55 protein-coding genes and 1 tRNA gene (1 of these 56 only partly in view) are annotated in these 55,389 nt (G+C 68.2%); 31 read left to right on the plus strand and 25 right to left on the minus strand.

The genetic code is table 11. From position 1 onward, the window contains the following. Nucleotides 1-629: 629 nt before the first annotated feature. The 3 genes from BM066_RS16275 to BM066_RS16285 form a co-directional block, all read right to left on the minus strand. On the minus strand, nt 630-1,082 hold the full coding sequence (locus BM066_RS16275) for a hypothetical protein (protein ID WP_018061114.1): 453 nt from the start codon (nt 1,080-1,082) through the stop codon (nt 630-632). Beyond that, on the minus strand, nt 1,079-1,807 hold the full coding sequence (locus BM066_RS16280) for a LysM peptidoglycan-binding domain-containing protein (RefSeq protein WP_018061113.1): 729 nt from the start codon (nt 1,805-1,807) through the stop codon (nt 1,079-1,081). The genes BM066_RS16275 and BM066_RS16280 overlap by 4 nt, the downstream gene beginning before the upstream one ends. Nucleotides 1,808-1,983: 176 nt before the next feature. Continuing rightward, the gene (locus tag BM066_RS16285; RefSeq protein ID WP_018113364.1) at nt 1,984-2,502 is read right to left on the minus strand and encodes a cell cycle sigma 70 cofactor GcrA; all 519 of its coding nucleotides are present in this window, start codon (nt 2,500-2,502) and stop codon (nt 1,984-1,986) included. A gap of 253 nt (nt 2,503-2,755) precedes the next feature. Between BM066_RS16285 and BM066_RS16290 the strand changes: the two genes are divergently transcribed. Continuing rightward, complete coding sequence (locus BM066_RS16290; protein ID WP_018062311.1) at nt 2,756-3,577, plus strand: ABC transporter permease; 822 nt, start codon at nt 2,756-2,758, stop codon at nt 3,575-3,577. A gap of 19 nt (nt 3,578-3,596) precedes the next feature. On the opposite strand, the gene BM066_RS16295 is transcribed toward BM066_RS16290, so the two are convergent. Then, nucleotides 3,597-4,007, minus strand: coding sequence for a YbaY family lipoprotein (locus tag BM066_RS16295; RefSeq protein ID WP_018062312.1), 411 nt, complete (start codon nt 4,005-4,007; stop codon nt 3,597-3,599). A gap of 228 nt (nt 4,008-4,235) precedes the next feature. Between BM066_RS16295 and BM066_RS16300 the strand changes: the two genes are divergently transcribed. From BM066_RS16300 to BM066_RS16315, 4 genes are all read left to right on the plus strand, one after another. Further along, nucleotides 4,236-5,450: an aspartate aminotransferase family protein gene (locus tag BM066_RS16300; protein WP_026176596.1), complete on the plus strand. Its 1,215-nt coding sequence runs from the start codon at nt 4,236-4,238 to the stop codon at nt 5,448-5,450. Nucleotides 5,451-5,521: 71 nt separating this feature from the next. Then, complete coding sequence (gene argF / locus BM066_RS16305; RefSeq protein ID WP_018062314.1) at nt 5,522-6,457, plus strand: ornithine carbamoyltransferase; 936 nt, start codon at nt 5,522-5,524, stop codon at nt 6,455-6,457. Then, nucleotides 6,458-6,697, plus strand: coding sequence for a DUF2164 domain-containing protein (locus tag BM066_RS16310; protein ID WP_018062315.1), 240 nt, complete (start codon nt 6,458-6,460; stop codon nt 6,695-6,697). It abuts the gene before it with no gap. 169 nt (nt 6,698-6,866) lie between these two features. Beyond that, nucleotides 6,867-7,787, plus strand: coding sequence for an Hsp33 family molecular chaperone (locus tag BM066_RS16315; protein WP_020487462.1), 921 nt, complete (start codon nt 6,867-6,869; stop codon nt 7,785-7,787). Between the two features lie 5 nt (nt 7,788-7,792). Here BM066_RS16315 and BM066_RS16320 read toward each other — a convergent pair whose 3' ends face one another. From BM066_RS16320 to metZ, 3 genes are all read right to left on the minus strand, one after another. Further along, nucleotides 7,793-8,425: a hypothetical protein gene (locus BM066_RS16320; protein WP_018062316.1), complete on the minus strand. Its 633-nt coding sequence runs from the start codon at nt 8,423-8,425 to the stop codon at nt 7,793-7,795. A gap of 85 nt (nt 8,426-8,510) precedes the next feature. After that, complete coding sequence (gene apaG / locus BM066_RS16325) at nt 8,511-8,975, minus strand: Co2+/Mg2+ efflux protein ApaG (RefSeq protein WP_018062317.1); 465 nt, start codon at nt 8,973-8,975, stop codon at nt 8,511-8,513. Further along, complete coding sequence (gene metZ, locus BM066_RS16330) at nt 8,956-10,140, minus strand: O-succinylhomoserine sulfhydrylase (RefSeq protein WP_018062318.1); 1,185 nt, start codon at nt 10,138-10,140, stop codon at nt 8,956-8,958. Before metZ ends, apaG begins: the two co-directional genes overlap by 20 nt. A 170-nt stretch (nt 10,141-10,310) precedes the next feature. On the opposite strand from metZ, the gene BM066_RS16335 reads away from it, so the two are divergent. The 9 genes from BM066_RS16335 to BM066_RS16375 all read left to right on the plus strand — a co-directional run bounded on the left by BM066_RS16335 (nt 10,311) and on the right by BM066_RS16375 (nt 18,524). Beyond that, nucleotides 10,311-11,339, plus strand: coding sequence for a 2'-deoxycytidine 5'-triphosphate deaminase (locus BM066_RS16335; RefSeq protein WP_018062319.1), 1,029 nt, complete (start codon nt 10,311-10,313; stop codon nt 11,337-11,339). A gap of 81 nt (nt 11,340-11,420) precedes the next feature. Then, nucleotides 11,421-12,314: a TraB/GumN family protein gene (locus tag BM066_RS16340; protein ID WP_255367626.1), complete on the plus strand. Its 894-nt coding sequence runs from the start codon at nt 11,421-11,423 to the stop codon at nt 12,312-12,314. A gap of 193 nt (nt 12,315-12,507) precedes the next feature. Continuing rightward, nucleotides 12,508-13,380: a kinase gene (locus tag BM066_RS16345; RefSeq protein WP_018062321.1), complete on the plus strand. Its 873-nt coding sequence runs from the start codon at nt 12,508-12,510 to the stop codon at nt 13,378-13,380. 131 nt (nt 13,381-13,511) lie between these two features. Beyond that, nucleotides 13,512-13,802, plus strand: coding sequence for a hypothetical protein (locus tag BM066_RS16350; RefSeq protein WP_018062322.1), 291 nt, complete (start codon nt 13,512-13,514; stop codon nt 13,800-13,802). 103 nt (nt 13,803-13,905) lie between these two features. Next, nucleotides 13,906-14,487, plus strand: a complete 582-nt coding sequence (locus BM066_RS16355) for a hypothetical protein (protein WP_018113366.1) — start codon at nt 13,906-13,908, stop codon at nt 14,485-14,487. Then, entirely contained in the window at nt 14,487-14,681 is a 195-nt protein-coding gene (locus BM066_RS16360; protein ID WP_018062324.1) for a helix-turn-helix transcriptional regulator, read from the plus strand. Before BM066_RS16355 ends, BM066_RS16360 begins: the two co-directional genes overlap by 1 nt. Before the next feature lie 115 nt (nt 14,682-14,796). Beyond that, nucleotides 14,797-15,705 carry an alpha/beta fold hydrolase gene (locus BM066_RS16365; RefSeq protein WP_018062325.1) on the plus strand — a complete coding sequence of 303 codons (909 nt, stop codon included), beginning with the start codon at nt 14,797-14,799 and terminating at the stop codon, nt 15,703-15,705. Nucleotides 15,706-15,744: 39 nt separating this feature from the next. Then, nucleotides 15,745-16,629 (plus strand): TraB/GumN family protein, encoded by an 885-nt coding sequence (locus tag BM066_RS16370; RefSeq protein WP_018062326.1) that lies wholly within the window; start codon nt 15,745-15,747, stop codon nt 16,627-16,629. Nucleotides 16,630-16,838: 209 nt separating this feature from the next. Then, nucleotides 16,839-18,524 (plus strand): methyl-accepting chemotaxis protein, encoded by a 1,686-nt coding sequence (locus BM066_RS16375; protein WP_049801119.1) that lies wholly within the window; start codon nt 16,839-16,841, stop codon nt 18,522-18,524. A gap of 150 nt (nt 18,525-18,674) precedes the next feature. Here the strand turns inward: BM066_RS16375 and BM066_RS16380 are convergent, their stop codons facing one another. Then, a complete protein-coding gene (locus tag BM066_RS16380; protein ID WP_018062328.1) occupies nt 18,675-19,289 on the minus strand; it encodes an HD domain-containing protein in 615 nt (204 codons plus the stop codon). 227 nt (nt 19,290-19,516) lie between these two features. Here BM066_RS16380 and BM066_RS16385 point away from each other — a divergent pair, with 227 nt between their 5' ends. The 7 genes from BM066_RS16385 (at nt 19,517) to BM066_RS16415 (ending at nt 29,272) form a co-directional block, all read left to right on the plus strand. Then, on the plus strand, nt 19,517-21,247 hold the full coding sequence (locus tag BM066_RS16385) for a hypothetical protein (RefSeq protein ID WP_029589489.1): 1,731 nt from the start codon (nt 19,517-19,519) through the stop codon (nt 21,245-21,247). A gap of 29 nt (nt 21,248-21,276) precedes the next feature. Next, the gene (locus tag BM066_RS16390; RefSeq protein WP_018062309.1) at nt 21,277-23,823 is read left to right on the plus strand and encodes an RHS repeat domain-containing protein; all 2,547 of its coding nucleotides are present in this window, start codon (nt 21,277-21,279) and stop codon (nt 23,821-23,823) included. After that, nucleotides 23,810-24,271 (plus strand): hypothetical protein, encoded by a 462-nt coding sequence (locus tag BM066_RS16395; protein WP_018113553.1) that lies wholly within the window; start codon nt 23,810-23,812, stop codon nt 24,269-24,271. The genes BM066_RS16390 and BM066_RS16395 overlap by 14 nt, the downstream gene beginning before the upstream one ends. Before the next feature lie 528 nt (nt 24,272-24,799). After that, nucleotides 24,800-24,874, plus strand: a tRNA-Gly gene (locus tag BM066_RS16400). A gap of 176 nt (nt 24,875-25,050) precedes the next feature. Then, the gene (locus BM066_RS16405) at nt 25,051-25,803 is read left to right on the plus strand and encodes a phosphocholine cytidylyltransferase family protein (RefSeq protein ID WP_018062308.1); all 753 of its coding nucleotides are present in this window, start codon (nt 25,051-25,053) and stop codon (nt 25,801-25,803) included. Between the two features lie 487 nt (nt 25,804-26,290). Continuing rightward, the gene (locus BM066_RS16410) at nt 26,291-28,555 is read left to right on the plus strand and encodes a TonB-dependent receptor (protein WP_018062307.1); all 2,265 of its coding nucleotides are present in this window, start codon (nt 26,291-26,293) and stop codon (nt 28,553-28,555) included. A 273-nt stretch (nt 28,556-28,828) separates the two neighbouring features. Further along, nucleotides 28,829-29,272, plus strand: coding sequence for a hypothetical protein (locus BM066_RS16415; protein WP_018062306.1), 444 nt, complete (start codon nt 28,829-28,831; stop codon nt 29,270-29,272). A gap of 9 nt (nt 29,273-29,281) precedes the next feature. On the opposite strand, the gene BM066_RS16420 is transcribed toward BM066_RS16415, so the two are convergent. The 6 genes from BM066_RS16420 to BM066_RS16445 all read right to left on the minus strand — a co-directional run bounded on the left by BM066_RS16420 (nt 29,282) and on the right by BM066_RS16445 (nt 34,970). After that, entirely contained in the window at nt 29,282-30,046 is a 765-nt protein-coding gene (locus BM066_RS16420) for a GTP--adenosylcobinamide-phosphate guanylyltransferase (protein WP_018062305.1), read from the minus strand. Nucleotides 30,047-30,050: 4 nt separating this feature from the next. Next, a complete protein-coding gene (locus tag BM066_RS16425; protein ID WP_018062304.1) occupies nt 30,051-31,202 on the minus strand; it encodes a hypothetical protein in 1,152 nt (383 codons plus the stop codon). Then, nucleotides 31,203-32,267 carry an LptF/LptG family permease gene (locus tag BM066_RS16430; protein WP_018062303.1) on the minus strand — a complete coding sequence of 355 codons (1,065 nt, stop codon included), beginning with the start codon at nt 32,265-32,267 and terminating at the stop codon, nt 31,203-31,205. Continuing rightward, entirely contained in the window at nt 32,264-33,493 is a 1,230-nt protein-coding gene (locus BM066_RS16435) for an LptF/LptG family permease (protein ID WP_018062302.1), read from the minus strand. Before BM066_RS16435 ends, BM066_RS16430 begins: the two co-directional genes overlap by 4 nt. Beyond that, complete coding sequence (locus BM066_RS16440; RefSeq protein WP_026176594.1) at nt 33,490-33,927, minus strand: HIT family protein; 438 nt, start codon at nt 33,925-33,927, stop codon at nt 33,490-33,492. Before BM066_RS16440 ends, BM066_RS16435 begins: the two co-directional genes overlap by 4 nt. 110 nt (nt 33,928-34,037) lie before the next feature. Further along, nucleotides 34,038-34,970 carry a metallophosphoesterase family protein gene (locus tag BM066_RS16445; protein ID WP_018062300.1) on the minus strand — a complete coding sequence of 311 codons (933 nt, stop codon included), beginning with the start codon at nt 34,968-34,970 and terminating at the stop codon, nt 34,038-34,040. A gap of 156 nt (nt 34,971-35,126) precedes the next feature. Here BM066_RS16445 and BM066_RS16450 point away from each other — a divergent pair, with 156 nt between their 5' ends. From BM066_RS16450 to BM066_RS16460, 3 genes are read left to right on the plus strand one after another with little or no spacing between them, the layout of a single operon-like run. Continuing rightward, nucleotides 35,127-36,185, plus strand: a complete 1,059-nt coding sequence (locus tag BM066_RS16450; RefSeq protein ID WP_255367630.1) for a CDP-alcohol phosphatidyltransferase family protein — start codon at nt 35,127-35,129, stop codon at nt 36,183-36,185. Further along, the gene (locus BM066_RS16455) at nt 36,185-37,102 is read left to right on the plus strand and encodes a diacylglycerol/lipid kinase family protein (RefSeq protein ID WP_255367629.1); all 918 of its coding nucleotides are present in this window, start codon (nt 36,185-36,187) and stop codon (nt 37,100-37,102) included. The genes BM066_RS16450 and BM066_RS16455 overlap by 1 nt, the downstream gene beginning before the upstream one ends. Further along, nucleotides 37,099-38,043: a hypothetical protein gene (locus BM066_RS16460; RefSeq protein WP_018062297.1), complete on the plus strand. Its 945-nt coding sequence runs from the start codon at nt 37,099-37,101 to the stop codon at nt 38,041-38,043. The genes BM066_RS16455 and BM066_RS16460 overlap by 4 nt, the downstream gene beginning before the upstream one ends. Before the next feature lie 42 nt (nt 38,044-38,085). Here the strand turns inward: BM066_RS16460 and spt are convergent, their stop codons facing one another. The 8 genes from spt to BM066_RS16500 all read right to left on the minus strand — a co-directional run bounded on the left by spt (nt 38,086) and on the right by BM066_RS16500 (nt 46,337). Further along, nucleotides 38,086-39,303, minus strand: a complete 1,218-nt coding sequence (gene spt / locus BM066_RS16465; protein WP_018062296.1) for a serine palmitoyltransferase — start codon at nt 39,301-39,303, stop codon at nt 38,086-38,088. Nucleotides 39,304-39,306: 3 nt separating this feature from the next. Then, entirely contained in the window at nt 39,307-39,558 is a 252-nt protein-coding gene (locus BM066_RS16470; protein WP_026176593.1) for an acyl carrier protein, read from the minus strand. 79 nt (nt 39,559-39,637) lie between these two features. Beyond that, nucleotides 39,638-40,621, minus strand: coding sequence for an NAD-dependent epimerase/dehydratase family protein (locus BM066_RS16475; protein WP_018062294.1), 984 nt, complete (start codon nt 40,619-40,621; stop codon nt 39,638-39,640). Beyond that, the gene (locus BM066_RS16480; RefSeq protein ID WP_026176591.1) at nt 40,605-42,308 is read right to left on the minus strand and encodes a fatty acyl-AMP ligase; all 1,704 of its coding nucleotides are present in this window, start codon (nt 42,306-42,308) and stop codon (nt 40,605-40,607) included. The genes BM066_RS16475 and BM066_RS16480 overlap by 17 nt, the downstream gene beginning before the upstream one ends. Beyond that, a complete protein-coding gene (locus BM066_RS16485) occupies nt 42,305-43,666 on the minus strand; it encodes a lipopolysaccharide biosynthesis protein (RefSeq protein ID WP_018062292.1) in 1,362 nt (453 codons plus the stop codon). The genes BM066_RS16480 and BM066_RS16485 overlap by 4 nt, the downstream gene beginning before the upstream one ends. After that, nucleotides 43,663-44,832, minus strand: coding sequence for a glycerophosphotransferase (locus BM066_RS16490; RefSeq protein WP_018062291.1), 1,170 nt, complete (start codon nt 44,830-44,832; stop codon nt 43,663-43,665). The genes BM066_RS16485 and BM066_RS16490 overlap by 4 nt, the downstream gene beginning before the upstream one ends. Continuing rightward, a complete protein-coding gene (gene lptC / locus BM066_RS16495) occupies nt 44,829-45,446 on the minus strand; it encodes an LPS export ABC transporter periplasmic protein LptC (protein ID WP_018062290.1) in 618 nt (205 codons plus the stop codon). The genes BM066_RS16490 and lptC overlap by 4 nt, the downstream gene beginning before the upstream one ends. 108 nt (nt 45,447-45,554) lie before the next feature. Then, nucleotides 45,555-46,337 carry a pseudouridine synthase gene (locus BM066_RS16500; RefSeq protein ID WP_018062289.1) on the minus strand — a complete coding sequence of 261 codons (783 nt, stop codon included), beginning with the start codon at nt 46,335-46,337 and terminating at the stop codon, nt 45,555-45,557. 115 nt (nt 46,338-46,452) lie between these two features. Here BM066_RS16500 and BM066_RS16505 point away from each other — a divergent pair, with 115 nt between their 5' ends. Next, a complete protein-coding gene (locus BM066_RS16505; RefSeq protein WP_018062288.1) occupies nt 46,453-46,755 on the plus strand; it encodes a hypothetical protein in 303 nt (100 codons plus the stop codon). 54 nt (nt 46,756-46,809) lie between these two features. Here the strand turns inward: BM066_RS16505 and BM066_RS16510 are convergent, their stop codons facing one another. Then, nucleotides 46,810-47,130 (minus strand): hypothetical protein, encoded by a 321-nt coding sequence (locus BM066_RS16510; RefSeq protein ID WP_026176590.1) that lies wholly within the window; start codon nt 47,128-47,130, stop codon nt 46,810-46,812. Between the two features lie 102 nt (nt 47,131-47,232). Here BM066_RS16510 and BM066_RS16515 point away from each other — a divergent pair, with 102 nt between their 5' ends. After that, nucleotides 47,233-47,697 (plus strand): hypothetical protein, encoded by a 465-nt coding sequence (locus tag BM066_RS16515; RefSeq protein ID WP_018113127.1) that lies wholly within the window; start codon nt 47,233-47,235, stop codon nt 47,695-47,697. A gap of 38 nt (nt 47,698-47,735) precedes the next feature. Here the strand turns inward: BM066_RS16515 and BM066_RS16520 are convergent, their stop codons facing one another. Then, entirely contained in the window at nt 47,736-49,382 is a 1,647-nt protein-coding gene (locus tag BM066_RS16520; protein WP_018062285.1) for a pectate lyase, read from the minus strand. Nucleotides 49,383-49,896: 514 nt separating this feature from the next. Here BM066_RS16520 and BM066_RS26510 point away from each other — a divergent pair. From BM066_RS26510 to BM066_RS16545, 5 genes are all read left to right on the plus strand, one after another. Further along, nucleotides 49,897-50,067 (plus strand): hypothetical protein, encoded by a 171-nt coding sequence (locus BM066_RS26510; RefSeq protein ID WP_018062284.1) that lies wholly within the window; start codon nt 49,897-49,899, stop codon nt 50,065-50,067. Nucleotides 50,068-50,175: 108 nt separating this feature from the next. After that, the gene (locus BM066_RS16530) at nt 50,176-51,192 is read left to right on the plus strand and encodes a sensor histidine kinase (RefSeq protein ID WP_089929603.1); all 1,017 of its coding nucleotides are present in this window, start codon (nt 50,176-50,178) and stop codon (nt 51,190-51,192) included. A 121-nt stretch (nt 51,193-51,313) separates the two neighbouring features. After that, nucleotides 51,314-53,206: a transglycosylase domain-containing protein gene (locus BM066_RS16535; RefSeq protein ID WP_089929573.1), complete on the plus strand. Its 1,893-nt coding sequence runs from the start codon at nt 51,314-51,316 to the stop codon at nt 53,204-53,206. Nucleotides 53,207-53,363: 157 nt separating this feature from the next. Continuing rightward, complete coding sequence (locus BM066_RS16540) at nt 53,364-54,413, plus strand: articulin (protein WP_089929575.1); 1,050 nt, start codon at nt 53,364-53,366, stop codon at nt 54,411-54,413. A gap of 114 nt (nt 54,414-54,527) precedes the next feature. Then, complete coding sequence (locus tag BM066_RS16545; RefSeq protein WP_026176426.1) at nt 54,528-54,728, plus strand: hypothetical protein; 201 nt, start codon at nt 54,528-54,530, stop codon at nt 54,726-54,728. Between the two features lie 12 nt (nt 54,729-54,740). Here BM066_RS16545 and BM066_RS16550 read toward each other — a convergent pair whose 3' ends face one another. Continuing rightward, nucleotides 54,741-55,389, minus strand: partial view of a cysteate racemase gene (locus tag BM066_RS16550; protein WP_018061297.1) — the 3' portion only. Its footprint extends 38 nt past the window's final position; only the last 649 of its 687 coding nucleotides appear in the window; the start codon falls outside the window, past its right edge; it ends in the stop codon at nt 54,741-54,743.

The raw sequence follows: 55,389 nt of genomic DNA on the forward strand, positions 1-55,389 counted from the left end.
GCCGGACGACGTCCGGAGTTCTTTGATAAATACCGTTTCGACGAAGCCGATCGCTCCGCGCGGTCGTTTTCCGCCAGCGTCCGGTGGGCAGCCCTGTTGAGGCTTAGCCGGACCCGGTCTCGATCCCTTTCGGGAGAAACCAGACGCCGGGGGCGCGGGCCTATGGGCAATTCACACGCTTTGTCCCCGGTCGACGCCGACGGCGGGCGGGCTCCCCAACGATGGAAGGCCCCGGACACGCTGGAGTAACCCCCTCCAGCCCAGTCCCGCTCGATCGCCCCCCGCCGCCGCATCGGTCGCTGGCCATGCGCCCTTTCCCTGCGTCGAGGTGAGTAAAGGATACGGCCGGCCCGAGAGGGTGCGGGGATTAAAGTTTTAGCGCTGGGATTTCAGCGGCTTGGTCGTCGCATTGACGGGGACACGCACGCCTATGGGTTCACCGCCAAATAGCTGTCATCCCGGACAAGCCCGGCGAAGCCGGGCGCGGATCCGGGAGCGCCGCAAGCGCCGCGTTCACGCCCCGGTCCCGGATCTTCGCGCTAGGCGCTCGTCCGGGATGACAGTCGTATTTGGGCATATGTGATAGCCCTGCGGCGCCCTCCCGGCGTCTCGGGCCGCCCATCGTCGATCTAGTTCGCCTTCACCAGATAGCAGTTGAGCTGGTCGTTGGAGTCAGCCTTGTAGGCTTTCATCGAGGTGAAGCCGTAGGCGTTCCACGCCCAAACGTCCGGGGGAGCGGTCTTTTCCAGCACCACCACCTTGTAAAGGCAGCTCTTGGGGGAGCCGATGAACCGATAGGTCCATAGGGTGGCTCCGCCTTTGTGGCGACGCTCCACCAGGGTGTAGGCCGAGGCGGGGCAGGGACTGAATGGGGTCTTCCAGCTCATCCGCTTGGGAGTGATCTTCAACAGGCCGCCACAGGCGCGTCCGGTGCCCTCGAAGACGCCCAACTGGACACGCGGCTCGCTAGGCGGCGAAGCGGCGGCCGGTGTCTGCGCGGGCTTGTTGGGCGCCCTGGCGAGAGCCGCGGGGGGAGCGCACAGCAGCAGGGCGAGCAAGAGGAAGCGGGACAGGGGTTTCATTTGATCTTCCCCAGGCAATAGGCCAGCTTTTCGGCGTAACGTGGGTCGCCAGCGTTGTAGAGCTTGGCCACGGCGGCATTGTCGAGCGACTTGAAGCCGGCGATCATTTTCGTGGTCGTGGCTTTTTGCACTTTGAGGGCTCGACCGATCTTCAGCGGCTTGTGCTGGTCCATCTCGCTCTGGAGACCGGGATTGAGCCAGTAGAGGTGGCCCACCGTCGAGCCGGTGCGCGTGGCGATGCGAGCGATGCTGTCACCGGCGGCGACCTTGTACTCTGTGATCGGGGCATTGGGATTCCAGACATCGTCGTACTTGAAGTTGGCGGCGCGCATCAGCAGGTAGCCGACGCCCGCCTGGATGTTCTTCATCGGGTCGGCGACGACGTTCCGAACCGTCAGGTCGCTGGCGATGTCGCTGGGCATGATCAGCTCGCCGCCCTCCTTGCCGCCCAGCAGGGCGGCTAGTCCCGGGTCGCCCTGTTTGCCGATCTGCATCGGCTGAGTCGTCCAGGCCCGAGCGGTGGGACCGCCGGACTCGGTCCACAGCATCGCCTTGATCAGCCTCCAGTCCAGGGCGGTGAACCCCGGGGCGGACTTCAGATGGGCGTTGTACTTGTCGACCGTGCTCTTGATCGCTGCGTCATAGCCGTGCCAGGCCGGATTGTTGTCCGCCGTGTCGATCGTGTCCTTCCACAGCTGGAAGGAGGTCTTCGGGGGCAACGGCATGCGACGCTCACGGGTAAGCAGCAACGCGGGCGGGGGCGCGCCCAGGCAGAGCAACTTGGGATGGAATCCGGATTTCGTCCAGGCGCGCGCCATCGCCTGGCGGAGCGCCCATACGAAAAATCCCGGAGCGGCCTTTCGGGCCGTCCGGGATTTTCGTTCCGTCGTGGGACGCAGCGCTAAATGTAGCGGCGCAGCGAGCGGGCCAGTTCGGTGGCGCCGGCCTTCTTCTTGGTCTGCTGCGGCTGGTAGGCGATGCGGGCGTGCTCGCCGCAATAGGGGCCTTCCGATGAGCGGCGGCCGCAGAAGGTGAAGCCGTCGGTCGACGGATCGCCGATCGGCCACTTGCACATGTGGGCGCCCAGGGTCAGCACGGTGGCCGAGCCCGGCTCCTCGGCGCGGAACGCCGGGACCGACGGCTGCTGGGCCACGGCCGGCAGCGCCGCCGGCTCGGCCGCGATCACCCGGCGCGGGGCCGAGGGCATCGTCGTGGCGGCCGGACGCGCCGGACGCGGGGCCTTGAAGGCCGGGCGCGCCGGTTGCGACGGCGCGGCGCGGCCCGACAGGCCCAGGCGGTGCACCTTGCCGATCACGGCGTTGCGCGTGACGCCGCCTAGCTGTTTGGCGATCTGACTGGCGGACAGGCCGTCCAGCCAGAGCTTCTTCAAGGTGGTGACCCGTTCGTCAGTCCAGCTCATGACCCATCTCCGCCTAAAAAAGAGTCCGGAACGGGTTTCCCCGACTCGCCTCGGCCTCTACATCTGGTGTACGGACGACCCCGCCGGTCGCTCGCCTACCAGATAGTGTAAAGAATGCGTTAAAACACACAATAGGCGCCATCCGGTCTGTCCACAGAAACAACATATTGATTCTACCGGAGCGCCGCTTGCGCCGGCCCCGTCTCGGGCGCACATGCGCAGCACGTACCGAGACCCCCAGGACCCCAGGCCCATGAAAGACGTGACGGCTTCCGTCATCCCCCCGCAGCCGCGCGACTATCACGGCTGGAACTGGAGCGGGTTCTTCACCCTCTATCAGCGCGAGATCCGCCGCTTCTGGAAGGTGGGCACCCAGACGGTCGCCGCCCCGGTGGTGACGACCCTGCTCTACATGCTGGTGTTCGTGGTGGCGGTGGGTGGAAGCCGCCCGGCGGTCGGCGGCGTGACCTTCGGCCATTTCGTGGCCCCGGGCCTGATCATGATGGCCATCCTCAACAACGCCTTCGCCAATTCGTCCTCGTCGCTGATCCAGGCCAAGATGATGGGCCTGACGCCGGACTTCCTGACCCCGCCGCTGTCGCCGCTGGAGCAGGTGGCGGCCTTCGGCCTGGGGGCGGCGACGCGCGGCATCGTCGTTGGGGCGGTGACCGCCCTGGTGATCGGCGTGCTGCCGGGCGCCGGCCTTTCGGTCGCGCACCTGTGGGCGATCGTCTATTTCGCGGTTGGCGCCTCGATCATCCTGGGCCTGGCCGGCGTGCTGGCCGGCCTGTGGTCCGAGAAGTTCGATCAGTTGGCGGCGGTGACCAATTTCGTGATCATGCCCATGACCTTCCTGTCGGGCACCTTCTACCTGGTCGACCGCCTGCCCGAGCCGTTCCGCTCGGCCAGCCACTTCAACCCGTTCTTCTACCTGATCGACGGCTTCCGCTACGGCTTCATCGGCCATGCCGACGGCTCGGTGGCGATCGGCGTCGCGGTGACCGCGGCCCTGTCGGTGGGGCTGTTCCTGTGGTGCTGGTGGCTGTTCCGGACGGGGTACCGGCTGAAGAGCTAGGTCAAGCCCTGAGCGGCGTTCAGGGAACCCCCTTCACCAGCACCTCCACATCCTTGGTCGGCCCGCCGTTGATCACGGGAATGGATGTGTCGTTGATGAACCGCAACTGGCCGTCGACCTCGACCCGGGCCGAGACGGCGATGCGGGCGCTCGGCGGGATCTGGGCGGGGTCATAGCCCAGCGAAAAGGCGACCGGCGGGGTTTGGGCCGGGATCACGGCTTCGGAAATGACCCTGGCCGGGGCGTCGGCCAGGCTGACGTCCTGCAGGCGCACGATCACCTTGGTCTGGGGCGGCAGCATCAGCCGCTCGCGCCAGAGCACCTGGCCGGTGACGGCCGCGCTGGACGGTCCCGTGGCGGGCGCGGACGGCGCGCCGGCGCATCCGGCCAGCAGCGTCAGGGAAAGAAGGGCGGGTGCGAAGGGTTTCATGGCCGTCTCCTGAACACGCATCCCCCGCCTCCAGGGGTAAGGCGCGACCGCGGCGAATTCAACCGGGAGGTTCGCCGATGGGACCGCAAACAGTGTGGCTCAACCGTCTCTGACACCCAAAATTCACGGCCGGTTTGTTGACAGGGCGGACTTACACGCCGACAACGCTGGGCCTTCCGGTCCCCGTGCTTCCAGCACGGGGGCTTCTTTCCTTTTTGGGAGGTCGTCTTGAGCACGTCGACGTCGTCTAACCCCGCGCAACACCACATCATGGGCGTCTACAATCGCGCCCCGCTGGCGTTCGAGCGAGGCCGAGGCGCGCGCCTGTTCGCGACCACCGGCGAGGAATATCTGGACTGCGTGGCGGGCATCGCCACCTGCGGCCTGGGCCACGCCCACCCGGTGCTGGTCGACGCGCTGAAGACCCAGGGCGAGAAGCTCTGGCACGTCTCCAACATCTACACGATCCCCGAGCAGGAAGCGCTGGCCGACCGGCTGTGCGCGGCCACCTTCGCCGACGTGGCGTTCTTCACCAACTCGGGCACCGAGGCGATCGAGTGCGCCCTGAAGGCCGCCCGCCGCTACCACGTGGTCAACGGCCAGCCCGAGCGGGTCGACATCATCGGCTTCGACGGCTCGTTCCACGGCCGCTCGTACGCGGCGGTCAACGCCTCGGGCAACGCCGGCTACCTGGACGGCTTCGGGCCGCGCCTGCCGGGCTACATCCAGCTGCCGTTCGGCGACTGGGACACGCTGAAGGCCGCCCTCGGCCCGACCACGGCCGGGGTGATCATCGAGCCGGTGCAGGGCGAGGGCGGGGCGCGCGCCCTGACCGACGCCCAGCTCGACGAGCTGCGCCAGATCACCCGCGAGGCCGGCGTCCTGCTGATCCTCGACGAGGTGCAGAGCGGCATGGGCCGGACCGGCAAGCTGTTCGCCCACGAGTGGGCCAGCGACGCCGCGCCCGACATCATGTGCGTGGCCAAGGCCCTGGGCGGCGGCTTCCCGGTCGGCGCCTGCCTGGCCACCGCCGAGGCGGCCAAGGGCATGCAGCCGGGCACGCACGGCTCGACCTACGGCGGCAACCCGCTGGCCATGGCCGTGGGCAAGGCGGCGTTCGACACGATCAACACCGACGAGATCCTCGACAACGTCAAGACCGTGGCCGGCTTCTTCACCCAGCAGCTGAACGGCCTGAAGGACCGCTTCCCGGACATCATCGTCGACATCCGCGGCAAGGGCCTGCTGATCGGCGTCAAGGTCGTGCCGAACAATCGCGAGTTCATGGTCCTGGCCCGCGACCAGAAGCTGCTGATCGCCGGCGGCGGCGACAACTGCGTGCGCCTGCTGCCGCCGCTGAACCTGACCGTCGAGGAAGCGTCCGAGGCCATCGCCAAGCTCGAAAAGGCCTGCGAGGCCGCCCGGGCCAAGGCGGCGGCCTAAGCCTCCGGCTCACCTAATAAGAAACCGCCCGCCCCGGTCTCGGCCGAGGCGGGCGGGCAGGGGGATTTGCAATGACTCAGCCCAGACACTTCATCGACCTGTGGAAGCTGGACGGCCCCACGCTGCGGGCCCTGCTGGAGGACGCCAAGGCCCGCAAGGCCGCCCGCGCCGGCTGGCCCAAGGGCCGCGTCGACGCCGACGCCCCGGCCAAGGACCGCGTGCTGGCGATGATCTTCCAGAAGAACTCGACCCGCACCCGCTTCTCGTTCGACGCGGCGATCCGCCAGCTGGGCGGCGACGCGATCATCTCGACCTCGGCCGACATGCAGCTGGGCCGCGGCGAGACCATCGAGGACACCGCCAAGGTGCTGTCGCGGATGGTCGACGCGGTGATGATCCGCGCCAACAGCCACGCCGACGTCGAGCGCTTCGCCCAGGTCTCGACCGTGCCGGTGATCAACGGCCTGACCGACAAGAGCCACCCGTGCCAGATCATGGCCGACCTGCTGACCATCGAGGAGCACCGCGGCGACGTCGGCGGCAAGACCATCGCCTGGGTCGGCGACGGCAACAATGTCTGCTCCAGCTTCATCCACGCCGCGCCGCTGCTGGGCTTCAAGCTGAACATCGCCTGCCCGGCGGTCTACCACCCCGACCTGGTCGACCTGGCCCGCGCCCAGGAGCTGCAGGGCCAGATCACCATGACCGACGACCCGCGCGCGGCCGTGCGCGGCGCCGACGTGGTGGTGGCCGACACCTGGGTGTCGATGGGCGACACCGATCACGACGAGCGCCTGGCGGCCCTGGAGCCCTACCAGGTCGACGACGCCCTGATGGACCTGTCGGCCCCCGACGGCGTCTTCCTGCACTGCCTGCCCGCCCACCGCGGCGAGGAGGTCACCGACAGCGTGCTGGACGGCCCGCGCTCGCTGGCCTGGGACGAGGCGGAGAACCGCATCCACGCCCAGAAGTCGGTGCTGGCCTGGTGCTTCGGGGCGATCGGCTAGATGTCGAAGATCGAGTTCAACAAGCAGAAGCGCGACGCCTTGCTCGACAAGTTGACGCGCTATCTGGACCGTGAACTCGACTGCGAGGCCAGCCCGCTGCAGGCCGGGTTCCTGCTGGACTTCATCTCCGAGCAGATGGGGCCGTACTATTACAATCAAGGCGTCCAGGACGCCCAGCAGCTGTTCCGCGACAAGCTGGAAGACGCCGTCTACGAGATCGAGAAGCCGTTCGTGGATTGACGGCCTTCCCACTTGCCCCCACCTGGCGGCTTCGCCGCCTGTCCGCCCCCATGGGGGGCGGAGCGCTCTTCCCCCTCTGGGGGAAGACGACCGCGAAGCGGTCCGTAGGGGGCAAATGCGCCAACGCACCCTCTCGCAATTTTCGCCGAACCGCCTATCTAACCGCCCCATGACCGACATCGCCGCCCAGACCGCCTTCGACGCCGCCCCCGATGACCTCGTTTCCGCCTTCCAGATCGAGGGCCTGCCGGTGCGCGGCCGGGCCGTGCGCCTGGGCGCGGCGGTCGACGAGGTGCTGACCCGCCACGACTATCCCGAGCCGGTCGCCAACCTGCTGGGCGAGGCCTGCGCCCTGGCGGCCCTGGTCGGCTCCAGCCTGAAGTTCGAGGGGCGGCTGATCGTCCAGGCCCAGGGCGACGGCCCGGTGCGCTATGTCGTGGTCGACTACGACACCACTGGCGCCTTGCGCGGCTATTGCCGGTTCGACCCGCAGGAAGTTGCGGCCGTCTCCGAAGGCTTCGCGCGGCCCGGGGCCCGCACCCTGCTGGGCGGCGGCACCTTCGTGATGACCGTCGACCAGGGTCCGGACATGGACCGCTACCAGGGCATCACCCCGATCGAGGGCGAGACCCTGGCCCTGTGCGCCGAGCAGTACTTCGCCCAGTCCGAGCAGACCCCCACCCGGGTGCGCCTGGCGGTCGGCCAGGCCGACACGGGCGAGGGCCTCAAGTGGCGGGCCGGGGGCATCCTGATCCAGGCCATCGCCGGCGACGAGAGCCGCGGCGAGACCCAGGAGGCCTGGACCCACGTCCAGGCCCTGTTCGAGACCACCGGCGAGGACGAGCTGATCGACCCGACCGTGCCGACCACCACCCTGCTGTGGCGGCTGTTCAACGAGGACGGCGTGCGCCTGCTGGAGGAAAAGCCGCTGCGCGCCTTCTGCCGCTGCTCGGAAGACCGCATCGGCGCGGTGCTGGGCTCGTTCACGGCCGAGGAAGTGGCCGAGATGATCGAGCCCGACGGCAAGATCCACGTGACCTGCGAATACTGCTCGCGGGTCTATGCGCTGGAGCCGACGACGGGCGTCTAGAGCCGCTAGGTGTAGTCCACGACGAAGGTCCCGTCGGCCCGCTGGATCACCGTCGCGGTGGTCTGGGGCTTGCCCGTGAAGTCGACCTCGGCGGCGTTCGAGATCTCCGTCACGTCGATCACCTGGCCGGAAACGGAAGAATATTCAGCCACGAAGACCTGGCTGGTCGGCATGAAGGTGAAGACGGCGTTCGGCAGGGCGGAGGTCGTCGCCACGGGAACGGGGACAGGTGATGTCGCGGCCTTGGCCCAGCCGAACACGAAACCGCTGGCGGGCGTGAAGTCCGCCCCCGCGACGATCGAGAAGCTGCCGGCGGAACCCTGGCCCTGGGTGACGGCGCCAAATCCCGTCGGCGGCGATCCCGCGAAAGAAACCCGATCCGACTTGGACAGGTCGACCAGGGCCACGCCGCCGCTGCTCACCACCGTGCCCGGCGCGAGCGTGTCGCTGGTTCCCCAATAGGCGTAGACGCTGTCGTCGTAGGCGACGCTGTCGAAGCCGCCGGAGGTGATGCTGTCGAACGTGACCCAGGCGTTGGTGAAGACGGGCGTTGAGCCGGTCTGCGGCGGCTGCATGAACAGCACGTAGCTCTTGGCGAAGCCGCTCTGGTTGAAGATCTGGATGGTGCGGGTCGTCACGACGGCGTCTCCCCCGGGTTTGGTTGTACCGCCAGGGTTCAACAATTTCCGGATGAGCGCAATGCCGTGCTGATGCTTGTCGACGTCAATTCACCCGCCGCGCCGCGCCCGGCAGGTGCAGCGAGAATTCCGGGATCGCGGCCTCGAACACCTCGCCGGCCGCGGTCATCATCTGGAAATGGCCGACCATGGTTCCCGACGGGGTCGGCAGCGGGCAACTGCTGACATAGCGGAACGCCTCGCGCGGCCGCAGTTCGGGCTGTTCGCCGACCACGCCGGAGCCTTCGACCTCGGCCGATCGGTTCAGGCCGTCGGTGATCGTCCACGCCCGCGCGACCAGTTGCACGGTCTCGGCGCCATGGTTCTCGATCTCGACCGTGTAGCCCCACATCCACAGGCCCTCCTCGGGCGCGGAGTCCTCGGATTGGTAGACGGGCGAGACGCGCACGACGATGTCGCGCGTGCGCGCCTCGTAGATGCCCGTATCGGCGCCGCGCCGCCGGCGGATCCGCTTCAGGGGCGGGGAGGACTCACGCCTGATCGAGCGCACGGATCACGTCCCGGGTCAGGTCCGACAGGCTTTCCAGGCCGACCGACAGGCGCACGCCGCCCTCGACCACGCCCAGCGAGGGGCGCTGCTCCTCGGGCACCGAACGGTGGGTGGTGGTCGGCGGGTGGGTGGCCATCGACTTGGCGTCGCCCAGATTGTTGGAGATGTCGACGATCTCCAGGGCGTTCAGGAACTTGAACGCCGCCTCGCGCGAGCCGAGGTCCAGGGCCAGGACCGTGCCGCCGCCGCTCATCTGCGACTTGGCGACGTTGTGGCCCGGATGGTCGGCGCGGAAGGGATAGAGCACCTGCCGGACCGCCTTGTGCTGGGCCACCACGTCGGCCAGGGCGGCGGCGGTGTCGTTCTGGCGGCGCACCCGCAGGTCCAGGGTCTCCAGGCCCTTGACCAGCACCCAGGCGTTGAACGGCGACAGCGACGGGCCGGTGTGGCGCAGCGGGTCGCGATAGAACTCCTCGTTGATCGCCTCGCTGGTCAGGATCGCCCCGCCCAGCACCCGGCCCTGGCCGTCGATGTGTTTGGTGGCCGAATAGACCACGATGTCGGCGCCCAGCTTCAGCGGCTGCTGGAAGATCGGGGTGGCGAAGACGTTGTCGACGATGACCTTGGCCCCGACCGCGTGGGCCAACTCGGACACCGCGCGGATGTCGGTGATCTCCAGCACCGGGTTGGACGGAGTCTCGATCAGCACGGCCTTGGTGTTGGGGCGGATCGCCGCCTCCCAGGCCTTGGGATCGGTGGCGTCGACGAAGGTGGTCTCGACCCCGAAGCGCGGCAGCCACTCGGCGATCAGCCAGCGGCACGAGCCGAACAGGGCGCGGCCGGCCACCACGTGGTCGCCGGCCCGGACCAGGCCCATCAGGGCGGCGTGGATCGAGGCCATCCCGGTCGCCTGGGCGCGGCACACTTCCGCGCCTTCAAGAAGCGCCAGGCGGTCCTCGAACATCTTCACGGTCGGATTGTTGAACCGCGAATAGACGAAGCCGGGGTCCTCGCCGGAGAACCGGCGGTCGGCGCCCTCGGCGCTGTCATAGGTGAAGCCCTGGGTCAGGTAGAGGGCCTCGGCCGTCTCCATGTACTGCGAGCGCGCCAGACCGCCACGGATCAGCTTGGTGGCGATATCCCAGTCCTTCGGGTCCTCGGCCATGGCGATACTCCTCGACGCTCCAGAAACGGCCGGCATAAGGGGTTTTGCCGGCCTGACGGTCAAGGCGGACAAGTCCGATTTCAACATTAGAATTGTCACACGCGAACAAGAGGCGGGCGGATGGACCGCGAGCCTTGCCTTCATGGCCCGGTTTAGCGAGTGTCGCCCCGATGACCGACGCCCACGCCGCGGGGATTCTGCCCTGCCAATCCATCGAGGACCTGATCGCGCAAGAGGCGATCACCTCCCAGACCCCGTTCGACACCGACCAGGTGCAGCCGGCCAGCCTGGACCTGCGCCTGGGCGCGCGGTGCTGGCGGGTGCGCGCCTCGTTCCTGCCCGGGGTGGCCCGCCGCGTGCCCGAGCGCCTGAAGGACGTGGCGATGCACGAGCTGGACCTGACCAAGGGCGCGGTGCTGGAGAAGGGCTGCGTCTACATCGCCGAGATCCAGGAACGCCTGAGCCTGCCGGGCAATATCGCCGCGCGGGGCAATCCCAAGAGCTCGACCGGCCGGGTCGACGTGTTCGTCCGCCTGCTGAGCGATCACTCCAAGGCGTTCGACGACATCGAGGCCGGCTATGAAGGGCCGCTCTATATCGAGATCGCGCCCCAGACCTTCTCGGTGCTGGTGCGGTCCGGCACGCGGCTGAACCAGCTGCGCCTCAAGCGCGGCGAGCCAGTCAAGCTGGCGATCAAGAGCGTCGGCGTCGACCTGACGCCGGGCGAGGGCGGCATCGTCGGCTTCCGCGGCCGCCGCCACGCCGGGGTGGTCGACCTGGACCACGAGGACGGCCACGATCCGCGCGACTTCTGGGAGCCGCTGGAGACCCGCCACGGCGAGCTGCTGCTGGATCCGGGCGAGTTCTACATCCTGGCCTCCAAGGACGATGTTCAGATTCCGGTGCTGGAAGCGGCCGAGATGACCCCGATCGATCCGTCGGTCGGCGAGTTCCGGGTGCACTACGCCGGCTTCTTCGACCCCGGTTTCGGCACCGAGGAGGCCGGGGCGGTTGGCTCCAAGGGCGTGCTGGAGGTGCGCAGTCACGAGACGCCGTTCCTGCTCGAGGACGGCCAGATCGTCGCCCGCCTGGTCTACGAACCCCTGACCGCGCGGCCTGACCGCCTCTATGGCGAGGGCGGCTCGCACTATCAGCGCCAGGGGCTGAAACTGTCCAAGCACTTCAAGGCGTGGCGTTAGGCCGCAACGCCCGGCGCTTTCCTGGTTAACCGATCTCTTCGTAGCCTGGGCCTTCGTTGTGTCCAGGCGTCGGGGGACGTGGTGTCGGTGTTTGGTTTCCGCAAAGGGCTGGTCGCCGCCTGCGCCCTGGCTTGCGCCCTGGCTTGCGCCCTGGCGGGCGGCGTCGCCCATGCCGCGCCGGCCATGTGGGAAGTGCGCGACCACGACACCCGCATCTATCTGTTCGGCGCCATGCACGTCCTGCAGCCAAACGTGAAGTGGCGCACCCGGGCCTTCGACCGCGCCTACGCCCGGGCCGACAAGGTCTGGTTCGAGACCCGCGCCGACGCCGACCCGGCCGAGGTCCAGGCCCTGGTCGACCGCTACGGCGTCGATCCCGAGCGTCCCCTGACCGAGAAGCTGCCGCCGCGCACCGTGGCGACCTTGAAGGCGGCGCTGGAGCGGGACGGCGGCTCGCTGGACCGCGTCGACCGCCTGCGGCCCTGGGCGGCGGCGATGATGCTGTCGGTGCTGCCGATGACCCAGCAGGGCGCCTCGGTCGCGGCCGGCGCCGACGCCGCGGTGACCCGCCAGGCCCGCGCCGCCGAGAAGCCGATCGCCACGTTCGAGACCGTGGAGCAGCAGATCCGGCTGTTCGCCGGCCTGCCCGAGGCGGTCGAGGTGCAATATCTGGACGACGTGGCGTCCGAGACCCTGTCGCCGCCCCGCAACGGCGTGGCCCTGCAGTCGGCCTGGCTGCATGGCGACATGGACAGTCTGGGACCCCTGGTGGTCGACGTGATGAAGCGCGACCGCCCGGCGCTGTACGACGCCTTGCTCAAGCGCCGTAACGCGGCCTGGGCGGAGGCCTTGGCCGCCGAGATGGGCCGGCCCGGCGTCCAGTTGGTCGCGGTCGGCGCCCTGCACATGGCCGGCGAGGACGGCCTGCCGGCCCTGATGGCGGCGCGCGGGTACCAGGTGCGGCGGGTGCAGTAGAATCTTCCTTCTCCCCTTGCGGGAGAAGGTGGCGCTCAGCGCCGGATGAGGGGTCTCTCAAACCTTTCCGAGGGCTTGTCCGCAGCGTCGCCGCCGTGCGACCCCTCATCCGTCGGCGGAGTTCATCCTCGGGCGCGCGCCACGCGCGACCCGGGGGCCGACACCTTCTCCCGCAAGGGGAGAAGGAGGGGGAATGACGATGATCGATCCGGACTGGCTGGCCGCCTTCCTGCGCGAGGAGACCCTTCCCGCCGACTTCGCCGCCGAGGTCGAGCGGCTGCACGCACCGCTGGCCGACCGGATCGCGGCGGTGGCCCTGGGGCCGGCCTTCGTGGTCGGGATCTGCGGCCCGCAGGGCTCGGGCAAGACCACAACGGTCCGCGTCGTCGCCGCGCTGCTGGAGGCGCGGGGCCTGAAGGTGGCGACCCTGTCGCTGGACGACCTCTACCTGCCGCGCGCCGACCGCGAGGCCCTCGCCCGCGACGTCCATCCGCTGCTGCGCACGCGCGGCGTTCCCGGGACCCACGACGTCGCCCTGGGCCTGGCCGTGCTGGACGGCCTGGCGGGCGAGGGCGAGACGGCGCTGCCGCGGTTCGACAAGGCGGCGGACGACCGCGCGCCCGTCGCGACCTGGCCCGTGGTCGCGGGGCCGGTCGACGTCGTGCTGCTGGAGGGCTGGTGCGTCGGGGCGCGGCCGGAGCCGGCCGAGGCCCTGGTCGCGCCGATCAACGCCCTGGAACGCGAGCGCGACCCGGACGGCGCCTGGCGCGCCCATGTCAACGCCGCCCTGGCCGGGCCGTACCGCGCCCTGTTCGCCCGCGTGGACCTGTTGGTGCTGTTCACCGCGCCGGACTTCGAGACCGTCCTGGCCTGGCGGCGGGAGCAGGAGGTCAAGCTGCGGGACCGGTTGGTCGCCATGGGGCGGGCAGGGGCCATGACCGACGACGAGGTCGCCGTCTTCGTCCAGCACTACGAGCGACTGACCCGCCACATCGCCCGCGAAATGCCGCCCCGGGCCGACATCGTCGTGGCGTTGGACGAAGACCGCCGTTCGTCGATCATCTGATCGGCCATTCGGTCGCGCGGCACGGCGTCGCACTAGATATGGTGTGACCGCTTTTGGCTCTCCACCAATGCTAGTTTCGCTTTGTCGGCGAAACGACTCACCGAGTCGCCGGTTGTGGAGCTTCTCAGGCCATGAACGCACTGTTCGGCGGGACCTATTCGACCCATGCCCGGCGGGTGGCGATCTGGAGCCGGGCCGTCCCGATCCCGGGCTGCGACAAGGCGATCTGGCGCTGCGACGACCAGGGCCGGATCATCCGCTGGGCCGACTACGAGGACCGCTTCTCGCGCTACGGCTGGACGATCCTGCGTGAACGCGGCGAGACCCGCATCGCCCAGGCCCTGGGCTTGTCCGCCGCCAGGCCGGTCCATGTCAGCCAAGCCGATCACTTCGACGCCGCGCCCCAGCGCAAGGCCGCCTGACGCGGCGGCCTGTCGCCTCTCCTTGATCTTTTGACAAGCTCGCTTGACATGGTTCATGCGATATAAGACAAGCGTCCTTGTCAAAAAGACAGGGAGCCAAGACATGACGTCCGAACGCGGCGAGTTCCGCGCCCTCAAGAAGTTCATGCTGTTCGCCGGCTTCATCGGCGCGATGCTGGTCTCGGTGCGCGTCGGCGCCTGGGGCGGGATCTGGGCCTTCGTCGGCGGCCTGGGCACGGTCGCCGCCTCGCTGGCCTTCGCCTACGGCGCCAACCGCCTGTTCCGGCGCGAGCCCCTGCGTCCGCCGATGCGCCGCTACCTGCTGCGGTTCGGGATCTCGATGTCGGCCTATGTGGTGCTGCTGATCGGAGCGACGATGCTGCACCGCCAAGGCCTGACCGCCGGGCCGTTGGGCTACCTGATCGCCCTGGCCCCGGCCCTGGCCATCCTCGGCACGATCGCCAGCATGGGCTTCTACCTGGCCGAGGAGACCGACGAGTTCCACCGCGAGGTGCTGATCCAGAGTCTGCTGTGGGGCATCGCCGTGACCCTGGGCGCGGCCAGCGTCTGGGGCTTCCTGGAGACCTTCGGCAAGGCGCCGCACGCGCCGGCCTGGGCGGCGGTGCCGATCTTCGCCGTGGCCATGGGCCTGTCGCAGCCCTTCATCGCCCGGCGGTACCGCTGATGAAGAACCGCCTCAAGGTCCTGCGGGCCGAGCGCGACTGGAGCCAGGCCGACCTGGCCGAGCGCCTGGAGGTCTCGCGCCAGACGATCAACGCCCTGGAGACGGGCAAGTACGACCCCAGCCTGCCGCTGGCCTTCAAGATCGCCCGCCTGTTCGGCCTGCCGATCGAGACCATCTTCCAGGACGAAGCCTGACCTAGCCCGCCGCGAGCGCGGGCTGGCGACGGCGCCTGCCCCCAAACCCATCACCTTCCTTCAACCGGCGCGCCGCCGAACCCTTGCGCACGCCTCGTAATCAGGAGTTCCAACCATGATCCGCCGCCGTCCTCCCTTTCGCCTGATGGTCATGCTGCTGGCCATTCTGGCCGCCATCGGCGTGTTTGGTCCCGTCCACGCCGCGCCCATCGCCGTTCCCTCGGCCGCCGCGCCGCGCTTCACGGTCGAGGTGAGCGGTCAGGGGCCCGACGTCATCCTGGTCCCCGGCCTGGCCTCGTCCAGCGCCGTCTGGGACGACACCGTCAAGCAGCTGCAAGGCCGCTACCGCCTGCACGTGGTCCAGGTCGCCGGTTTCGCCGGCGCGCCGGCCGGGGCCAACGCCGAGGGGCCGGTGATCCAGCCGACCGTCGACGCTCTGGACGGCTACATCAAGTCGGCCGGGTTGAAGTCGCCGGCCGTGATCGGCCACTCCATGGGCGGCCTGATGGGCCTGATGCTGGCCCGCCAGCACCCCGAGGATGTCGGTCGCCTGATGGTCGTCGACAGCCTGCCATTCTACGCGATGGTCTTCTCGCCCGCCGCCACGGTCGAAACGGTCAGGCCCCAGGCCGCCGCCATGCGCGACCGCACGCTGGCCGCCACGCCCGAGGCCTGGACCGCCATGGAGACGGCGATGATGACTCGCCTGGTCAAGTCCCCCGTGGGTCTGAAATCGGCAACTGACGCCGCCCTCGCTTCGGATCGCTCGGTGGTGGGCCGCGCGCTCTACGACGACCTGACCACTGACCTGCGTGGCGAGCTGGCCGCGATCAAGACACCCACGACCCTGCTCTATCCGTGGGACCCGGCCACCGCGCCCCAGGCGGTGTTCGATCAGCTCTACACCGGCGCCTACGCCCCGATGACCCAGGCCAAGGTCAAGCGGATCGACGGCTCGTACCACTTCATCATGCTGGACCAGCCGGCCGCCTTCGCCTTCGAGGTCGAGGCCTTCCTGCGCTAAGCCTTGCCAGGGCCGCGCTCCGACCGGAACAGTGGCGGTATGATGATTCTGCTCGGATCCGTCCGCCGCTTCGCCCTCGCCCTCGTCGCCGTGCTGGCGATGGGGGCGAGCCCCGTCCTGGCCGAGCCCGCCCTATGGGCGATCAAGGACAAGGACTCCACGATCTACCTGTTCGGCACGGTCCATGTGCTCAAGCCGACCACCCAGTGGCGCTCGCCGAAGATCGCCAAGGCCTTCCAGGACGCCGACGACGTGGTCATGGAGATCGAGCAGCCCGAGGACCCGGCAACGACGCGCGCCCTGATGCTGAAGTACGGCGTCGACCCGGCCGCGCCCTTGTCGGGCAAGCTGAAGCCCGAAAGCTACGCCAAGCTGCAGGCCGCCGCCCAGGGCATGGGCTTTCCGCCCCAGGCCCTGGAGCCCATGCGGCCCTGGCTGGCGGCGCTGACCGTGTCGCTGACCCCGCTGCTGAAGGCCGGCTACGATCCCGAGAGCGGCGTCGAGAAGCTGCTGACCGCCCAGGCCAAGGCGGCGGGCAAGCCGATCTCGGCCTTCGAGACCATGGAGCAGCAGGTCCGCTTCTTCGCCGACATGACGCCGGTCCAGGAGACCCAGCTGCTGGAATCCACCCTGGACGAAATCGACGACGGCCCGGCCAAGATCGACGCCCTGGTCGCCGCCTGGGCGGCGGGCGACCAGGCGGAATTGAAGCGCCAGATGGTCGACGAGATGCAGACCGACTATCCCGACGTCTACAAGCTGCTGCTGGTCGACCGGAACCAGGATTGGGCCAACCAGCTGAAGGCCAAGCTGGCCGGTTCGGGCGTCAGCTTCGTCGCGGTCGGAGCGGGCCACCTGACGGGTCCGGACAGCCTGCAGGCTCAACTGGCCAAGCTGGGCGTCAAGGCCGAGCGGGTGGAGTAGGGGCTCCTCGCCTTGAGCCGTCGCAAGCCGGTCATCGAAGCAGGATAGCTGCGTGACGATGACGCACCCATGAGTTCAGGGGGGGTGAAATTCTTCAAAATTTAACCTTAAAAACCCAATGATGAACCTCGTTATTCTCGTCATTCGGCAACAAATACAAATTCGTGTCCGAATGAATTGCGCAATCATCGCTTGAGTAGAGGCATGGCATGGCCGGATTTCAATTGAGCCGCGGATCGAACGCGGAAGATACGTTGTCGGCCTTGGATCGTTCACTTGCGATCATTGAATTCGACCTGAGCGGGAAGATCCTCACCGCCAACGAAAACTTTTGTGCGGCGCTCGGATACACGCTGAGCGAGATCAAGGGGCGGCATCACAGCCTCTTCGTCGATCCGGCCTACGCCGCCTCGCCCGAATATCGCGCCTTCTGGAGCAAGCTCGGCCGAGGCGAGTTCGACGCGCGGGAATATCGGCGCATCGGCAAGGGCGGAGCCGAGGTCTGGATCCAGGCGTCCTACAATCCGGTCCGCAACGGCCGTGGCGTCGTGACCCGGGTGGTGAAGGTCGCCACGGTGATCACCGCCGAGAAGCTCCGCAACGCCGAGGTCGAAGGCAAGCTCAAAGCCATCTCGCGCGTGCAGGCGGTCATCGAGTTCACCCCCGCCGGCGAGATTCTGACCGCCAACCAGAACTTCCTCGACACGCTTGGCTACAGCCTCCCTGAGATCCAGGGCCGGCATCACAGGATGTTCGTCGATCCGGCCTATGCCCGATCGCCCGACTACCAGGCGTTCTGGGACAAACTGAACGCCGGGGAATTCGTCTCCGCGGAGTTCAAGCGCATCGGCAAGAACGGCAAGGAGGTCTGGATCCAGGCTTCCTACAATCCGATCTTCGACTGCGGCGGCCGCATCACCAAGGTCGTCAAGTTCGCCACCGACGTCACCGGCCGCGTCAAGGCGGTCGACGAGATCGCCATTGGCCTCGACCACCTGGCCCGCAACGACCTGACCTACCGCATCGATCGGCCCATCGAGGCGGCGTACGAGAAGGTGCGCAACGACTTCAACGCCGCGGCCGGCACGCTCGAAAGCACGATGTCGGCGATCTCGGCCTCGACGGGCGGTGTGGATGGCGGCGCGCGGGAAATCGCCATGGCCTCGAGCGAGCTGTCGCGCCGCACCGAACAGCAGGCCGCCAGCCTGGAAGAAACCGCCGCCGCCCTGGACGAGATCACGGCGACCGTCCAGCGCAGCGCCGAGGGCGCCAAGCAGGCTTTCGGCGCGGCGTCCCAGGCCCGCACCGACGCCCATCGCTCCGGCGAGATCGTCCGCGAAGCGGTGTCGGCCATGGGCGCCATCGAAGGATCGTCGCGCCAGATCACCCAGATCATCGGCGTGATCGACGAGATCGCCTTCCAGACCAACCTGCTGGCGCTGAACGCCGGCGTGGAGGCGGCGCGCGCGGGCGACGCCGGCCGAGGCTTCGCCGTCGTCGCGTCGGAGGTGAGGGCCCTGGCGCAGCGTTCGGCCGAGGCCGCCAAGGAGATCAAGACGCTGATCGCCACGTCGAGCGCCCATGTCGAGCGGGGCGTGAAGCTGGTCGGCGACACCGGCGAGGCCCTGGGCGGCATTGTCGCCAAGGTCGCCGAGATCGACGGCCTGATTTCCGGGATCGCTTCGTCGTCCCACGAGCAGGCGAACGGCCTGGCCGCGGTCAACAGCGCGGTCAACCAGATGGACCAGGTCACCCAGCAGAACGCCGCGATGGTCGAGGAGGCGACCGCCGCCGCCAGGAGCCTGAGCAACGAGTCGCGCGAGCTTTCGCGCTTGGTGGCGCAGTTTCAGATCAACGGCGACGCCCGCCGATCGTCTGCGCGCCACGCCGCCTAGCGCGGATCGACCTTAAGCTCCGGAGACCGAAAACCTCGCCCTTCGACAAGCTCAGGATGAGGTTTTCGACTGACGGAGCCTATCCATGGTCCTCATGCTGAGCCCGTCGAAGGACGAGGACCACGCAGCGCGAAGGACGGTCGCGTCTCCCTAGGCCGTCGCCCCGTCCTTCGCGCGCAGATAGATCGATCGCTTCGGCGTCGACATCACCCGGTGCAGCATCGGTTCGAACGCCTCCAGCGGCATCGACGCGTAGGCCGGGTCGAAAGCCTCCTGGTCGTAGACGTGGCAGAACTGGGCGGTGTGCTCGAAGCTGGGATGGCCGCGGAACTGGTCGCGCATGTCGCGGTCCAGGCCCAGGTGGTGGAAGAAGTAGTAGCCCTGGAAAATGGCGTGGTGGGCCACCATCCAGTGGTTCTGCTCGGAGACGAACGGCTGCAGGATCGCCGCGGCGATGTCGGCGTGGTTGCGCGGGCCCAGGATGTCGCCGATGTCGTGCAGCAGGGCGCAGACCACATATTCCTCGTCGCGGCCGTCCTGGAAGGCGCGGGTGGCGGTCTGCAGGCTGTGATCCAGCCGGTCGATGGCGAAGCCGCCGCAGTCGCCCCGCAGCAGTTGCAGGTGCGAGATCAGGCGCTTGGGCAGGTCGCGGCCGAACTCCACCGAGGCGCTGGCGATGATCGCCCAGTCCTCTTGCGTGCCGTCGACCATGGCGTGGAACCGCGCGCGGGCGTGTTCATCTGGATATTGGCGCCCGTCGGCCATGGTGTCGTCGTCCCGAACGTTTGTTTGACACGACCGTGCGCCGCTTCATAGCCGGCGTCAACGGATGGCCCCGGCGAATAGGGCGAAGGTGTCTAGGTCCGCTCCCTCGTCCACGCGCTGGGGCCGTCGTCCATTAACTGTTCTTGAGGTTGTACTATTCCGTTGACGCGGACTGGTTCGCGCGGCCAAGCTTCCCTTGTCGATCTGCGTTCGGGATGGGGCGATTCATGATTTTGAAGATGGGCCGTGGTCGTTGGGACGCGTTCGGCGCGCTGTCGCGAATCGCCGTCTCGGCCCTGGCCGCGGCGACGGGATTCGCCGCCCCCGCCGCGGCGCGGCAGGCGCTGACGCCGCCCGACGTGGTGATGGTCAGCCCGACCGGCGTCAGCATGACCGACACCACCTTCACCTATTCGACCGAGGATTTTTCGATCGGCCCGTTCAAGCTGGAGCGGAGCTTCTACGGCGGCCCGGAACGGACGAAGCATTATTTCGGCTACGGCTGGACCCACAATTTCGACATGTGGGGCTACTCGATGACCATCGGCGCAGGTGGAATGAATCCAACCCCGACGACGAAGGTCGTCTTGGGGCGCAAGACGCACAGTTTCGATTCCGTTTCCACCGCCAATCCTACGGGCGACGGGTACCCCTCGTACGGCAACGAAGGCCATCGGATGGAGCTCCAGAACGGCGTCATGCTGTTCACGGATCGGGACGGTGTGAAGTACCGATTCGATTCGGCGTCCGATGGGAAGGTCACCTCGGTCACGTCGCCGAACGGCGACGTTTTCACCTTGTCCTACGCTTCCGGACGCCTGAAGACGGTCTTCAGCAATCGGGGCTATGCGCTGGTCTTCGACTATGACGGCGCCGGCAATGTCAGCGCGGCCTGCGGGTTCAACCGCGCCGTCGCCTATGTGACCACCAGCACTACCTGCACCTCGGCGGCGATCAAGACCAGCTACGGTTATACGAGCGGTAGGCTGACCAGCGCGACCAGCGTGACCGGCGCCGTGGCTTCCTATCAATATAACGGCTGGGGCGGCGCTCTTAGTTGCCTGACCGATCCGGGGACCTCGACCTGCAAATACACGCTCGAATATACGCCGGGCGGCAACAACGAGGTTATCAAGCAGACCCTGGCGGACGGGTCGGTTTGGACCTTCAGCTGTAGTTGCGTCTACGCACGCGGGGTGGGCGAGGAATTTCAGGACGACGGCACAGGCTGGATCGATCCGTCAGGGAACGGGAAGAGCTTCTTTCTGACGAACGGCATGATAAAGGCGTACTGGGACGAGAACAGCAAACAATACGAGACCTATTTTTACGGAGGCCAACTGAGCGGTGTTCTTCTGCCGGAGAAGAATCGCTGGTTCGCCAATCTTAGTCCTCGCGGAATCGTCTCCAGCAACGTCTACCGCCCCAGCAAGACCGGCGTCAGCGGCTATCCCGACATTGTCCAGGACGCCAAGACGTTCCCGTCTGGCGACTGCACGAACCGGGTCACCTGCAACAAGCCGCTGACGATCGCCGACGGCAACGGCAACCTGACCAGCTTCACCTACGACCAGACCCATGGCGGCGTGCTGACCGAAACCCGTCCGGCCAACAGCGCCAACGTCGCGGCCGTCGTCCGCCATGCCTATGTCCAGCGTACGGCCTGGGTGAAGAACGCCTCCGGCGGCTATTCGGCCGAGCCCGCGATCTGGCTGCCGTCCGAGGATCGCACCTGCAAGACCACCGCGACGACGGGAACGACGTGCGCTGGCGGCGCTGCCGACGAGATCGTCACGACCTATGAATACGGGCCGGACTCCGGGCCCAACAACCTGCTCCTGCGGGGCAAGGCGGTGACCGCCGACGGGATCACCCTGCGCGTCTGTTACGCCTACGACGCCCAGGGCAACAGGATCGCCGAGACCAACGCCCGCGCCGGCCTGGCGTCCTGCCCGTAAACGCCAAGGTTCAGGAAAGAGAAACGCTCATGTCGATCCGAACCCTCGGCGCCGCCCTGCTGGGCACGACCATGCTGGCTGTCTTCGCGCCCTCGCTCGCCGCGGCGCAAGCCTCGCCCAGCCCCTATACGACCGGCTATCGCTACGATGCGGCGCGACGACTGGTCGGCGCGATCACGCCCGATCCCGACGACGGCGGATCGCTGCTGTTCCGCGCCACGCGCAACACCTACGACGCCGTCGGACGCCTGACCCGCGTCGAGACGGGCACGCTGCCAGCCTGGCAGTCGGAGGCGGTGACGCCGTCGGCCTGGGCCAATTTCAACGTGCTGAAGCAGGTCGACATCGTCTACGACGCCATGGGGCGCAAGATCCGCGAGACCTCCAGCGCCGGCGGGACCGCCTACGCCCTGACGCAGTACAGCTACTACGCCACGGGCGAGCTGGAATGCACGGCGGTGCGGATGAACACCACGCAGTTTGGCCAGACGACGCCGGCCTGCAAGGCGGGGACGGCGGGAACCGAGGGGCCCGACCGGATCACCCGCAACGAATACTTCCCCGACGGCAAGCTCAAGCAGGTGACGGCGGGCTATGACGTCCAGCCGATCGTCGAGCGGGCCAACACCTATACCGACAATGGTCTGCTCAAGACGCAGACCGACGGCGAAAGCAACACCACGCTCAATGAATACGATCCCTATGATCGCCTGAAGCGGACCTATTACCCGTCGGCCACGGCGCATGCCGGGGCCCATAACCCGGCCGACTACGAGGAGTATACCTACGACGCCAGCGGGAACCTGACCTCGCGGCGGCGCCGCGACGCCCGGACGATCACCAGGACCTTCGACGCCCTCAATCAGGAGATCACCAAGATCGTTTCGGCCACGGCGAACGTGGCCGCCGCCAGCTACAGTTACGGCTACGACAATCTCGGCCACCAGACCTCGGCCTCCGAAGGCGGTCGCACGATCACCCTGTCCTATGACGGTTTTGGCCGCCTGAAGTCGGAGGCGGGGCCGCTGGGAACGGTCAGCTATGACTACGACGCCGGATCGCGCCGCAAACAGCTGACCTGGCCGGGCGATTTCTACGTCACCTACGAGTACGACAACACCGACGCCCTGAAGTTCATTCGCCGGGCAGGCAGCACTTCCGCCTCCGACAAGGTCGCGGAGCTGACCTATGACAACCTGGCGCGCCGCACGAGCCTGCTGCGCGGCAATGGCGTCTCCACCACCTACGGCTACGACGCGGCCCTGCGCCTGCAGAGCCTGACCCAGACGGTTCCCGGAGGGGCCGACAGCGTCGCCTATAGCTTCCTCTACAATCCGGCGGGGCAGGTCACCAGCCGCACGACCGGCAACGACGCCTACGTCTGGGGCGGGGGGGCTACGATCAACCGCGCCTATACGCCCAACGGCCTGAACCAATTGACCACCGCCGGCGCGACCACGCTCAGCTATGACGACGCGCGCGGGAACCTGACCTCGGACGGCGCCACCACCTGGGTCTACGACGTCGAGAACCGCCTGCGCGGCACGACGCAAGGGGCGAGCCTGGTCTACGATCCGCTGGGCCGGCTCTACCAGTCGACCACGGTCGGCGGCGCGGTGACGCGCTATCTTTACGACGGTCCGAACTTGATCGGCGAATATGACGGCGGCAACAACCTGCTGCGCCGCTACGTGCACGGGCTGGGGACCGACGAGCCCCTGGCCCGCTACACCGGGGCCGCGACCACGGCCGAATGGCTGCTGGCCGACCCCCAGGGCTCGATCATCGCCGTCACCAGCGACGCGGGCGCGGTCACGACCAGGAACACCTATGACGAATACGGCGTGCCGGGGGCGTTCAACGGCGGGCTCTTCCAGTACACGGGGCAGATCTGGCTGCCCGAACTGGGCCTGTACCACTACAAGGCCCGGGCCTATTCCCCGACCCTGGGGCGGTTCATGCAGACGGACCCCACGGGGTACGACGACGGGCTGAACTGGTATGCCTATGTCGGGAATGATCCTCTAAACAGGGCGGACCCAAGCGGCAAGCTTGGCGCGGACCGCAGCATCTTGAACTCCAGCGATAATGGCGGTGTTATCGTGCTCCAAGCCGATCAAGTGTCGTCAGCAAGCGACTTGGTCGGCAAAATAGCGGACGCTGGCGAAAAAGTGGCGGAAAAAACGGGTGCCGGCCAGATAGCGAGCGATCTTGGGAAGATCTCAAAGCGCGCCACAATGTTGAACGCCGGCGCCAATGTAGTGAGCAAGATGGGCAAGGGCGATAGCCTTGGAAAGGCCGTGGTGACGGAAGGCGTTGATCAGGGGCTGTCATGGGCCGGCGGCGAGGTCGGTGCTGCGGCCGGCGCCGAGGCAAGTCTATTTTGTGGCCCCGGGGCTGGAGCCTGCGCGGTCGCGTTTGTTCCGATCGGCGGCTTCCTTGGAGCCGTCTATGGGCCCGAAGCTGTGAAGTCGAGCTTTAGCTCATTGTCCCAAATCCCTGGGGTGTTCGCATCCGAAGCTCAGAAGTTTGAAAATAATCTGAAGGCGGAGGCGTTGCGTAATGCGAGGCGTTGAAGACAACAACACCATCGCGCATTTTTCACCGAACGTGGTTTATCTCACTTCCATTTTTTCCTTTGTGACGAGCGCTGCTGTCATTGTTACGCCGTGGGTCCTTGCGGATGGAGTATTGGATTTTATCCATTCAAATAGGTGGGGTTGGGTTTGGGTTGTCTGTGTAATGGTTTTTGTTCCTGCGATGTTGCTGATGGCGGTTCTATATACTTTTAATTTTTTTAGATATGGCGGGGTGGCTATCCGACGTGAGGGGGATTTCATTGTCTTTTTTGGCCCGTTTGTGCGTCGGTTAAGAATAGAAGATTTAGATAAGGGTGTCATTGTTGCCGATGATTATCTAAATTTTTCTACAAAAAAGGGGGGTGCGGTTAGGGTTGGATTGGTGGCTCTTAGAGAGGACAAGGTTTTGGTAATGGAACGCCTGTCCTTGATGATTGGAATATGATTTCGTGGGTGAAGTCGTCTTGCATATTTTAGAATATATAGTTGCAATTCCGCTATCTGCGTTCCTCAATCCCGTTTTGATCGTGTTGTCATTAATTTTAGGTTGTAGAATTCGTTCGTCTAAATACATACCAGCTTATTCTTTAGGTATTGGGTTGTTGAGTGTGGTATTCGGGGCGATAAGATCCATTTCAAAGATAGGTGAGATTTCTATCGTTGTGTATTTTGTGACAATTATATCAAATTCTATTGTGTCTGCGTTGATTTTGTATCTTGTAAGCCTTGTTGCGGGGGCCTTCCGCTCTTGGCGAAAATAGAAAGCACCCAAAAGCGGTGGACACACACTTTAATTTCCTAGCCTCTGCTCCATCGACTCCGCGAATGTCACCCGCAAGCGCATCGAGCAGCTTGAGCGCGCGGGAAAGACCGGCTAAGGGATCGGCCACGGAACGCCTGCGTGAGCCACGCTGTAGACGATCCTCGGGCCGCTCGGCTTCGGGAACGCTAACGGCTTGAAATCACGATCGTTGCGGGCGTAGCTCAGAGGTAGAGCGTCTGCTTCCCAAGCAGAATGTCGTGGGTTCGATTCCCATCGCCCGCTCCAGATCCTTCGATGAAACCGTCGAGGTTCGCCGCGCCGCCCGGCGGGCGGGGCCGTGCTTGCGCCAACCTGGCGAAACTTGATATCTGGCGCCCTGAAGCGACGGGGCGGGCTTGTTGGCCCGCCCCGTCGTCGCTATTTCGCGCTCTTCGCTTTTCCAGACAGACGAGACCACGCCCGTGGCGAAACCGGCCAAAGCCATCATCCTCAGCGCCGGCCAGGGCAAGCGCCTGTCGCCGCTCACCGACACCCGCCCCAAGTGCCTGGTCGAGCTTTCGGGCCGCACCGTGCTGCACTGGCAGCTCAAGCACCTGGCCCAGGCCGGGATCCGCGAGGCGGTGGTGGTGACCGGCTTCGCCGCCGACACCGTCGAGCACGAGGTCGCCGGCCTCGACATTCCGGGCCTGACGGTCCGCACCCTGTTCAACCCGTTCTACGCCCTGACCGACAACCTGGCGACCTGCTGGCTGGCGCGCGGCGAGATGCGCGGCGACTTCCTGCTGCTGAACGGCGACACCCTGTTCGAGGCCCCGATCGCCGAGCGCCTGATCGCCGCCCCGCCGGCCCCGATCACCGTCACCATCGACCGCAAGGCCGCCGGCTACGACGCCGACGACATGAAGGTGCTGACCGAAGGCCTCAGCCTGCGGGCCATCGGCAAGACCATCGACCAGTACGACGCCGAGTCGATCGGCTTTCTGCGCTTCGACCCCGAGGGCGCGGCCCTGTTCACCCGCATCGTCGAGCAGGCCCTGCGCACGCCCGAAGGCCTCAAGCGCTGGTACCTCAGCGTCATCAACCAGATCGCCCAGGAGCATGACGTGGTCCGCGTCCAGTCGATCGAGGGCCTGCAGTGGGCCGAGATGGACTTCCCCGAGGACCTGCCGAAGAACCGCGAACTGGCGGCGGCCTGGGTGGCGGCCGGGGAGTAGGTCTCGGATCCTTCTCCCCTTGCTGGGCACGGCTGTCGCAATGCCCAAATACGACTGTCATCCCGGACGAGCGAGCAGCGCGAAGATCCGGGACCGGGGCGTGAACTCAGGCGCTTGCGGCGGTCCCGGATCGGCGCCCGGCTTCGCCGGGCTTGTCCGGGATGACAGCTTCTTTGGCAGTGAACCCATATGCGATCGCCCTGCCTTGCGGGAGAAGGCGGCCCGAGGGGCGGATGAGGGAGCGCGCCGACCTATCCTCCGTTCGCGGCCGGCCTCGCCAGCGCCTCCGAGCGTCCTCCGCGACTGCCGAAAATCCGACCATCCGGCCATGAGCGCGCCTGTCATGGCGCTGTCATGCAACATGCCTATAGGCCGCAGGCCCGCAAAGAAGTAAGCGGGCCCTTACAAGCGGCGGCGACTCAACGACCGGCGCTTTCGATTCTCTCTTGTCGGTTCGGTTTTCCTGTCACGAATGGGGTGGGGTTCAATGTCTCGTTTCAATGCTCGTAAAGGCGCGCTCCTGCTGGGCGCCGGTCTCTCGGTCCTGTCGTTCGCGACGGCGGCCCTCGCCCAGGAGGCGTCCTCGACCGCCCTGGACGAGATCGTGGTCACGGCCGAGCGCCGGTCGGAAAACCTGCAGAAGGTGCCGGTCTCGGTGGCCGTGGTCGGCGGCGACCAGCTGCGCGCCGTCACCGCCGACGGCGGCGACATCCTGGCGCTGTCGGGCAAGGTGCCCAGCTTCTACGCCGAAAGCACCACGGGCCGGATCTTCCCGCGCTTCTACATCCGCGGCCTGGGCAACATCGACTTCTACCTCGGCGCCTCGCAGCCGGTGTCGATCATCCAGGACGACGTCGTGCTGGAGCACGTGGTGCTGAAGTCGAACCCGGTGTTCGACGTCAAGCAGGTGGAAGTGCTGCGCGGCCCGCAAGGCTCGCTGTTCGGCCGCAACACCACCGCCGGCATCGTCAAGTTCGACACCAACCGGCCGACCCAGACCCTGGAAGGCCGCGCCAGCGCCTCGTACGGCACCTATGGCACCACCACCTTCGACGGCGGGATCGGCGGTCCGATCGTCGCCGACAAGCTGGCCTTCCGCGTGTCGGCGCTCTACCAGCACCGCGACGACTATGTCGACAACACCTTCGCCGGGACCAGCGCCGACGGCACCGTCACCCCGAAGAAGAACGCCATGGGCGGCTTCGACGAGAAGGACGTGCGGATCCAGCTGCTGGCCACCCCGACCGAACAGCTGACGGTCCTGGCCTCGGCCCACGCCCGCAACTACGAGGGCACCTCGACCCTGTTCCTGCGCGGCGCCCTGAAGAAGGGCTCGAACAGCTCGTCGGCCCCGCGCGACAGCGTCGCCTTCGACGAGGCTGACAACAACCCGCAGGCCTACGACACCCAAGGCGCTTCGCTGAACATCGCCTACGACTTCGGTCCGGTGACCCTGACCTCGATCAGCGCCTATGAGACCACCAGCGGCTACAGCCGCGGCGACACCGACGGCGGCGCGGCGGCCAACTTCGGCGGCATCGGTTTCGGCCAGTCGATGGGCCAGGTCCGCGACCTCGACCAGCTGACCCAGGAAATCCGCCTGGCCAGCAACGGCGACGATCGCCTGAAGTGGCAGGTCGGCGCGCTGTACTTCGACTCGCGCGACACGACCGACTTCTTCCAGCGCGCCTATTTCATCAAGACCAACCCGAATAACTGGGTTGAGCTGCACAACCTCAACACCTCGTGGGCGGTGTTCGGCCAGGTCAGCTACAAGCTGACCGACGCCCTGACGGTCACCGGCGGCCTGCGCGACACCTACGACGCCAAGAAGACCGTCCTGGCCAAGACCGCCAACACCGCCGCCAATGTCTCCACCTATACTGGCCGCCGCTACGTGCGCCTGTCGGACGAGCAGGTCAGCTGGGACCTCTCGGCCAATTACGAGGTCAATCCCGACCTGAACCTCTACGCCCGCGTGGCCAAGGGCTTCCGCGGCCCGACCATCCAGGGCCGCTCGGCGGTGTTCAACAGCGACTTCACGACCGCCAATTCCGAGACGATCCTGTCGTGGGAAGCCGGCTTCAAGAGCACGCTGCTGGACAACACCCTGCGCCTGAACGCCTCGGCCTTCACCTACGAGGTCAAGGACATCCAGCTGAACGGCAACGACTCCAACGGCAACGGCGTGCTGTTCAACGCCGACAAGGCCAAGGCCTACGGCCTGGAAGCCGACGCCGAGTGGCGCCCGGTCGCCAATCTGACGCTGACGGCCGGCGTGAGCCTGCTGCACAGCGAGATCGACGACAAGCGCGTCTACGCCCAGGTCTGCGCGCTGAACGGCGTGGTGGTCTGCACGGTCAAGAACCCGACGATCAAGGTCGGCGCCAACACCTTCGCCCAGATCGACGGCCAGCCGCTGCCCAACGCGCCGAAGTACAACTTCAGCTTCACGGGCCGCTACGACGTGCCGGTGGGCGCCGACGGCAAGCTGTTCGTCGCCACGGACTGGAACGTCCAGGGCTATACGAACTTCGTGCTCTATAAGACGGACGAGTTCTACTCGAAGGGCAATTTCGAAGGCGGGCTGAAGCTCGGCTACGAAGGCGGAAACGGCGCCTATGAAGTGGCCCTGTTCGGCCGCAACATCACCAACGAGAAGAACCTCAAGGGCGTCATCGAGAACTACATGGCGGCCGTCTACAACGAGCCGCGCATCGTGGGGATTTCGGTCAGCGCCAAGCTGAAGTAACCGCCGGACACCCCTCTCGGCGCCTCAAGGACCCCGTCGCCCCAGCCGCTTCCGCGGCGCCGGGCGGCGGGGTTTTTCGTGTCCGAATCGCCAAACAATCCCTTGGATTGCGCCTTTGCGCGAAAGCAATCGAGGATTGCGTCGCCTCCAAGGTTCGGTCAGGTTCATGACAGGACGCCCCTCGTGGATGGCTCAGTTCGCGTCGGAAGGTCGCGACGACGGCGCCCTGCTCGAAAATCAAAAGTCTTCAACGACAAGAGAGGGAGCGACCCAATGTCACTGAGAGTCCACGGCCTGCCCATGGGCGGCGGCGACCCGCCATCGGTTCCGACGGCCCCCGACGGGTGGGCCACGCGGCTGGCGAAACTGATTCCGGCCGAGGCCCTCGGCCTTTACGGGGCGGCCACCGGCGTTCTGCCGCCGATGGACAACACCACCCTGCGGCTGGTGTTCCTGATCATCATCGCCGCGGCATGCCTGGCGATGTCGATCGCCATTCGCTACAAGAGCACCTCGCTGGCGACGGGCCGGCCGCAGGTCTGGGCGATCGTCATCTCGTCGGTGTCGTTCGTGATCTGGCTGATGTCGCTGGGCATCCCGAACTCGCCGATCCCGATCCCGCAAGAGCTGGCCTTCATCCCGACCATCATCGCGGTGATCTGGACCACGGCCATCGGCGTCTTCTACCGCGGCGACACGGGCGAAGGCTCGAGCTGACGCGAGGGCTCACCCCTCGACGATCGACCGCACCAGGTCCAGGTCGGCCGGCTTGTCGACGTCCACCGCCGCCAGGCCGTGCCGGGCCCGGACCGCGGCCGCCTTGACCCCGGCCAGGCGGCCGATCCGCGCCACCATCTCGTCCAGGGTCATCAGGCCCAGCAGGTAGCGCGCCAGCATGACCGGGCCGAACAGGGCCGCGATCTTCCATGGCCGCTTGCGATGCTTCTCGACCGTGCGCCACAGGTCGATGGCCCGCAGGGACGCCGGGGTCTTCAGGTAGAACAGGTTGCAGCCCGAATAGCGGCCGTCGCGGAAGGCCAGATAGGTGCGCCTGGTCGTCGGGGCGGCGGCTTGGACCAGCGCCTCCTCGCCCAGCAGGACGGCGATGTCGGCGTCGGCCGGGGTGTCGGCCATGAAGTCGGTCACCCATTCGGGCCGGAGCAGGGCGTGGTCCACCGTGGTGACCAGCAGCGGCGTGCCCATGGCCTGGGCGCCGTCGTGGACGCTCTGGCTGGGGCCGGCGGCCGAAGGCAGGCGCGACACCGCCGCGCGCGTCTTCTCGCCGGCCAACGCCGCCTCGAGGGCCGCGTCGTTGGTCGACACGCCGATGCGCTCGACGCCGGCCTGGTCCAGCGCCTCCAGCACCCGCGTCAGCAGGGTCCGGCCGCCCAGGGCGATCAGGCCCTTCTGGCTGACGCCGGCGTACTGCGCGACCGGATCGACCCCGCCGCGCGAGCCGGCCAGCACCAGGGCCTGGAAGGGGGCCGCCACGGCCCTAGATCGCCTTCTCGTAGATCCGATAGGTCTTGTAGATCTCCGCGCCCATGGCTTCGGAGATCCGGCGCATCGGCGCGTTGTCCTCCAGGATCCACGAGAACTCGAACTTGTCGTAGCCCAGGGCCAGCCCGGCGTCGCGGCCGGCGTTCATCAGGTGGAACGGCACGACCTGGCCGCGCAGGGTGTCGGCGAACTTGCGCTTGAGGCCCATCAGCGGGATGCGGATCGACTTCACGCGCTTGACCTTCAGCCGCCACAGCAGCTTGGCCCAGCCGAACGGCAGCAGCTTGCCGTTCAGGCCCTCGATCGCCTCGTTGACATTGGGCAGCAGCACGATGAAGCCGGCCGGCTCGCCGTCGATCTCGGAGAACAGGATCAGGCGCTTGTCGAGCACGTCCTTCAGCGACTTGCCCAGCTGGGCGGTCTCGGCCTCGGTGGTGGGCACGAAGCCCCAGTTGCCCGACCAGGCGTCGTTGAGGATGCCGGTCAGGGCTTTGACCTCCTCGTCGTAGCGGCTCATGTCCAGCTGGCGCAGGGTCACGCCCTCGGGCAGGCCGCGCTTGATCCGGCGGACCACCACGGGGGGCAGGGCGGCGCGGGGATCGCAGACATAGGCGTAGACGTCCTTGGCCTTGACGTAGCCCTGCTCCTCGACCCGCGCGGCGGTGTAGCGGGGGTCATGGCCCATCATCACCATCGGCTTGGTGTCGAAGCCGTCGACCAGCAGGCCGACCTCCTCGTTGATCGACAGGTTGAACGGACCCAGGGCCCGGTCGCAGCCGCGGGCCTTCAGCCAGTCCTCGGCGGTGCGAAACAGCAGGCTGAAGATCGCCGGATCGTCCTCGGCGGCGATCATGCCGAAATTGCCGGTCTTGGCCGTGCCTTCCTCGGTGGCCAGGTGGTCGATCTGGGCGCTGATCCGGCCCACGTCGCGACCGTTCCGCACCGCCAGCCACATCTGCACGTCGGCGTGCTGGAAGAACGGGTTGGTCTTGGGCGTCAGGGCCGCCATCCGCTCGTACATCAGCGGCACGACCCAGTTGGGGTCCTTGGCGTTGAGCCGGTTGGCCAGGTTGACGAACCGCTTCAGCTCGGCCTTGGAGCCGACGGGGACGATGGTGAGGTCGGAATCGGTGGTGTCGAACGGCATTCAGCCCTCCAGGACAACGAGCGCGTAGATCGCGAGGGCCGCGAAGATGACGGGGCCGCCCCAGACGGCCAGGACGGGCGACAGCGAACCGCCTTCGCCGAGGGCGGACAGCAGGCCGTTGACGACCAGGAAGACCAGGCCGGCCGCCAGGCCGCCGGTCAGCAGCACCGCGCCCTGGCCGCTGCGGAAATTGGCCAGGGCGACCGGGGCGCTGAGCAGCAACATCACCAGGGACGCCACCGGTCCCGCGAAGGCGGCCAGCAGGCGGGTCTCGTAGAAGCTGGTCGGTCGGTCGCCGCCGCCGTCCAGCAGGGCGCGACGGGCCGTGGCGGCGGTCGGCACGGGACTGTCGGCGAACAGGGCCTGGACGTCCTGGCGGTGCAGGGGCGAGGGCCAGTTCATGCGGGCGGCGGGCGTGACCTTGACCTGCTCGCCCTCGAACCGGGCGATGACGGGACTGACCAGGGTCCAGCCGCCGTCGCGGGCGTAGGTCGCCGACGGCGCCTCGATGCGCTCGATCAGCCGGCCGGCCTTGTCGCGTCGGTAAACCTTCACCGCGTTCAGGGTTCCGCCGTCGGCCGAGGCGCCGGCCGCGATCACCAGGTCGTCGCCGGCCCGGAAGCTGCGCGGGCCGGGAACCTTGCGCTCGGCGACCGGGGTGGTGGCCTGCCACCAGTCGGCCAGCACCGGATCGGTGCGCGGGGCGACCAGTTGGGCGCAGCCGAAATCGACGGCCATCACCAGGAAGACGACGGGCAGGGCCATGCCGACGATGCGATAGGCCGAGATGCCGGTGGCGCGCATGGCGATGATCGCGCTTTCGCGGGCCAGCTGCGAAAAGGCGAACAGCCCGCCGGCCAGGGTGGCGATCGGGGCGACCTGCTCGATCAGCCGCGGCGAGCGCAGGGCGGCGTAGTACAGCACCCCGGCCGTCCCCAGGCCGCGGTCCAGGATGTCGGTGGTCACTTCCAGCAGGTCGAGGATCTGCAGGATCGAGAACAGGATCAGGGCCGCGCCAAGCACGCGCATGCCGACCGTGCGCAGGACATAGAGCTGGATCTTCATGCGTCGGCCTGCTCGAACCTATCCCGGAACATCCGCCGGAAGCGCTTGATGCCGACGCCGAAGCGGCGGATCAGCTCGGTCACCGGGGTCTGGCCGGGCCGCTTGCGGCTGCCGATGAACATCCAGAGGCTGAGACCGGTGAAGATCAGCCACGGGACGCCGATCGCCGCCAGCGGCATGGCCTTGCCCGATTCCGCCAGGCTCTGACCCAGTTGCAGGCTGTGCTGGAAGGCCAGCAGCAGCACGCCGGCGATGATCAGGCCGGGGGTGCGGTTGCCGCGCTTGGCGGCCAGGCCCAGCGGGAAGGCCAGCAGCGGCAGGAAGGGCAGGAAGGCGGCCCGGGCCAGGCGGCCGTACAGCTCGGCCAGGAGGGTCGAGCGCGGCACGACCGGGTTGGGGCTCCGCGCCTGACGGGCCAGTTCGCCCAGGGTCAGTTCTCGCTCGTCGCCGCCGCGGCTACGCAGCAGGGCGGCCGCGCCGGCCAGGGGCACGTTGGTGGTGAACTGGTCGAAGACCAGGATGCGGTATTCGCCGCGGGCGTCGATGCCGATCCGCTGGCCCTTGCGCAGCAGCATGGTGACGTTCTTGCCGTCGATGGCCGAGCGCAGGTCGGCGGTGGCGGCGGTGATCACCTCCTCGCGGCCGGCGGCGTCCAACCGGCGGATGAACACCCGGTTCAGCTGCTGACCGGCCGCGTCGGCGCCGTCGGAGGTCATCAGCAGCTTTGGCTGGTCGATGAACGAGCCGCCGTTCAGCTTGCCGTTCCAGCCGGCGTTGATCGCCTCGTGCATCACCGCGCGATAGGCGTAGCGGCTGTAGGGCTGCATGTAGCCGAAGACGATCAGGCTGAAGACCATCAGGAACAGGCCGACGGAGATGAACGGCGCGGCCACCCGGGTCAGGGACTGGCCGCTGGCCAGCAGGGCGTCGATCTCCGAACCGTCGCTGAGCTTGGTGATGACGATGAACAGCGCCACGAAGAACGCCACGGGCAGGGCCAGGCCCAGATAGTGCGGCACCAGGTTGGCCGCCAGCGCGGTGACGTAGCCGAAACGGGCGCTGCTTTGCGACAACACGTCCAGCAGGCGCAGGACGCGCTCCAGCAGCAGGGCGACCACCGTCACGCCCAGGCAGCCGACGATCGGCCAGACCAGCAGGCGCAGCAGATAGGCGTCGATCAGCCGGAAGCGCGACGTGCCGTGCGGCGTGGGGATGGGCTTCTTCACGCGGCCGACCAGGCCTGGGCCAGGGTCCGGGCCAGCCGCTCGGCGGCGTCCAGGTCCAGATCGACGGTCGATCCCAGGGCGGGAACGGCGGGCCAGCCGGCGTCGGCGTAGACCAGGCCTTCATGCTCGCGCGTCCCGGCGTAGCGCGGGATCACGTGGAAATGCACGTCCTTGTCGACCATCATCAGCATCAGATAGTTGATCTTCTCGTAGGCCACGACCTTGCCCAACATCCGCTCGACACCGTCGGTCGCCGTCTTGAGATCGGCGAAGGCGGCGGGACTCAGCTGGGAGAAGGCCTCGACCGATTCCTTGCATATCAGGACCAGGGACCCAAATGTCGGCTGCTTGGGCCGCACCAGGACCAGCCAGCTCTCGGTCTCGGCCACCTTGGTGCGCGGGAAGCCGAAAGTCTCAGCGGTGGGATTGGTCATGTCGGCCTCGCCTCCGGGCGTTCGCCGCCGTCGCTCATACAATAGGGACGCCGCCTTTTCCATGGAAGCACGATCCGCGCCGTCGGCTTCGGTTCGGCGGTGAAAAAGCCCTATGGACGCTGGGCGGTCGATCGATCGGGACGGCCGGCCTGAATCAGGACATAGCGGCCCAGCTCGCCCGTCTGGCCGGTCCTGGGATCCAGCCCGCGGGCCACCAGCCTGACCTCGATCCCGCCATGGGCTTGCCGGTCGATCTCGACCCCGTGCCAACGCGCCGCCGGGTGGCCGCGTTCGCCCAGGGCCGAGGCGGAGGGCACGCCCAGCACGGGAATCATCGCGCCGTCGGGGCCGGGCGCCGTCGACACCATCGCCTCGTGGGCGTGGCCATGCAGGACGAGGTCGGCGCCGTGGCGGGCCAGCAGGGCGCGCAGGGCGTCCAGGTCCTCCAGCGACTTGCGCCGGGCCACCGCGCCCGGGACGGGCGGGTGATGGATCAACAGCACCCGGAAGGCGTCGCGATAGGCCGGATCGCCCAGCAGGGCGTCCAGGCGGTCCAGCTGCGCCTGGCCCAGCCGGCCGGTGGCCAGGTGCGGCGCCGTGGGCACGGCCGAGCACAGGTTGAACAGGGCCACGCCGTCGCGCACCCGCACCTGGGGGAAGGTCGCCGCGCCGTCGTCGCCCAGCCAGGGCGTCCAGGCGGCGAACGAGTCGCCGCCCTTGGCGCCGACCAGGGCGTCGTGATTGCCGGGGCTGACGGTGATCTCGTGGGCCGGACCCAGGGCCTCCAGCCAGACGCGGGCGGCCTCGTATTCGGCCAGGGAGGCGTAGTTGGTCAGGTCGCCGGTGATGGCGATGTGGTCGGGAGCGTGGGCCTTGAGGTCGGCGATCACCGCCGCCAGGACCTCGGGCCGGTGCTCGCGGTGCTTGCGGCGCCAGGCGATCCGGCTCAGCAGCCGTTTGGACAGCAGGTCCCGCCAGCCGAACGCGCCCTTGGGCGGCGGCAGGTGGAGGTCCGAGAGGTGCGCGAGGTGGAATATCGACAAGTTTGGTTCACGGATTCTGGCGGAAGGGGCCGAAGCTGCTTATCAATCGCGCCAGGTTTCAAGGGGTTGTCTATCGTGAGCGCGGAAAATCAGCCAAATGAGGCCGTCGGCCCGTCCGCGGTCACGGTCGGACTGGCCAAGACCCGCCTCTGGGGGATGACCTCCGCCGAGCGGCTGTCGCGGATCTACCGGCGCCTGGGCCTGGTCGAGGCCGGGCCCGAGACCGTCTTCATCGCCGGCGACGTGGTGGTGGTCGACGCGGGCTGGGTGTTCGACGAGTCGCTGATCAAGGCCCTGGCCGGTCGTCCAGGCGTGGCCCTGGTCGACGAGGCCGGGCGCGTGGTGGCCGTCAACGTCCCGGCGGCGCGAGCCCGCGAGGCCATCGTGCGGCTGGACACCGGCGAGGACGTCACGGCCCTGGCCGCCACCCGCCTGACGGCGCTGGAGCTGGGCTCGGCCTACAACAGCGCCCTGCGCAAGCGCGAGCCGCCGGTGCTGGAGCGCCTGACGCCCGAGACCCGCGTGGCGGTCGAGAAGCGCCTGTTCCAGGGCTCGTACAAGGGCGTCACGGATCTCGTGACCAAATACGTCTGGCCCACGCCCGCCCGGATCGTCACCCGCTGGTGCGCCCTGGCGAAAATGACCCCCAACCAGGTGACCCTGATCGGTTTCCTGCTGGTGCTGGCGGCCTTCGGTCTGTTCTGGACCGGCCAATGGGGCTGGGGCCTGGTCTGCGCCTGGATCATGACCTTCCTCGACACCGTCGACGGCAAGCTGGCGCGGGTGACCCTGACCTCGTCCAAGTGGGGCAACGTCTTCGACCACGGCATAGACCTGGTGCATCCGCCGTTCTGGTGGTGGGCCTGGTATGTCGGCGTCGGGGCGGCGGGGTTCACCATGCCGCACGGCCAGCTGGCCCTGGCGGTCATCGTCGGTGGCTACGTGCTGCAGCGTGTGGAGGAGGGGATCTTCCTGGCGCTGTTCAAGGTCGAGATGCACGCCTGGCGGCCGTTCGACAGCTTCTTCCGGCTGATCACCGCCCGCCGCAACCCCAACCTGATCCTGCTGACCCTTGCGGTTCTGGTCGGTCGTCCCGACATCGGGTTCCTGGCGGTGGCGATCTGGACGGCGATCTGCCTGATCGTGCACGCCGCGCAGATCCTGCAAGGCCTGGCGGCTCCGAAGGGAGCCGTCGTTTCCTGGTTGTCGCGCTGATGCGAGTAGGCGTCGTCCGCAATCCGATGAGCCACGGCAATATCGGGCGTTCAGATGAGCAATCGACGCCCGACGCGGTCCTGCTGGTCGAGCCGGCCACGCCCGAGGCGCTGGAGCAGGACCTGCAGGCCTTCGCCCAGTGCGGCGTCAAGCTGCTGGTGATCGACGGCGGCGACGGCACCATCCGCGATGTGCTCAGCCGGGCGGCGACGATCTTCGGCGAGGCCATGCCGCTGGTCGCCCTGATCCCGTCTGGCAAGACCAACGTCCTGGCCATCGACCTGGGGGTGCCGCGCGACTGGACCCTGACCAAGGCGCTCGCCGCCGCCAAGTCCGACCAGGCGGTGATCAAGCACCGCGCGCCGCTGGAGGTGCGCTGGGACGACGGGCGGCCCAGCCTGCGCGGCTTCGTTTTCGGTCTGGGCGCCTTCGTGCGCGCCACCAGCCTGGCCCAGACCGTCCACAAGACCGGCGCCTTCCACAGCATCGCGGTGGCGATGAGCGTTCTGGGCGCTCTGATCGGCACGGTGATGGGCGGCAAGCGCGACCAGTGGCGGGCCGGGGTGCCGCTGTGCCTGGCCATCGACGGCGAGGAGACCCGCACCGCCGACCGCTTCCTGGTCCTGGCCACCACGCTCAAGCGCCTGCCGTTCGGGGTCAAGCCGTTCGGCCCGCCGCGCGAAGGGTTGAAGTTCCTGGACGTCGACGCCCCGCCCCAGGGGCTGCCAGGCGCGTTTCCGGCCCTGCTGGCCGGCAAGGAAACGGCCTGGTCCGGTCGCCACGGCTACCGGCGCGGCGACGCTTCGCGGCTGCGGATCACCACCGACCAGCCCCTGGTGGTCGACGGCGACGTCTATGACGGCGCGGGCGGGGTGACCGTGGTCCTGGGGCCGACCCTGAGGTTCCTGGCCGCATGACCGGGGCCGTCGCCAGCCTAGTGGGCGAGGAGCTTCTGGCGCCCGCCCCGCCGCAGGCCGTCGCTTTCGCGACCCGGCTGCTGGACCGATTCGAGGCGCCGCTGGCGGTGCTGTTCTACGGCTCGATCCTGCGCACCGGCGACCTGGACGGGGTGCTGGACTTCTATGTGCTGACCCAGCGCGTGCGCCCCGGCCTGCGCGGCCTGGCCACCCGCCTGCTGTGGCCCGACGTCAGCTATCACGAGATGGAATTGGACGGCCAGGTGCTGCGGGCCAAGGTGGCGACCATGACCCTGGCCCAGTTCCAGGCGGCGACGCGCGGGCAGGGGGTAGACACCACCATCTGGGCCCGTTTCGTCCAACCGGCCGGACTGGTCTGGAGCGCCAGTCCGGCGGTCGCCGGCCAGGTGGTCGAGGCCGTGGCCGACGCGGCCCGCACCGCCGCCCGCTTCGCCGCCGCCCTGGGTCCGCCGGAGGGGCCGCCGGCGGCCTACTGGTCGGCGCTGTTCCAGGAAACCTACGCGGCCGAGTTCCGCGTCGAGAAGGGCGGGCGCGAGCGCTCGATCCTGTCGTTCGACGTCGATCGCTACCATCGCCTGCTGGTCGCATGCTGGCATGAGGAAGGGCTTCTGGACATCGAGGCCGAAGGCTCCGTCCAGCCCGCCCTGGACGAGGGCCAGCGCCGGCGGATCCAGGCCGCCTGGCGCCTGCGCCGGCGGATGGGGCGGCCGTTGAACTACGCCCGCCTGATCAAGGCGGCTTTCACCTTCGACGGGGCGGCGCGCTACGCCGCCTGGAAGATCGAGCGCCACACCGGCATGCCGGTGGCCCTGACGCCGTGGCGCGAGCGCCACCCGGTGCTGGCCGCCCCCGGCGTGCTCTGGCGGTTGTGGCGGCAACGCCAGGCCCAGAACAAGGTCCACAAAGCAGGAAAGGCCTGAGGTTTCCCTCAGGCCTTTCCAATTTCGGCGATGGGAGCGGCCTTAAGCCGAGACGCGCTTCAGCGGGGCTTCGATCAGGCCCATGGCCGCGCCGATCTCGGCGAACACGGCCAGAACCTGGTCGATCTGCTCGAAGCTGTGGGCGGCGCTGACGCTGGTGCGCAGCAGCGGGCGGCTGTCCGGCGTGGCCGGCGGCAGGGCCAGGTTCAGATAGACGCCGTTCTGCAGCAGGGCGTTCCACATGCCGATCGCGCGCTCGGTGTCGGGCATGGTGATCGCCACGATCGGGCTGGACGTCGGGCCGGTGATGTAGCCCATGGCCGACAGGCCGTCGTACAGGCGGCGGGCGTTGGCCATCAGCTTGTGACGCAGCTCGGGCTGTTCCTCCAGGCGGCGCAGGGCGGTCACGGTCGAGGAGACCACGGCCGGCGGCAGCGAGGCGGTGAACATGTACGGACGGCAGGTGACGCGCATGACGTCGAAGTCGTCCATGTCCGAGACGCAGAATCCGCCGATGGCGCCCAGGCTCTTGGAGAAGGTGCCGACCACGAAGTCGACGTCGGCCTCGACGCCGGCCGCCTCGGCCAGGCCGCGGCCGTGCTCGCCCAGCACGCCCATCGAGTGGGCTTCGTCGACCAGCAGGTAGCCGCCCAGCTCGCGCTTCACGGCGGCGATTTCCTTGAGCGGCGCGGTGTCGCCGATCATCGAATAGATGCCTTCGACGACGATCAGGCGCTCGCCCGGAACGTCCTTCATGCGGCGCAGGCGCTTGTACAGGTCTTCCGGATCGTTGTGGCGGAAGCGGATGACCTCGGCATGGCCCAGGCGCGCGCCGTCATAGATCGAGGCGTGGCTGTCGGCGTCCAGGATCAGGTGGTCGCCGCGGCCGACCAGGGTCGACAGCACGCCCAGATTGGCCTGGTAGCCGGTGGTGAACACCATGGCGTGCTTGCGATTGTAGAACTTGGCCAGGGCTTCTTCGAGCTCGACGTGGGCCTCGAAGCTGCCGTTGGCGATGCGCGAACCGGTGGTGCCGGTGCCGCGCTCCTGGACGGCCTTGACCGACGAGGCGATCGCCTGCTCGTCGAAGGTCAGGCCCAGATAGTTGTTGGTGCCCAGCAGGATGGTGCGCTTGCCGTTGATCACGCCCTCCGTGGGCGAGACGACGGCGTCGAAACGCACGCTGAAGGGATCGGCGCCGGCTTGCCGGATCGCGTTGTAGGCGTCGCGATACGCGAGGTGCTTGTCGAACAGCCCCATGGCTTAGGCCCTATTCCGAAGGTCTTTAATCAGGGAAGCAAGGTCTCCGGCGGTTTCCACCGAAGCCAGGCGATCCAGAGGAATGGAGATGTCGAAGGTGTCTTCGAGCTCCATGATGATGTTCATCAAGGCCAAGGAATCGACGGCCAGATCACGGCCGATATGGGTGTCGTTAGCCACATCGACAGAGCGCCCGAGCACCTTGCTCGTAGCCAAGCCGATTTCACGCAAAGTGAGATCCGTAACAGCTTCCATCGACGCGACGATATCCCCGACCAATGTCCTACATAACCGAATTGTAACAGCCGTCTCGACGGAAAATCGCCGTATTTGGCTATTTTTGAGACTTTTTATCCTTCAACCAACCTTCCGAACGATACCAGCGCACGCTTTGCGCGAATCCCGCCCGGAGAGGGTATCTCACGGGAGGAAAGTCCGGAATCGGATCGTTGCTAGATAGGCTCCAATCGGCGTGAAGCAACTCCCGAGCCTTGCCCGGGGTGAGAATTGTGTCCTTCCCGGTGACGACCGAAGCCCATTTTGACAACACCGCCAAAGCTTTGATCGCCCCGGAGGGAACCCGGACCAGCCTTGGCGACGCGCCCACCGCTTCGGACGCGGCCTGCATGAGTTCGACCCAGCCATAACCTTCCGGGCGGTCGTCAGACAAGCTGAGCAGGCCGAGACGCGGCGTTTTGACCAAGTCCGCGATCCGTGCGGCGGCGTCGTCGACATGGATCCAGGCCATGCGGGTTTTGGGGCTCAAAACCGGCAAAAAGGCCGATTCTGAAGCCATTTTGAACAGTCTGAGCGTCTCGACGTCGCCGGGGCCGTAGATGGCCGGCGGGCGGACAATGGTCAGATCACCGCCAAGAATTTCGCGGGCTGCGTCTTCTCCGCCACGCTTGCTGCCGGCGTAGTCGGACAATTGCGGCTCGCGGGCGGCCAGGCTGGAGACCAGGATGAGTCGCGCCCCGGCGGCCTTGGCCGCCTTGGCGACTCGGCGCGAGCCCTCGACATTGGCTCGGTCGAAGGCGGCGCGGTCCCGGGCCTTGATCAGGCCGGCCACGTGGACGACCGCCTCGGCGCCGTCGCACAGCGCGGCCAGCGCGCCGGCCTGGGCCAGGTCGCCGATCACCAGCTGGGGTTCCAGGCCCGACCAGGCCGGATCGGCGACGTCGCGCCGGGCCAGGACCCGGACGGTCCGCCCCTGTTCGGCCAGGGCCCTGACCAGGCGACGGCCCAGGAACCCCGTGGCGCCGGTGACGGCGACCACCGGGCCCGTCCGGGCCTCGCTCATGTCAGGCGCGCTCGCCATAGGCGCCGGCCAGATAGGCGGCCTTGGCCTTGGAGCGGCTGAGCTTGCCCGACGAGGTCTGGGGCAGGGCGTGGGCGCCGACCAGTTGGACCTGGGCCTCGACCTGGTGTCGCAGGCGCAGGACGCCGGCGATCTTCTCGACCAGGGCCGCGCGGGTCTCGGCGTCGCCGCCGCGCGCCTGGACCAGCACCATCACCGTCTCCTCGCCGTCGCCGGGGACCGAAAAGGCCGCCACGTCGCCGCTGCGCAGGCTCTCGACCTCGGCCTCGGCGGTCCATTCCAGGTCCTGCGGCCAGATGTTGCGGCCGTTGAGGATGATCAGGTCCTTGCCGCGGCCGGTGATGACGATCTCGCCCTCGACCAGGTAGCCCAGGTCGCCGGTGTCCAGCCAGCCGTCCGCCGACAGCACACGAGCGGTCTCTTGCGGCTGCTCGAAATATTCCCGCATCAGGCTGGGGCCGCGGGCGTAGATGCGGCCCACGCCCCGCTCGGGCAGGACGGCGCCGTTCTCGTCGCGCACTTCCAGCTCGTGGCCGGGCAGGGCCGGGCCGTTGCGGGCGAACTCGCGCGAGCGCTCGGCGTCTTCCGTGAGGACGGCCTCGTGCTGCTCCAGCCGCTCGACGTCCAGGCGCTCGGTCTTCAGGCCGCCGCCCAGCGGGGCCATCGACAGGGCCAGGGTCGCCTCGGCCATGCCGTAGCTGGCCACGAAGGCCTTGTCCGAGAAGCCGACGCCGGCGAACCGCTCGGCGAAGGCGCGCAAGGGGCCGGTGCGGATCATGTCGCCGCCCAGGCCGGCGCTGCGCCATTTGGAAAGGTCGAGGTGCTCGATCGACGCCACCTCGGCGCGGCGGGCGCACAGCTCGTAGCCGAAGGTCGGGCTGTAGGAGATGGTGCCGCCGTTCTTGGTGATCAGGTCCAGCCACAGCAGCGGCCGGCGCACGAAGGCGCCGGTGGGCAGCAGGTCGACCGACATCTGGCTGGTCATCGGGCTCAGCAGGAACCCGATCAGGCCCATGTCGTGATAGAGCGGCAGCCACGAGACGGCGCGGTCGGTCGGCAGCACCTGCAGGCCGTCGCGGGTGATGGCCACGGCGTTGGCCATCAAGGCCCGGTGGGTGACCAGAACCCCGGTCGGGAAGCGCGTGCTGCCCGACGAGAACTGCAGATAGCAGGTGTTGTCCGGAGCGACCTCGGGCAGGGCGTGGTCCTGGCTTTGGGGCAGGTCGGCCAGCGCGCCGGCGAAGTTCAGCGGCGTCTTGGCGGCGATCTCGGCCACCCAGTCCTTCATGCCGGTCGGACCGACCAGCAGCTTGGCGTGGGCCGAGGCCAGCATGCGGGCGATCTGCTCGACATAGGCTTCCCGGCCGCCCAGCGGAGCGGGCAGGGGCAGCGGCGCGGGGACCAGGCCGGCGTACTGGCAGGCGAAGAAGGCGCGGACGAAGTCGGCCTCGGTGTCGGCGACCAGGCCGACGCTGTCGCCCGGCTTGGCGCCGGTGGCCAGCAGGCGCGGCGCCAGGTCCAAGGCCTGTTCGCGCAGCCTGGCGTAGGACAGGGCCTCGACCAGTTCGCCGCGCAACGAGTAGAGGTTGATCCCGGTTTCGCCGGTCGCGGCGAAATCGAGCGCGGCCGTCAGGGTGGGGAAATCGGCGAATCTCACGGTTCGCGAGGGGGACGTCGGAGTCATCATTGCGAGAGGCCTTTGGCGCCGTTTTGACCTTCGGCGCAAGTTTGTTCATCCCTGGAGCGGGCCGTTTCGGCCGCCAGGCTTCGGCGGAGCGCCAGATACATGCCGATCGCCAGGGCGGCGGCGACGGCGACCAGGGCCGCGCCGGCCCCGTTCAGGCCCGCGGCCCGGATCAACGGGACCAGGGCCGCCAGATAGACCGCGCAGACCACGGCCCGGACCCGCAGGGCCAGGCCCGCCTTGCCCAGGGAGACCAGCATCGGCTCCAGCGGCATGGCCAACACGCCGATGGCGGCGGCGGCCACCTGCCAGTTCATGATGCCGGCCCCGGCGGCGAACGGCTTGCCCATCACGATGGTCAGCACGTCGTCGCCGAACAGGATCGAGACCAGCAGCAGCACGCCCGCCACCGCGCCGCCGATCAGGCCGATCTGGCGCGACAGCTTGCGCATGGCCTCCTCGCCGCCCGTGGCGCGCATCTTGGCCAGCTCCGGATAGAGCGCCGGCACCAGCAGCTTGGCCGGCTTGGCCATGCCGTCGGCCACCTGGCGGCCGACGCGCCACATGGCCGCCTGGGCCGGACCCAGGACCGAGCCCACCACCAGGGTGATCACCTGGCTGAAGGCCGTGTCGATGGTGCCGCTGAAATTGGTGGCCCAGGCGAAGCGCCAGACGCCGGGCAGGCCTTCGGACAGCGGTCCGCGGAAGGTAAAGTCCTTCAGCAGCTGCCGGCGGTTGAGGTCCCACAGGGCCACGCCGTTGACATAGATGAAGGCCGTGACCGTGCCGGCGGCCCAGGCGGCCAGATAGGCCTCGATCGGGGCGTGCAGCGTGAAGCACAGGGCGCAGCCGATCAGGCGCACGGTCGAGCTGACGGCCTGCTCGGCCGCCAGGAAGCGGAAACGGTCGAACAGGCGCAGCAGGCCGACCGAGGTCGCCGAATCCATCACCGCGATCGACAGGGCGTAGCAGGCGGCGGCCGGCGACAGCGCGGCCGGCCAGCCCAGGAAATGCCCGAACAGCAGGGCGCCGATCACGCCCAGGGTCACCCCCACGGCGGCGCCCAGGGTGTCGAGCATCAGGGTGAACCGCAGCACCTGCTGGAAGCGCGGGCGGTCGCCCTGCAGCAAGGCCGAGGCGCCGTACTGCAGCAGGGTCTGCCAGGACTGGAACTTGGCGACCTCGCCCAGGAACTGGGCGAAGGCGTTGATCAGCACGATCACGCCCATCAGGTCCTTGCCCAGGCCGCGCGCGGTCAGGGCGATATAGGCCAGCCCGACCACGGCGTTGACCGTACGGCCGCCGAGCAGGGTTCCGGCATTGGCCAGGACCCGCTTCAGAACATTGGGTTCGTTGGTCATCGGCGGCGTCGGGATCTCGGAGACAGGCGCTCGACGATCGCCTGGGCGGCGCGGACCGAGGAAGGGGTTTCCCGCAGGTCGAAGCTTTCGGCGAAGCCCTGCGCCTGGGCCTCGACATAGTCGGGGTGTCCGCTCTGCGCGGAGGCGACGGCGTCGACGAGCCCGTCGACGCCGTCGAGCACGGGGCCATAGCGCCAGTGATGGAAGCTCTCGTCGCCGCGCCAGGCCGCGCCGCTTGCGTTGAGGAACAGGCACGGCTTGGGCGTGCGCAGGAACTCGTAGACCTGGCTGGACACGTCGCCCAGATAGATGTCGGCCGCGCGGGTGTAGGTCATGTCGATCGCCGCCGGCCCGCCCAGGTCGAGGTGGATGCGCGGGTGGTCGACGAACGGCGCCAAAGCCTCGATCGTCCCGGGGGCCGCGCCTTCGAAGAGGCGGATATGGGGGGCGAAGATCAGATTGTAACGCTCGTCCGCCGCGAATTGCTCGAGGATCCGCCGTCCCCAGCGCGGCCAGGAGCCCAGGACGGGGTGGAAGTGCGGATTGTACAGCACCACCGGCCTGGCTCGGTCGAACGCCGGCAAGGGCGAGGGCGGCAGGGCGTCGATGATGTCGAACTTGGGGTAGCCGATCATGGCGCAGGTCCGGGGCGTGACCCAGCCCTCGGCCAGCATCCGGTCGCGTTGCTTGGGACCGGCCGCCATCACCAGGTCGAACTGCTTGAGGCGCGGCTCGAACGGTCCGCCGCGGTCGCCCGCGCCATGCTGGGTGTAGACCAGCATGGTGTCCCTGACCCCCAGCTTGCGCAGCAGGGCCGTGGTGCGCTCGGGCGTGACCACGGCGTCGTAGCGGCCCAGTCGGCGGGCGTTGGCCGCCAGCATCAGGGCCTTGGGCGGGGTGGCCGAGCCCTTCAGCCGCAGGTCCCGCAGCCACTTCGGCGGCAGCAGGCGCGAGGGGATCGGCGGGACCTTCAGGGTCTCGAGCAGCTCCCGCACATAGTCCAGGTGCTCCTGGGTGGTGGTGGCGATATGCACGTCGATATCGGGCCAGCCCTCGGCCAGGGCGATGGCGATGGGCAGGCTGTGCAGGATCTGGTGGGTCTGGGCGATGTAGAGGAAACAAACGCTGGGCCTGTCTCCGCGTCCCTTCGGCTGGGCGGTGATCACTGTTGCGGCGTAAGGCGCGTGCGCACCCGGCCCTTGAACAGCACCCGGTCGCCCTTGTCGCTGACCGAATAGCTGTCGGCCCGGATGGCGCCGTTGTTCGGGCCGGCGCCCTCGACCGCGGCCCCGCCGACTAGGTCGCCGGTGCGGGTGTCGATCAGCGCCTTCTGCGAGGCGAACTTGTAGCCCTGGCCGTCGTCGATCTTGACGTCGCCGGTCAGCAGCAGCGAGCCCTTCTCCTCCTGGTAGGCCCCGTCCTTGGAGACCACGTGGGTGGGCTTGTCCGAGCCGTAGCCGCGGGTCAGCTGCGGGTTCTTCAGGAACACCTGGTCGGCGTTGTTCAGGTCGCGCGTCGCCGAGGTGGCGGTGATCAGGAAGGCGCGTCCGTCCTTCAGCGTGCCGGTGAAGCGCGGATTGTCCATGCGCAGGGGCGCGGCGGCGGCGGGCGGGGCGGCCTTGACCTCTATGGCGCGGATCACGCCCTGGCCGACGATCGCCACCGCCGTGCCGATGGCGATGGCCGGCAGGATGGTCCGCAGCGCGCGCACCGGCTTGCGGTGGCGGTTGCGGTTCTTCTTGCGGACCGGACGGGCAATGGCGGGCGTGATGGCGATCATGGCTGTTGGACTGAAGGCGACGGGCCGAAAGGAACAGGCGACGGACTTAAGCCTCCCGGCCCGATCTCCCAAGAGGTATTGCGACCCTGCCCCCGCCCTTGAGTGTGGTCAACGCGGGTTTGTCGGGGCGGCGGGGTTGACCAGGCTGGACCGCTCGGCGGCGGTCAGCGGCCGCCAGCGGCCCTCGGGCAGGTCGCCCAGGACCAGGTCGCCGATCCGGATCCGCAGCAGGTCGACGACGGTCAGCTCGACCAGTTCGCACATCCGCCGGATCTGGCGGTTGCGGCCTTCCTTGAGCACGAACCGCAGCTGCTGGCGGCCGACGACCTCGACCTGGGCGGGCCGCAGCTGGCGCTCGTCCAGCGCCAGGCCGTGGCGCAGCAGGGCCAGCTTCTCGTCGGTGATCCAGCCGTCGACCCAGACCAGATACTCCTTCTCCAGTTCCGAGGCCGGGCCGATCACCGCCTTGGCCACCACCCCGTCTTCCGAAAGGATCAGCAGGCCGCGCGAATCCATGTCCAGCCGCCCGACCGGGGCCAGCTTGTTGTCGAAGCCGGGGATGACCGGGCTGGCGCCGACCAGGGCCTCGCGGGTCAGCAGGCGCACGGCCGGGACCTGACCCGGATCGGGCTGCGACGAGACGATCCCGACGGGCTTGTGGATCATCACCGTCAGGGCGCCGTCGAGCTGGGCCTGGGCGCGATCGGACAGCACCAGGGTCTGGCCGGGTTCGATCTTGCGGCCGACGTCGTCGACCCGCTGGCCGTCGATCGACACCAGGCCCTGGCTGATCAGGGCCTCGGCCTCCCGTCGCGAGCAGACGCCGTTCTGGGCCAGCCAGCGATTGACGCGCTGCGGCTCGGCTTCGTCGTAGAGGCGGGTCCAGGCCATGGTCGGGCGTCCAGAGAGGTGGGTGGGCCTGTCTAGGGCCGGCGGGCGGTGTTCGGCAACCGCCATGGGGCCAGGGCCGTTCCTCACGCGGTGAAACTCGGCCCGGAGAGACCTCATGACCGACCGCGTGGACAACGACACCGCCCTGGAGGAGGTCCTGGCGTTCCTGGCCGATCCGCCCGCGCCGGGCACGCCCGAGGACGCCCGCTTCGGCGACCGGCTGCGCCAGGTGCTGTCGGCCTCGATCGTCGACGAGCCGGTCGACGAGGACGACCCCGTGCCCAAGCCCGAGCTGGCGCTGGACGACGCCCTGCGCCGCAAGCTGGAGGCGGCGGCCAAGCGGCGGTCGTCCAATCCGTTCGGCGAGCATCCGGAAGGCATCGGGCCGACGCTGGGGATGGATCTGCGGAAGTCGTAAGGGCGGGTCCTTCCGGCGGGTCCACCCACTCAAGGCCGTGCGTGGTCGGTCCGATCAGTGATGCGCGTGGTGTTCGGCGTTGCGCTTGCGGGTCGCGGCCACCTTCCTGGCCGAGGCCGAGCGTTCGGCCGCCGTGCGCGAGGCCGCGGCCTTGCCGCCCTTCTCGCCGCCCTTGTGGGCCGCCGGATGGCCGGTGTCCTTGCCTCGGCCCGAGCCGCCGGGCTTCTTGCCGCCGCCGTCGTCCTTGTTGACCGTCGCCCAGGCCCGTCGTTCGGCCTCCTTCTCGGAGACCCCGCGCTTTTCATAGCCGTCGGCGATGTGGTCGGCCTTGCGTTCCTGCTTGTCGGTGTATTTCGACTTGTCGCCCTGGGGCATGTCGTCCTCCATCCGCTGTGGAAGGAAAAATCCGTCGCCTGGGCGTCAGGTTCCTAAGGCCAACCTTCGGAACAGGCCGAACAATCCGTCCGTTCGAAGCGCATGGCGCGCAAGCTCAAGGTGTTTTCCTGGTCCGACGGCCTCCACGACTACACCGTGGCGACGACCTCGCGCGCCAAGGCGCTGGAGGCCTGGGACGTCGGCCGCGACCTGTTCAAGGACGGTACGGCGCGCGAGGTCGCCGAAGGCCGGGCCCGCGAGGCCGCCCTCGACGCGCCGGAGACCGTGATCACCACCCCGGCCGGCGGCCTGGGCGCGGCGCTGAAGGCGCTGCCCGCCAAGGCGCGGCGCAAGCCGACCAAGGCGGAGACCGCGCGGGCGGCGAAGCTGGCGGCCCTGCAGGCCGAGCTTGAGGCCGTCGAGGACGAGGCGGAGGCCTCGGAACTGGGGTTCGCCGAGCGGCGGTCCGCGCTGGACGCCGAGGAGATGGCGGCGACGGAAGGGTTCGAAGCCCGGTGGGCGGCGCTGGAGAAGGCGATCAAGGCGGCGCGGTCCCCGCGCGGATGAAGGCGCCGGTCGCTGGGAAGGCTGGGGGCGTCTCGACCCTAAGCCGTCACGTAGCGGATCAGGGCCGCCATGTTCTCGATATAGGCGCCGGTCGAGATGCCCGGCTTGGGCACGTCGGCGAGGTAGGGCGAGGTGTCGGTGGGATCGCCGACGCGAGTCTGCGAGAACTCGCCCGGGGTGACGGTCATCGAGCCGTCGCCGATATAGGGGTTGCTGACCGCTTTCATCGGCGTGGGCCACCAGCCCTCGGCGTTCAGTTCGGACATCAACTGGGCGGCCTGGGCCGGTGAGGTCGCGCCCTCGGCGGCCTTCAGGGCCCCGACATTGAGGTCGGACACCGAGAGGTCCTTGGTGGTGAAGTAGCGCGGCAGCGGGCGGCCGCCGCCCTTGGCCTTCAGCGGCGAGTCCTTGCTGGCGACTTCTGGCGGCGTCGCCTTCAGCGTCTCGTAGCGCTTGCGCAGCTTGTCGATATTGACCGCGCGGAACGACGAGTAGTGGACGATGGTGTTCTCCCAGTGCTTGTCGACGAAGTACTCACCGTTGAACACGTTGGACCCGCGGCGGTGCACGTACAGCGGTTCGTTGGTGCCGATCTCGATGAAGGTCGGGTAGCGCGGCCTGCCGGGGGCGATCTTGTCGTCGAGCTTCAGGGCGGCCAGCCAGTCGAGGGTCTCGGGGATGCGGTCCAGGTACTTCGGGTCGCCCGTCAGCTGGTAGTAGTCCATCAGGTTTTCGAGGTTGCCGGCCGTGGTGTGGCTGGCGAAGGCCTTGGGCTCGTAGGTGCGCGCGCCGGCGGGCTTGAGGTCGGCGACCGTGTGCTGCAGGCCCCAGCCGGGCTGCGGCATGGGCTGGTGGGCGGCGATGTAGATGTCCATGGCGCGCCGGATCGGGTCCAGCACGCGCCTGTCGCCCAGGGCCTGCCAGACCATGAGCAGGAACTTGATGTTCTCGTCGACCACGCCGTCGTTGAAGGTGATGTAGCCGGTGTAGTCGGGGTGGCCCTTGTTCTCGAAGCCGCCCGACAGCGGGAAGCGCTGCGGCCAGCCGCCGTTCGGATACTGGGCGTCGAGGACGAACTGGATGGCCTTGTCCAGGGCCGGCTTGAAGGCCTTGTCCTTCTTCTCAAGGTAGATGCGCAGCATCAGCTGGCAGCTCTCGGCGGTGCCCTCGTCGTCGAACGTGGCGTTGCCGTAGTAGTGCTGGAATTCCTCCAGTCGCCAGCCGTTCCGGCCGATGGTGTCGTACCATTTCTTCAGCGACTCCGGCCCGGCCAGGTCGCCCATGTAGTTCCAGCCGCCGGCCGGGTGCTGGATCTTGATCAGCGCTTGGGCCGCCTTCTTGGCCGCGTCGTAGTAATAGTCGTCGCCGGTGGCGTGGTAGGCGTCGAGGAACAGATGGCCCATGGTCGCCGTGCCGGGCGGCTGCACCCAGATCATGGTCGGGAAGGCCTCCATCTCGCCGAACCGGCGCGAGAAATCGGGCAGGTAGCTCCAGACATAGCCGCCCTCGTAGGCGGCCTTCTCGGCCATGAAGGTCGTAGCCTTCCTCATCGTCGCCAGGACCTGGTCCCTGGACGGCGCAGCGCCTTGAGCCAAGGCCTTCAGCGGGGCCATGGCCGCCGCGGCGGCGAAGGCGGCGGTGGTCGTCGCCAGCAGGCGGCGGCGGGTGAAGGGGCTCAGCGGCATGGTGATGGTGCTCTCCCTGGGGACTTTCACGTCGAACCCCGCGGCGCAAGGACGCGGCGTGCTGGCCGGGAGAGGAGCAGGAGGGCCTTCGGTCCCCCCTCGATCCTGGTCGTCCTCCCGGTCGGTCCTTGCCGAAACCCCTGGCGCCGTTGATCGGCGCGGTATTGGCGTCAGTTATGATACCGGTGTCATAACTTGGCTAGCGTCTTTTAGTAGAGTTCCGTCTCGTGACGCGTCGTCATGTCCTGCGACAGGCCGTCACGTTGTGCCCGCCCGGTCGTTCGGCGAAAACAGGGCATCGGTTTTTGAGGCGACGCCGCCGCGCCGGGTTCTGGTAGCGCGCGACGCCGTCCTGTTGGGGAACAGGACGACGGCCCCGGGTCAGGAATGACCCGGGGCCGTTTTCAGTTTTGGGACCGGTACCGGGTAAGCTCTTGATTTTATATTATAATACCAATGTTCTGCGACCAGTGGTCACATGGTTGCGCGCGTTCATTTCTCGTAAATATCCACTATGCCCGACCAAAACGATCATCTGAACGAAGCCGAGCGTCTCGAGCGGCAAGCCGAGCTCGCCGACAGCGATCACGCCCGCGAGGCGCTGCGTCGCATGGCCCAGACCTCGCGCCTGTCGGCGGCCCTGGTCGGCATGCTGGAAGCCAGCCGCGAAGAACTGCCGGGCTGATCCGGCGGGGTGGATCGCGCCTTTCCTCGCCAACACGTCCCCAAGATACACGCTTCGCTTGAATTGCTGCGCGGCTCGGTGAACATGGGCTCCAGCAAGGAGGCCCTGGTGGCGGGCGAGGGATCGGACAAGGCCGTTCTGGAGGGCGCCGGCGCGTACTTCCTCAGCATCGTGGAAGCCAGCCGCGACTGCATCCGGGTGATCAGTTCCGAAGGCTTCGTCGAATACATGAACGCCCGCGGCCAGGCGCTGTTCGAGATCGAGGACTTCGCGGGCCGCAACCGCAACCGCTACTGGCCCGACATGTGGCCCTCCGAAAGCCGGGCCGCCGTCGAGCAGGCGCTGCGAACCGCCCTGGCCGGCGAGGCCGCCGCCTTCCGCGCCGTCTGCCCCACCGCCAAGGGCGACCCCCGCTGGTGGGACACCACGGTCTCGCCCATTCTCGACAAGGGCCGGGTGATCCGGGTCCTGGCCACCTCGCGCGACGTCACCGGCGAGATGCGCTCCGAAGCCCAGCGGCAGCTGCTGGTCAACGAGCTGAACCACCGGGTCAAGAACACCCTGGCCACCATCCAGTCGATCGCCAGCCAGTCGCTGCGCAACGCCGGCGTCGACCTGGCGGTGCGCGGCGCGTTCGAAGGTCGGCTGATGGCGATCGCCGCCACCCACAACGTGCTGACCGACGAGAACTGGTCGGCCGCCAGCCTGCGCCAGATCATCGACGGTTCGGTCACGCCCTATCGCAGCCATCCCGGCCAGCTGACCATCAGCGGCGAGGACCTGATGGTCTCGCCCAAGCCGGCCGTGGTGCTGGCCCTGGCCTTCCACGAACTGGCGATCAACGCCCTGAAGTACGGAGCCCTGTCGGCGACCGGCGGCCGTGTCGACATCGGTTGGGCGGTGGCGGGCGGCGGCCACCTGGACATCACCTGGACCGAGCAGGGCGGCCCGCCCGTCCGCCCGCCCGAGCGGCGCGGCTTCGGCTCGCGGATCGTCGAACTGGCCCTGCCCAACGAACTGGGCGGCGAGGTGGACCTCGACTATCGCCCCGAGGGGCTGCGCTGCCGCATCCAGGCGCCGCTGGCGGCGCTCGACAAGGTCGACGCCTTCATGCCGCTGGCGTGAGGGCGGGGGCGCTTGGGCGGGAGCGTTCCGTCCCGCCAACATCCCGACACGGTGAACCGCGATCCTGCTAGGCCGTTGTGCAGGCTTGAGCGGCGCTCGAGGTCGCGGAGGCGCGTCGCTGATGATCCCGCAGGAGGCGAAGACAGGGCTGGCGGCCGCCTGGACGGCGTCGCGCGGTTTCGTCTCGCGCCATCGGCTGTGGTTGGGGGCCGGGATCGGAGCGCTGCTGCCGCTGGCGGTTCTGCTGGTCTGGCTGGGGTCCAGCCTGCCGATCTCGCGCGCCCTGGAGCCCTTGCCCAGCCGCGCCCTGATCCTGCTGGACAACCAGGGCCGGCCCTTCGCCCGGCGCGGCGCCTACAAGGAAGCGCCGGTGGTCATCGAGGCGCTGCCCAGACACGTGCCGGCGGCGTTCGTGGCCATCGAGGACCGCCGCTTCTACCGGCACATCGGCATCGACTTCCAGGGCGCGGCGCGGGCGCTGCTGGCCAACGCCAGGGCCCACCGCACGGTCCAGGGCGGCAGCACGATCACCCAGCAACTGGCCAAGAACGCCTTCCTGACGCCCGAGCGCAGCCTGCGCCGCAAGGGCCAGGAGGCGATGATCGCCCTGTGGCTGGAGCTGAGGCTGTCCAAGGACGAGATCCTGTCGCGCTACCTGTCCAGCATCTATTTCGGCGACGGCGTCTACGGCCTGGGCGCGGCGGCCCGGCACTATTTCGGCAAGCCGCCCGAGCAGCTGTCGATCGGCGAGGCGGCGATGCTGGCGGGGATCGTCAAGGCGCCGGTCGACCTGGATCCCGTCGACCATCCCCAGGCGGCCGGCGCGCGGGCCCGGCTGGTGCTGGACGCCATGGTCGAGACCCGGGCGATCACCCGCCCGCAGGCCGACGCCGCCGGCCACGTCGCCGTGCACGCCACCCGGGCCGACCTGCCGGTGGGCGGCTACTTCGCCGACTGGATCTCGCCGCAGGTCAAGTCGGCCTTCGACGGGCCGGGCTATGGCGAGGTGCGCGTGCCCACCACCCTGGACAGCCGCCTGCAGCGGATCGTCGAGCGCGCCGTGGCCAGGGACATGAAGGGCGCGGCGCGGGCGAAGGTCGGCCAGGTGGCCGTGGTCGCCATGCGCCCGGACGGCCAGGTCGTGGCCATGCTGGGCGGCACGAACTATCGCAAGACCCCGTTCAACCGCGCTGTCCAGGCCAGACGCCAGCCCGGCAGCGCCTTCAAGCTGTTCGTCTACCTGGCCGCCCTGCGCGACGGGGCCACGCCCGACAACCTGGTGATCGGCGACCCGGTCACGATCGGCGGGTGGACGCCCAGCAACTACGAGGGCGGGGGCGGGCGCGACCTGACGATCCGCGACGCCTTCGCCCAGTCCAACAACGTCATCGCCGCGCGGGTGTACCAGCAGGCCGGCGGTCCCGAGGTGGTGCGGGCGGCGCGGGACCTGGGCGTCGTCTCGCCGCTGCGCGAGGACGACGCCACCCTGGCCCTGGGCACGGCCGAGACCAGCCTGCTGGAGCTGACCGGCGCCTATGCCGCCGTCGCCTCGGGCAAGATGCCGGTCCAGCCCTACGGCCGCCCGCGCCCGACGCCGATCGCCGCCGCCGACATGGACACCGCCGAGCGGGCGGCGCTCTACGACCTGCTGGGGGCGGTGGTCGAGGAGGGCACCGGCCGTGCGGCGCGCCTGGGCCAGAAGGCCTATGGCAAGACCGGCACCACCCAGGACTATCGCGACGCCCTGTTCGTCGGCTTCACCGGCGACCTGGTGGTCGGGGTCTGGGTCGGCAACGACGACCATTCGCCGATGCGCCGCATGGTCGGCGGCGACCTGCCGGCCCGCATCTGGCGCGACGTGATGACGGCTGGCCTGAAGGCGGGCCTGGTGGCGCGAGACGGCCCGCCGGAGCCCCGCTACGAGCGCTACGAGCAAGTCGAGCCCGAGGTCGTCGAGGAAGCGTCGCGACCCAGGCGTGTGCCGAAATGGCTCCGGCGGCTGTTCGGGCTCTGATTTTCCTCCCGCTCTTCCCGGCGGGACGAGCGGAGGTTGAGCTGGCCCGCCGCTTGCTGCCAACCGGACGCCGCGACCCAGAATGGGACGCTTTTCGATCGCTCGTCGGGGGAACGGTCGGGAGGCGCTGGGCGGCGTAGTCGGAAAGGCGCTTGGAATGAACCCGAAGGCAGTGCTCCTGATCGGAGCGGCGACAATGACGATCGGCGCGGCTGGAGCCGCGACGACCGCCCTGGCGGACGGCTATCCGGCCCGCGTCACCCCCATCGCCAGGTCCAAGCCGGCGGCGAAGCCCGTGGTCAGGACCCGGGTCAGGGTCGTCGAGCGCCCGGTCTATGTCGAAAAGATCGTCAAGCAGCCGGTCTATATCGAGAAGCGCACCGAGGTGCCTGTCGACCGCCCGGTCTACATCGATCGCCCGGTGGACCGCATCGTCGAGAAGCGGGTGGAAGTGCCGGTCGAGCGCATCGTGGAGAAGCGCGTCGAGGTTCCGGTCGTCAAGATCGTCGAGAAGCCCGTCGACCGTCCCGTCTATATCGACCGGCCCGTGGACCGGATCGTGGAGAAGCGGGTCGAGGTTCCGGTGGATCGCCCGGTCTATGTGGATCGTCCGGTGGACCGTGTCATCGAAAAGCGGGTCGAGATTCCGGTCGACCGTCCTGTCTATGTCGATCGCCCCGTGGACCGGATCATCGAAAAGCGCGTGGAAGTGCCAGTCGAGCGGATCGTCCGCGTGCCGGTCTATGTCGAGCACCAGGAGCGGCGGGTCGAACGTCGCGGCTGCGACTGCGACGGCGACTATTACGAACACGGCCGGGTCTACGATCACGCCGAGAGCGGCGTCGAGCGCTCGGAGGAAAGCTACGAGTCCGAGTCCAGCCGCTATAGCGAGGAAGGCCAGGGCTGGAGCTATCAGGGCAGCTACCTGGCCGGCGACGGTTACGCCCAGTCGCTCGGCGGCGTGGGCGGCGGGGGCTATTACGGCTATTCCAGCGCCCGCTACGGGGCCGGCGGCGGCTGGCTGGGCGGCCAGGCCTATGGCCGATCAGGCTATTCGGGGGGCTACGCCGGCGGCTGGTCGGGCGCCAGCGCCGCGTCGAGCGCCCGGGCCAGTTCCAGCGCCAGTTCGTCGACCAGCGTGACGGTGTCGCGCGGCGGACATGGCGGCGGGGCCACGGGCGGTCACGGCGGCTGCTGCGGGCGTTAAACGGCGTCCACGGAGCGAAACTGCGTCATTCTGCATAGTCTGGCCGCCGGAATCGGGCATCATCGTCTGCGGGGGATCACGTGCGGCGTCGGGCCGCCTGGTCAGGAGCAGACCTTGGACTTGATCCTGGTGGTCACCAAACCCTTCGACTGGTGCGTCGAGCGCCGGGGGCAGACCCTGTCGCGCCATTCCAGCCAGGAGGCCGCCTACAAGGCCGCCCTCGACTACGCCAGCGCGCTGTTCGACGAGGGGGTCCGGACCCAGGTGACGATCAAGCCCGAACCGCGCACCTTCGCCGGCGTCTTGCCGGAATAACGATCCGAAGGATCACTCGGAGGCCAAGCACACCTCGACGCACCGCCGCGCCAGGGCCTCCGTCGCGTCTATGAACGGCACGGCCAGGTCGGCCGCGCCCATCACCAGCGGCACCTCGGTGCAGCCGGCCACCACCACCTGGGCGCCCTTGCCGACCAGGCGGTGGGCGAGGGCGGCCATGGTCCGGCGGCTGTCCGGTCCCAGGTCGCCGTGCTTGAGGCGATAGAGCAGGGCCATGAACTCGACCTGCTCGTGGTCGTCCAGGGTGACCGCCTCGATCCCCAGGTGCGAGAAGGTCCGGCGATAGAGGGCCAGGGCGCCGCCGGTGCCCAGCACGCCCACGCGTTCGGCGCCGCCATTCTCGTTCTGGGCGGCCTTGGCCGCCAGGCCCGCCGTCTCGATCAGGTCCACCAGGGGCAGGCCGCTGGCCCGGACCTCGTCGGCGTAGGCGTGGGCGGTGTTGCAGGCGATGGCCAGCACCTGGGCGCCGGCCTCGCGCAGGCCCACGGCCATCTGCGCCAGCACCGGCCCGGCCGCGTCGTAGCTGTCGTTGCGGTCGGGAACCTTGGGATTGATGTCGACCAGCACCCGCAGGTGGTCCTGCTCGCGGCTGACCGGGGTGGCGGCCTGCAGCTTGGCCAGGAAGTCCAGGGTGGCGGCG

Source organism: Caulobacter sp. UNC279MFTsu5.1 (genome assembly GCF_900114015.1).
In the GTDB taxonomy this organism is placed as follows: domain Bacteria; phylum Pseudomonadota; class Alphaproteobacteria; order Caulobacterales; family Caulobacteraceae; genus Caulobacter.

What these genes read in the sequence shown, in the direction of transcription:
- BM066_RS16275 (WP_018061114.1), bottom strand. Translation starts at nt 1,082, where the DNA reads ATGAAACCCCTGTCCCGCTTCCTCTTGCTCGCCCTGCTGCTGTGCGCT.
- BM066_RS16280 (WP_018061113.1), bottom strand. Translation starts at nt 1,807, where the DNA reads ATGCCGTTGCCCCCGAAGACCTCCTTCCAGCTGTGGAAGGACACGATC.
- BM066_RS16285 (WP_018113364.1), bottom strand. Translation starts at nt 2,502, where the DNA reads ATGAGCTGGACTGACGAACGGGTCACCACCTTGAAGAAGCTCTGGCTG.
- BM066_RS16290 (WP_018062311.1), top strand. Translation starts at nt 2,756, where the DNA reads ATGAAAGACGTGACGGCTTCCGTCATCCCCCCGCAGCCGCGCGACTAT.
- BM066_RS16295 (WP_018062312.1), bottom strand. Translation starts at nt 4,007, where the DNA reads ATGAAACCCTTCGCACCCGCCCTTCTTTCCCTGACGCTGCTGGCCGGA.
- argF (WP_018062314.1), top strand. Translation starts at nt 5,522, where the DNA reads ATGACTCAGCCCAGACACTTCATCGACCTGTGGAAGCTGGACGGCCCC.
- BM066_RS16310 (WP_018062315.1), top strand. Translation starts at nt 6,458, where the DNA reads ATGTCGAAGATCGAGTTCAACAAGCAGAAGCGCGACGCCTTGCTCGAC.
- BM066_RS16315 (WP_020487462.1), top strand. Translation starts at nt 6,867, where the DNA reads ATGACCGACATCGCCGCCCAGACCGCCTTCGACGCCGCCCCCGATGAC.
- metZ (WP_018062318.1), bottom strand. Translation starts at nt 10,140, where the DNA reads ATGGCCGAGGACCCGAAGGACTGGGATATCGCCACCAAGCTGATCCGT.
- BM066_RS16335 (WP_018062319.1), top strand. Translation starts at nt 10,311, where the DNA reads ATGACCGACGCCCACGCCGCGGGGATTCTGCCCTGCCAATCCATCGAG.
- BM066_RS16345 (WP_018062321.1), top strand. Translation starts at nt 12,508, where the DNA reads ATGACGATGATCGATCCGGACTGGCTGGCCGCCTTCCTGCGCGAGGAG.
- BM066_RS16350 (WP_018062322.1), top strand. Translation starts at nt 13,512, where the DNA reads ATGAACGCACTGTTCGGCGGGACCTATTCGACCCATGCCCGGCGGGTG.
- BM066_RS16355 (WP_018113366.1), top strand. Translation starts at nt 13,906, where the DNA reads ATGACGTCCGAACGCGGCGAGTTCCGCGCCCTCAAGAAGTTCATGCTG.
- BM066_RS16360 (WP_018062324.1), top strand. Translation starts at nt 14,487, where the DNA reads ATGAAGAACCGCCTCAAGGTCCTGCGGGCCGAGCGCGACTGGAGCCAG.
- BM066_RS16365 (WP_018062325.1), top strand. Translation starts at nt 14,797, where the DNA reads ATGATCCGCCGCCGTCCTCCCTTTCGCCTGATGGTCATGCTGCTGGCC.
- BM066_RS16370 (WP_018062326.1), top strand. Translation starts at nt 15,745, where the DNA reads ATGATGATTCTGCTCGGATCCGTCCGCCGCTTCGCCCTCGCCCTCGTC.
- BM066_RS16375 (WP_049801119.1), top strand. Translation starts at nt 16,839, where the DNA reads ATGGCCGGATTTCAATTGAGCCGCGGATCGAACGCGGAAGATACGTTG.
- BM066_RS16380 (WP_018062328.1), bottom strand. Translation starts at nt 19,289, where the DNA reads ATGGCCGACGGGCGCCAATATCCAGATGAACACGCCCGCGCGCGGTTC.
- BM066_RS16385 (WP_029589489.1), top strand. Translation starts at nt 19,517, where the DNA reads ATGATTTTGAAGATGGGCCGTGGTCGTTGGGACGCGTTCGGCGCGCTG.
- BM066_RS16390 (WP_018062309.1), top strand. Translation starts at nt 21,277, where the DNA reads ATGTCGATCCGAACCCTCGGCGCCGCCCTGCTGGGCACGACCATGCTG.
- BM066_RS16395 (WP_018113553.1), top strand. Translation starts at nt 23,810, where the DNA reads ATGCGAGGCGTTGAAGACAACAACACCATCGCGCATTTTTCACCGAAC.
- BM066_RS16410 (WP_018062307.1), top strand. Translation starts at nt 26,291, where the DNA reads ATGTCTCGTTTCAATGCTCGTAAAGGCGCGCTCCTGCTGGGCGCCGGT.
- BM066_RS16415 (WP_018062306.1), top strand. Translation starts at nt 28,829, where the DNA reads ATGTCACTGAGAGTCCACGGCCTGCCCATGGGCGGCGGCGACCCGCCA.
- BM066_RS16425 (WP_018062304.1), bottom strand. Translation starts at nt 31,202, where the DNA reads ATGCCGTTCGACACCACCGATTCCGACCTCACCATCGTCCCCGTCGGC.
- BM066_RS16430 (WP_018062303.1), bottom strand. Translation starts at nt 32,267, where the DNA reads ATGAAGATCCAGCTCTATGTCCTGCGCACGGTCGGCATGCGCGTGCTT.
- BM066_RS16440 (WP_026176594.1), bottom strand. Translation starts at nt 33,927, where the DNA reads ATGACCAATCCCACCGCTGAGACTTTCGGCTTCCCGCGCACCAAGGTG.
- BM066_RS16450 (WP_255367630.1), top strand. Translation starts at nt 35,127, where the DNA reads ATGACCTCCGCCGAGCGGCTGTCGCGGATCTACCGGCGCCTGGGCCTG.
- BM066_RS16455 (WP_255367629.1), top strand. Translation starts at nt 36,185, where the DNA reads ATGCGAGTAGGCGTCGTCCGCAATCCGATGAGCCACGGCAATATCGGG.
- BM066_RS16460 (WP_018062297.1), top strand. Translation starts at nt 37,099, where the DNA reads ATGACCGGGGCCGTCGCCAGCCTAGTGGGCGAGGAGCTTCTGGCGCCC.
- spt (WP_018062296.1), bottom strand. Translation starts at nt 39,303, where the DNA reads ATGGGGCTGTTCGACAAGCACCTCGCGTATCGCGACGCCTACAACGCG.
- BM066_RS16470 (WP_026176593.1), bottom strand. Translation starts at nt 39,558, where the DNA reads ATGGAAGCTGTTACGGATCTCACTTTGCGTGAAATCGGCTTGGCTACG.
- BM066_RS16475 (WP_018062294.1), bottom strand. Translation starts at nt 40,621, where the DNA reads ATGGCGAGCGCGCCTGACATGAGCGAGGCCCGGACGGGCCCGGTGGTC.
- BM066_RS16480 (WP_026176591.1), bottom strand. Translation starts at nt 42,308, where the DNA reads ATGATGACTCCGACGTCCCCCTCGCGAACCGTGAGATTCGCCGATTTC.
- BM066_RS16485 (WP_018062292.1), bottom strand. Translation starts at nt 43,666, where the DNA reads ATGACCAACGAACCCAATGTTCTGAAGCGGGTCCTGGCCAATGCCGGA.
- lptC (WP_018062290.1), bottom strand. Translation starts at nt 45,446, where the DNA reads ATGATCGCCATCACGCCCGCCATTGCCCGTCCGGTCCGCAAGAAGAAC.
- BM066_RS16500 (WP_018062289.1), bottom strand. Translation starts at nt 46,337, where the DNA reads ATGGCCTGGACCCGCCTCTACGACGAAGCCGAGCCGCAGCGCGTCAAT.
- BM066_RS16505 (WP_018062288.1), top strand. Translation starts at nt 46,453, where the DNA reads ATGACCGACCGCGTGGACAACGACACCGCCCTGGAGGAGGTCCTGGCG.
- BM066_RS16510 (WP_026176590.1), bottom strand. Translation starts at nt 47,130, where the DNA reads ATGCCCCAGGGCGACAAGTCGAAATACACCGACAAGCAGGAACGCAAG.
- BM066_RS16515 (WP_018113127.1), top strand. Translation starts at nt 47,233, where the DNA reads ATGGCGCGCAAGCTCAAGGTGTTTTCCTGGTCCGACGGCCTCCACGAC.
- BM066_RS16520 (WP_018062285.1), bottom strand. Translation starts at nt 49,382, where the DNA reads ATGCCGCTGAGCCCCTTCACCCGCCGCCGCCTGCTGGCGACGACCACC.
- BM066_RS26510 (WP_018062284.1), top strand. Translation starts at nt 49,897, where the DNA reads ATGCCCGACCAAAACGATCATCTGAACGAAGCCGAGCGTCTCGAGCGG.
- BM066_RS16535 (WP_089929573.1), top strand. Translation starts at nt 51,314, where the DNA reads ATGATCCCGCAGGAGGCGAAGACAGGGCTGGCGGCCGCCTGGACGGCG.
- BM066_RS16540 (WP_089929575.1), top strand. Translation starts at nt 53,364, where the DNA reads ATGAACCCGAAGGCAGTGCTCCTGATCGGAGCGGCGACAATGACGATC.